Annotated in this window: 56 protein-coding genes (2 of these 56 running past the window's edge); 33 read left to right on the top strand and 23 right to left on the bottom strand. The window is 60.5% G+C overall.

The features are described from left to right. Positions 1-93, top strand: partial view of a Si-specific NAD(P)(+) transhydrogenase gene (gene sthA / locus J9788_RS23510; protein WP_004931047.1) — the end only. The gene continues 1,305 nt to the left of window position 1, outside the view; the window shows 93 of its 1,398 coding nt (coding positions 1,306-1,398); its start codon lies beyond the left edge, outside the window; the stop codon is at positions 91-93. Here sthA and oxyR read toward each other — a convergent pair. After that, on the bottom strand, positions 76-993 hold the full coding sequence (gene oxyR, locus J9788_RS23505) for a DNA-binding transcriptional regulator OxyR (protein ID WP_033652202.1): 918 nt from the start codon (positions 991-993) through the stop codon (positions 76-78). The genes sthA and oxyR overlap by 18 nt on opposite strands. 151 nt (positions 994-1,144) lie before the next feature. Here oxyR and J9788_RS23500 point away from each other — a divergent pair, with 151 nt between their 5' ends. From J9788_RS23500 to J9788_RS23485, 4 genes are all read left to right on the top strand, one after another. Then, positions 1,145-1,876, top strand: coding sequence for a glutathione peroxidase (locus J9788_RS23500; RefSeq protein ID WP_015379403.1), 732 nt, complete (start codon positions 1,145-1,147; stop codon positions 1,874-1,876). Between the two features lie 72 nt (positions 1,877-1,948). After that, positions 1,949-3,397 (top strand): dihydrolipoyl dehydrogenase, encoded by a 1,449-nt coding sequence (locus J9788_RS23495; protein ID WP_182265738.1) that lies wholly within the window; start codon positions 1,949-1,951, stop codon positions 3,395-3,397. 162 nt (positions 3,398-3,559) lie between these two features. Next, positions 3,560-3,820 carry a toxin HicA gene (locus J9788_RS23490; protein ID WP_182265739.1) on the top strand — a complete coding sequence of 87 codons (261 nt, stop codon included), beginning with the start codon at positions 3,560-3,562 and terminating at the stop codon, positions 3,818-3,820. Next, complete coding sequence (locus J9788_RS23485; protein ID WP_033652204.1) at positions 3,807-4,133, top strand: type II toxin-antitoxin system HicB family antitoxin; 327 nt, start codon at positions 3,807-3,809, stop codon at positions 4,131-4,133. Before J9788_RS23490 ends, J9788_RS23485 begins: the two co-directional genes overlap by 14 nt. A gap of 33 nt (positions 4,134-4,166) precedes the next feature. On the opposite strand, the gene argH is transcribed toward J9788_RS23485, so the two are convergent. The 4 genes from argH to argC all read right to left on the bottom strand — a co-directional run bounded on the left by argH (position 4,167) and on the right by argC (position 8,654). Further along, on the bottom strand, positions 4,167-5,540 hold the full coding sequence (gene argH, locus J9788_RS23480; protein WP_004931059.1) for an argininosuccinate lyase: 1,374 nt from the start codon (positions 5,538-5,540) through the stop codon (positions 4,167-4,169). Between the two features lie 69 nt (positions 5,541-5,609). Beyond that, positions 5,610-6,830, bottom strand: a complete 1,221-nt coding sequence (locus tag J9788_RS23475) for an argininosuccinate synthase (protein ID WP_004931061.1) — start codon at positions 6,828-6,830, stop codon at positions 5,610-5,612. A gap of 25 nt (positions 6,831-6,855) precedes the next feature. Next, a complete protein-coding gene (argB, locus tag J9788_RS23470) occupies positions 6,856-7,629 on the bottom strand; it encodes an acetylglutamate kinase (protein WP_016929723.1) in 774 nt (257 codons plus the stop codon). A 20-nt stretch (positions 7,630-7,649) separates the two neighbouring features. After that, complete coding sequence (gene argC, locus J9788_RS23465) at positions 7,650-8,654, bottom strand: N-acetyl-gamma-glutamyl-phosphate reductase (protein ID WP_025304655.1); 1,005 nt, start codon at positions 8,652-8,654, stop codon at positions 7,650-7,652. 216 nt (positions 8,655-8,870) lie between these two features. Between argC and argE the strand changes: the two genes are divergently transcribed. Beyond that, entirely contained in the window at positions 8,871-10,016 is a 1,146-nt protein-coding gene (gene argE / locus J9788_RS23460; protein ID WP_182265740.1) for an acetylornithine deacetylase, read from the top strand. 258 nt (positions 10,017-10,274) lie between these two features. After that, a complete protein-coding gene (gene ppc / locus J9788_RS23455; RefSeq protein WP_046897405.1) occupies positions 10,275-12,911 on the top strand; it encodes a phosphoenolpyruvate carboxylase in 2,637 nt (878 codons plus the stop codon). 102 nt (positions 12,912-13,013) lie between these two features. Here ppc and metF read toward each other — a convergent pair whose 3' ends face one another. The 3 genes from metF to metB form a co-directional block, all read right to left on the bottom strand. Then, positions 13,014-13,910, bottom strand: coding sequence for a methylenetetrahydrofolate reductase (gene metF, locus J9788_RS23450; protein ID WP_004931071.1), 897 nt, complete (start codon positions 13,908-13,910; stop codon positions 13,014-13,016). A gap of 228 nt (positions 13,911-14,138) precedes the next feature. Beyond that, on the bottom strand, positions 14,139-16,574 hold the full coding sequence (locus tag J9788_RS23445; RefSeq protein ID WP_182265741.1) for a bifunctional aspartate kinase/homoserine dehydrogenase II: 2,436 nt from the start codon (positions 16,572-16,574) through the stop codon (positions 14,139-14,141). 2 nt (positions 16,575-16,576) lie between these two features. Further along, positions 16,577-17,737, bottom strand: coding sequence for a cystathionine gamma-synthase (gene metB, locus J9788_RS23440; RefSeq protein WP_182265742.1), 1,161 nt, complete (start codon positions 17,735-17,737; stop codon positions 16,577-16,579). Positions 17,738-18,041: 304 nt separating this feature from the next. On the opposite strand from metB, the gene metJ reads away from it, so the two are divergent. Further along, complete coding sequence (gene metJ, locus J9788_RS23435; protein WP_004931076.1) at positions 18,042-18,359, top strand: met regulon transcriptional regulator MetJ; 318 nt, start codon at positions 18,042-18,044, stop codon at positions 18,357-18,359. A 77-nt stretch (positions 18,360-18,436) separates the two neighbouring features. Here metJ and rpmE read toward each other — a convergent pair whose 3' ends face one another. Then, positions 18,437-18,652, bottom strand: coding sequence for a 50S ribosomal protein L31 (gene rpmE, locus J9788_RS23430; protein WP_004931078.1), 216 nt, complete (start codon positions 18,650-18,652; stop codon positions 18,437-18,439). A gap of 200 nt (positions 18,653-18,852) precedes the next feature. Between rpmE and priA the strand changes: the two genes are divergently transcribed. The 7 genes from priA (at position 18,853) to rraA (ending at position 26,920) form a co-directional block, all read left to right on the top strand. Continuing rightward, a complete protein-coding gene (gene priA, locus J9788_RS23425) occupies positions 18,853-21,048 on the top strand; it encodes a primosomal protein N' (RefSeq protein WP_182265743.1) in 2,196 nt (731 codons plus the stop codon). A 290-nt stretch (positions 21,049-21,338) separates the two neighbouring features. Then, complete coding sequence (cytR, locus tag J9788_RS23420) at positions 21,339-22,367, top strand: DNA-binding transcriptional regulator CytR (protein ID WP_025304661.1); 1,029 nt, start codon at positions 21,339-21,341, stop codon at positions 22,365-22,367. Between the two features lie 65 nt (positions 22,368-22,432). Further along, positions 22,433-23,365 (top strand): cell division protein FtsN, encoded by a 933-nt coding sequence (gene ftsN / locus J9788_RS23415; RefSeq protein ID WP_047025847.1) that lies wholly within the window; start codon positions 22,433-22,435, stop codon positions 23,363-23,365. 102 nt (positions 23,366-23,467) lie between these two features. After that, positions 23,468-23,998, top strand: coding sequence for an ATP-dependent protease subunit HslV (hslV, locus tag J9788_RS23410; protein ID WP_004931085.1), 531 nt, complete (start codon positions 23,468-23,470; stop codon positions 23,996-23,998). Between the two features lie 12 nt (positions 23,999-24,010). Then, entirely contained in the window at positions 24,011-25,345 is a 1,335-nt protein-coding gene (gene hslU / locus J9788_RS23405; protein ID WP_046897394.1) for an HslU--HslV peptidase ATPase subunit, read from the top strand. Positions 25,346-25,441: 96 nt separating this feature from the next. Beyond that, a complete protein-coding gene (locus J9788_RS23400; RefSeq protein ID WP_046897393.1) occupies positions 25,442-26,359 on the top strand; it encodes a 1,4-dihydroxy-2-naphthoate polyprenyltransferase in 918 nt (305 codons plus the stop codon). Positions 26,360-26,434: 75 nt separating this feature from the next. Beyond that, a complete protein-coding gene (rraA, locus tag J9788_RS23395) occupies positions 26,435-26,920 on the top strand; it encodes a ribonuclease E activity regulator RraA (RefSeq protein WP_004931090.1) in 486 nt (161 codons plus the stop codon). 60 nt (positions 26,921-26,980) lie between these two features. Here rraA and zapB read toward each other — a convergent pair whose 3' ends face one another. Continuing rightward, positions 26,981-27,220: a septal ring assembly protein ZapB gene (gene zapB / locus J9788_RS23390; protein ID WP_004931092.1), complete on the bottom strand. Its 240-nt coding sequence runs from the start codon at positions 27,218-27,220 to the stop codon at positions 26,981-26,983. Positions 27,221-27,744: 524 nt separating this feature from the next. Between zapB and J9788_RS23385 the strand changes: the two genes are divergently transcribed. The 3 genes from J9788_RS23385 (at position 27,745) to glpX (ending at position 31,280) form a co-directional block, all read left to right on the top strand. After that, complete coding sequence (locus J9788_RS23385; protein ID WP_004931095.1) at positions 27,745-28,590, top strand: MIP/aquaporin family protein; 846 nt, start codon at positions 27,745-27,747, stop codon at positions 28,588-28,590. Between the two features lie 42 nt (positions 28,591-28,632). Then, positions 28,633-30,141 (top strand): glycerol kinase GlpK, encoded by a 1,509-nt coding sequence (glpK, locus tag J9788_RS23380; RefSeq protein WP_046897392.1) that lies wholly within the window; start codon positions 28,633-28,635, stop codon positions 30,139-30,141. Positions 30,142-30,269: 128 nt separating this feature from the next. Then, positions 30,270-31,280 (top strand): class II fructose-bisphosphatase, encoded by a 1,011-nt coding sequence (gene glpX, locus J9788_RS23375; protein WP_182265744.1) that lies wholly within the window; start codon positions 30,270-30,272, stop codon positions 31,278-31,280. Between the two features lie 194 nt (positions 31,281-31,474). Here the strand turns inward: glpX and emrD are convergent, their stop codons facing one another. Beyond that, positions 31,475-32,659 carry a multidrug efflux MFS transporter EmrD gene (gene emrD / locus J9788_RS23370; protein ID WP_033631327.1) on the bottom strand — a complete coding sequence of 395 codons (1,185 nt, stop codon included), beginning with the start codon at positions 32,657-32,659 and terminating at the stop codon, positions 31,475-31,477. Between the two features lie 298 nt (positions 32,660-32,957). Here emrD and J9788_RS23365 point away from each other — a divergent pair, with 298 nt between their 5' ends. Both J9788_RS23365 and fpr read left to right on the top strand, forming a co-directional pair. Further along, positions 32,958-33,569: a metalloregulator ArsR/SmtB family transcription factor gene (locus tag J9788_RS23365; protein ID WP_033631328.1), complete on the top strand. Its 612-nt coding sequence runs from the start codon at positions 32,958-32,960 to the stop codon at positions 33,567-33,569. Positions 33,570-33,572: 3 nt separating this feature from the next. After that, positions 33,573-34,319, top strand: coding sequence for a ferredoxin--NADP(+) reductase (gene fpr / locus J9788_RS23360; protein WP_033631329.1), 747 nt, complete (start codon positions 33,573-33,575; stop codon positions 34,317-34,319). Between the two features lie 11 nt (positions 34,320-34,330). On the opposite strand, the gene J9788_RS23355 is transcribed toward fpr, so the two are convergent. Next, on the bottom strand, positions 34,331-34,750 hold the full coding sequence (locus tag J9788_RS23355; protein WP_033631330.1) for a DUF805 domain-containing protein: 420 nt from the start codon (positions 34,748-34,750) through the stop codon (positions 34,331-34,333). 199 nt (positions 34,751-34,949) lie between these two features. Here J9788_RS23355 and J9788_RS23350 point away from each other — a divergent pair, with 199 nt between their 5' ends. Next, positions 34,950-35,534 carry a DUF1454 family protein gene (locus J9788_RS23350; RefSeq protein WP_182265769.1) on the top strand — a complete coding sequence of 195 codons (585 nt, stop codon included), beginning with the start codon at positions 34,950-34,952 and terminating at the stop codon, positions 35,532-35,534. A gap of 127 nt (positions 35,535-35,661) precedes the next feature. Then, entirely contained in the window at positions 35,662-36,429 is a 768-nt protein-coding gene (tpiA, locus tag J9788_RS23345) for a triose-phosphate isomerase (protein ID WP_025160373.1), read from the top strand. Between the two features lie 66 nt (positions 36,430-36,495). On the opposite strand, the gene J9788_RS23340 is transcribed toward tpiA, so the two are convergent. The 4 genes from J9788_RS23340 to cpxP all read right to left on the bottom strand — a co-directional run bounded on the left by J9788_RS23340 (position 36,496) and on the right by cpxP (position 40,369). Then, the gene (locus J9788_RS23340) at positions 36,496-37,485 is read right to left on the bottom strand and encodes a sulfate ABC transporter substrate-binding protein (RefSeq protein ID WP_015379419.1); all 990 of its coding nucleotides are present in this window, start codon (positions 37,483-37,485) and stop codon (positions 36,496-36,498) included. Positions 37,486-37,661: 176 nt separating this feature from the next. After that, complete coding sequence (gene pfkA, locus J9788_RS23335; protein ID WP_004931116.1) at positions 37,662-38,624, bottom strand: 6-phosphofructokinase; 963 nt, start codon at positions 38,622-38,624, stop codon at positions 37,662-37,664. 231 nt (positions 38,625-38,855) lie between these two features. Then, positions 38,856-39,758 (bottom strand): CDF family cation-efflux transporter FieF, encoded by a 903-nt coding sequence (fieF, locus tag J9788_RS23330; protein WP_033631333.1) that lies wholly within the window; start codon positions 39,756-39,758, stop codon positions 38,856-38,858. A 131-nt stretch (positions 39,759-39,889) separates the two neighbouring features. Next, positions 39,890-40,369, bottom strand: coding sequence for a cell-envelope stress modulator CpxP (gene cpxP / locus J9788_RS23325; protein WP_004931122.1), 480 nt, complete (start codon positions 40,367-40,369; stop codon positions 39,890-39,892). Between the two features lie 148 nt (positions 40,370-40,517). On the opposite strand from cpxP, the gene cpxR reads away from it, so the two are divergent. The 5 genes from cpxR (at position 40,518) to J9788_RS23300 (ending at position 44,735) form a co-directional block, all read left to right on the top strand. Next, positions 40,518-41,216 (top strand): envelope stress response regulator transcription factor CpxR, encoded by a 699-nt coding sequence (cpxR, locus tag J9788_RS23320; protein ID WP_004931124.1) that lies wholly within the window; start codon positions 40,518-40,520, stop codon positions 41,214-41,216. Next, positions 41,213-42,607 (top strand): envelope stress sensor histidine kinase CpxA, encoded by a 1,395-nt coding sequence (gene cpxA / locus J9788_RS23315; protein WP_033631334.1) that lies wholly within the window; start codon positions 41,213-41,215, stop codon positions 42,605-42,607. Before cpxR ends, cpxA begins: the two co-directional genes overlap by 4 nt. Positions 42,608-42,650: 43 nt before the next feature. Next, positions 42,651-43,124 (top strand): tRNA (uridine(34)/cytosine(34)/5-carboxymethylaminomethyluridine(34)-2'-O)-methyltransferase TrmL, encoded by a 474-nt coding sequence (trmL, locus tag J9788_RS23310; RefSeq protein ID WP_033631335.1) that lies wholly within the window; start codon positions 42,651-42,653, stop codon positions 43,122-43,124. A gap of 61 nt (positions 43,125-43,185) precedes the next feature. Then, on the top strand, positions 43,186-43,959 hold the full coding sequence (locus J9788_RS23305) for a CHAD domain-containing protein (protein ID WP_182265745.1): 774 nt from the start codon (positions 43,186-43,188) through the stop codon (positions 43,957-43,959). Positions 43,960-44,063: 104 nt separating this feature from the next. Beyond that, positions 44,064-44,735: a DUF3313 domain-containing protein gene (locus J9788_RS23300; protein ID WP_046897389.1), complete on the top strand. Its 672-nt coding sequence runs from the start codon at positions 44,064-44,066 to the stop codon at positions 44,733-44,735. A gap of 52 nt (positions 44,736-44,787) precedes the next feature. On the opposite strand, the gene cysE is transcribed toward J9788_RS23300, so the two are convergent. From cysE to J9788_RS23275, 5 genes are all read right to left on the bottom strand, one after another. Next, complete coding sequence (gene cysE / locus J9788_RS23295) at positions 44,788-45,609, bottom strand: serine O-acetyltransferase (RefSeq protein WP_025304676.1); 822 nt, start codon at positions 45,607-45,609, stop codon at positions 44,788-44,790. A gap of 106 nt (positions 45,610-45,715) precedes the next feature. Further along, on the bottom strand, positions 45,716-46,735 hold the full coding sequence (gpsA, locus tag J9788_RS23290; RefSeq protein ID WP_033645202.1) for an NAD(P)H-dependent glycerol-3-phosphate dehydrogenase: 1,020 nt from the start codon (positions 46,733-46,735) through the stop codon (positions 45,716-45,718). Further along, the gene (gene secB, locus J9788_RS23285) at positions 46,735-47,205 is read right to left on the bottom strand and encodes a protein-export chaperone SecB (protein ID WP_004931139.1); all 471 of its coding nucleotides are present in this window, start codon (positions 47,203-47,205) and stop codon (positions 46,735-46,737) included. The genes gpsA and secB overlap by 1 nt, the downstream gene beginning before the upstream one ends. Positions 47,206-47,262: 57 nt before the next feature. Further along, positions 47,263-47,511: a glutaredoxin 3 gene (grxC, locus tag J9788_RS23280; RefSeq protein WP_004931142.1), complete on the bottom strand. Its 249-nt coding sequence runs from the start codon at positions 47,509-47,511 to the stop codon at positions 47,263-47,265. Between the two features lie 28 nt (positions 47,512-47,539). Beyond that, positions 47,540-47,974 carry a rhodanese-like domain-containing protein gene (locus J9788_RS23275; RefSeq protein ID WP_033645201.1) on the bottom strand — a complete coding sequence of 145 codons (435 nt, stop codon included), beginning with the start codon at positions 47,972-47,974 and terminating at the stop codon, positions 47,540-47,542. Between the two features lie 297 nt (positions 47,975-48,271). Between J9788_RS23275 and gpmM the strand changes: the two genes are divergently transcribed. From gpmM to J9788_RS23260, 3 genes are read left to right on the top strand one after another with little or no spacing between them, the layout of a single operon-like run. Then, positions 48,272-49,816 (top strand): 2,3-bisphosphoglycerate-independent phosphoglycerate mutase, encoded by a 1,545-nt coding sequence (gene gpmM / locus J9788_RS23270; RefSeq protein ID WP_182265746.1) that lies wholly within the window; start codon positions 48,272-48,274, stop codon positions 49,814-49,816. A gap of 9 nt (positions 49,817-49,825) precedes the next feature. Continuing rightward, positions 49,826-51,160, top strand: coding sequence for a murein hydrolase activator EnvC (envC, locus tag J9788_RS23265; protein ID WP_028128084.1), 1,335 nt, complete (start codon positions 49,826-49,828; stop codon positions 51,158-51,160). 2 nt (positions 51,161-51,162) lie between these two features. After that, on the top strand, positions 51,163-52,116 hold the full coding sequence (locus tag J9788_RS23260; RefSeq protein WP_182265747.1) for a divergent polysaccharide deacetylase family protein: 954 nt from the start codon (positions 51,163-51,165) through the stop codon (positions 52,114-52,116). Positions 52,117-52,157: 41 nt separating this feature from the next. Here J9788_RS23260 and tdh read toward each other — a convergent pair whose 3' ends face one another. Then, a complete protein-coding gene (tdh, locus tag J9788_RS23255; RefSeq protein WP_182265748.1) occupies positions 52,158-53,183 on the bottom strand; it encodes an L-threonine 3-dehydrogenase in 1,026 nt (341 codons plus the stop codon). 9 nt (positions 53,184-53,192) lie between these two features. After that, the gene (gene kbl / locus J9788_RS23250; RefSeq protein WP_033645197.1) at positions 53,193-54,389 is read right to left on the bottom strand and encodes a glycine C-acetyltransferase; all 1,197 of its coding nucleotides are present in this window, start codon (positions 54,387-54,389) and stop codon (positions 53,193-53,195) included. Positions 54,390-54,629: 240 nt separating this feature from the next. Here kbl and rfaD point away from each other — a divergent pair, with 240 nt between their 5' ends. The 3 genes in view from rfaD to rfaC are tightly spaced (at most 22 nt apart) and all read left to right on the top strand, a layout consistent with a single transcriptional unit that may run on beyond the window. Beyond that, entirely contained in the window at positions 54,630-55,559 is a 930-nt protein-coding gene (gene rfaD, locus J9788_RS23245; RefSeq protein ID WP_033645196.1) for an ADP-glyceromanno-heptose 6-epimerase, read from the top strand. A 22-nt stretch (positions 55,560-55,581) separates the two neighbouring features. Then, positions 55,582-56,628, top strand: coding sequence for an ADP-heptose--LPS heptosyltransferase RfaF (rfaF, locus tag J9788_RS23240; RefSeq protein ID WP_033645195.1), 1,047 nt, complete (start codon positions 55,582-55,584; stop codon positions 56,626-56,628). A 2-nt stretch (positions 56,629-56,630) separates the two neighbouring features. Next, positions 56,631-56,997 carry the 5' portion of a lipopolysaccharide heptosyltransferase RfaC gene (gene rfaC / locus J9788_RS23235; protein ID WP_182265749.1) on the top strand. Its footprint extends 599 nt past the window's final position, so the window shows 367 of its 966 coding nt (coding positions 1-367); its start codon is at positions 56,631-56,633; its stop codon lies off the right edge, out of view.

Here is a 56,997-nt window from a genome sequence, read left to right as displayed (position 1 = left end):
ATCGAGTATTTCGTTAATACGACCTTCAACTATCCGACCATGGCCGAAGCCTACCGGGTGGCGGCGCTAAACGGCTTAAACCGCCTGTTTTAACGCGCTGTCGATGTAGCCCTGCATGTGTTCGCGGATCGCCTCGGCCAGTTGCTCATAACGGCTGCGCAAAGGGGAGCCGGGGCGGTACACCAGCGCGATGGTGCGCTTCGGCTCCGGCTTGTAGCAATCCAGATAGCAGACGCCGTCGCGTTCGCGCTGCGGCGGTACCGCCAGTGACGGCAGCAGGGTAATGCCGCTGCCGGCCGCGACCATATTGCGCAGCGTTTCCAGACTGGTGGCGCGGAAGTGGGTATCTTCGTCCGCGCCCGCCTGGAAGCAGAAGCCCATCGCCTGATCGCGCAGGCAGTGGCCATCCTCCAGCATCAGCAGTTTCTCACCCGCCAAATCCGGCATCGGCACGCGCTCGCGCTGCGCCCACGGGTGATCGGAGTACACCGCCAGCTTCATCGGTTCATCGAACAAAGGCACTTCGATAAACGCCTCGGTTTCCTTCACCAATGCCAGAATGGCGCAGTCCAGTTTGCCGCTGTCGAGTTGCGCCAGCAGCTGATGGGTTTGCGCTTCGTGCAAGTACATTTCCAGTTTCGGGAACGTTTTGTGCAGCGTCGGGATGATCTGCGGCAGCAGATAAGGCCCCACGGTCGGGATCAGGCCGATGTGCAACGGTCCGGACATGGCTTCGCCCTGCTGGCTGGCCATCTCCTTCAATACTTTCACTTCTCGCAGCACGGTGCGCGCCTGCTCCACCAGCAACAGACCTGCCTGAGTGAACAGCACCTTGCGGCTGGTGCGTTCGAGCAGCATGACGCCCAACTCGTCTTCCAGCTTGCGGATCTGTCCGCTCAGCGTGGGTTGGCTTACATGGCATGAATCGGCCGCGCGGCGGAAGTGCCGGTGCTCGGCCAAGGCGACCAGATACTCTAAATCACGAATATTCATTGTTTCCCTCCATTCCATGATAGCTCATGGCGATAGATAAGATAGCAATGAGCGATTAGATCTATCAAGCCCCAGCGACAATAATGTGTCCCAACGAAGCGATATCGCGCTAAATGCTAAAAATTATTTTTCCTAATTAAGGGGTTAATCAATGTTTACCAGTCAAGAAGGCAAGAAAGTTCCTCAGGTTACTTTCCACACCCGTCAGGGCGACCAATGGATTGATGTGACCACTGATGACCTGTTCAAAAACAAAACCGTCATTGTTTTCTCGCTGCCGGGCGCGTTCACGCCGACCTGTTCTTCGAGCCACCTGCCGCGCTACAACGAACTGTCCAGCGTATTCAAGCAGCACGGCGTCGACAGCATTCTTTGCGTCTCCGTGAACGACACCTTCGTCATGAACGCCTGGAAAGCCGACCAACATGCGGAAAACATCACCTTCGTGCCGGACGGCAACGGTGAATTCACCAAAGGCATGAACATGCTGGTCGAGAAAGCGGATCTGGGCTTTGGCCCTCGTTCATGGCGCTACTCGATGCTGGTACGCAACGGCGTGGTCGAGAAAATGTTTGTCGAGCCGAACAAGCCGGGCGACCCGTTTGAAGTGTCCGACGCCGACACCATGCTGAAATACCTGGCGCCGGAATTCAAAGTGCAGGAATCGGTCTCCCTGTTCACCAAACCGGGCTGCCCATTCTGCGCCAAAGCCAAGCAGATGCTGCAAGAGCGCGGCATTCAGTATGAAGAGATCGTGCTGGGCAAAGACGCCACCACCGTCAGCCTGCGCGCCGTCAGCGGCCGCGCTACGGTGCCGCAGGTATTCATCGGCGGCCGTCACATCGGCGGCAGCGACGATCTGGAAACATTCCTGTCAGCTTAATAAGTAATAACAAAGCCAACGTGAACTTTGGCGGGCTACGGCCCGCCCTTTTTTTACCTTTCAGGAGCGGATATGAAACTGTTGAACGTTGATGTCGCGGTCATCGGCGGCGGCACCGCAGGGCTCGGCGCCTATCGCGCGGCCAAACTGTCTACCCCCAGCGTGGTGATGATTGAAGGCGGGCCTTACGGCACCACCTGTGCGCGCGTTGGCTGCATGCCATCCAAATTATTGATCGCCGCCGCCGAAGCGGTGCATCAAATCGAACGTGCGCCGGGCTTTGGCGTGCACCCAACCGGCAAAACGCGTATCAACGGACGCGAGGTGATGGCGCGCGTCAAACGCGAACGCGATCGTTTCGTCGGCTTCGTGCTGGAAGGCGTGGACGAGATCCCGGCCGCCGACAAAATTCAGGGCTATGCCCGCTTTATCGACGACAACACGCTGCAGGTCGATGACCATACGCGCATCGTGGCGCAGCGCATCGTGATCGCCACCGGCTCTCGCCCCAGCTGGCCGGCGCCGTGGAATGAACTGGGCGATCGCCTGATCGTCAACGACGATCTGTTCAACTGGGATGACTTGCCGCAGTCCATGGCGGTATTCGGCCCCGGCGTGATCGGGCTGGAGCTGGGGCAAGCGCTGCACCGCCTCGGCGTCGACACCAAAGTCTTCGGCATCGGCGGCGCCGTCGGGCCGCTGACCGACAGCGCCGTGCGCGATTACGCTGCGAAGGCGCTGGGGGAAGAGTTCTACCTCGACGCCGACGTGAAAGTGGAGATGATGCAGCGCGAAGGCGACCGCGTATTTATCCGCTATCAGGATCTGCAGGGCCAGTCGCAGGAGATCCTGGTGGACTACGTGCTGGCCGCCACCGGCCGCCGCCCCAACGTCGACCGGCTGGGTCTCGAAAACACCGGCCTGCAGCTCGACGCTCGAGGCGTGCCGCTGGCCGACCGCCTGACGATGCAAACCAGCGTGCCGCATATCTTTATCGCCGGCGACGCCAGCAACCAGCTGCCGCTGTTGCATGAGGCCAGCGATCAGGCGCGCATCGCCGGCGCCAACGCCGGCAGCTTCCCGGAGATCACTCCGGGTCTGCGCCGCAGCGCGATTTCGGTGGTATTCTCCGATCCGCAGATCGCCATGGTCGGCTCGACCTTCCGCGAGCTGAGCGAGAAGTTCAGCGCCTGCGGCTGTTTTGAAGTGGGCAAGGTCTCGTTTGAGAATCAGGGCCGCTCGCGAGTGATGCTGCGCAACAAGGGCGTTCTGCACGTTTACGGCGAGCAAGGCACCGGCCGTTTCCTCGGTGCGGAAATGATCGGTCCGGACGCCGAACACATTGCGCACCTGTTAGCCTGGGCGCACCAACTGCAGATGACCGTCGATCAGATGCTGGACATGCCGTTCTATCATCCGGTGATCGAAGAAGGCTTGCGCACTGCGCTGCGCGACCTGCAGGCGAAGCTCAAACTCGGCACGGCCGAAATCGAGCGCTGTCAGCGCTGTCCGGGCGAATAACGCCCCCTTCTCAGTTCACATCTACCGGGCCTTCAGGCCCGTTTTTTTTGCGCAGCGCTTTCCAGATTTTCCTCCCTCCTCTTGCCTCACGGCCCTCCTGCGCTCATTTTTTATGCTTCGATATTGAGGTGATATCAATAATAATACTAAAATGGAGGCAGCATGAACGAGATCAGGGATGACATCGCTGATTTGCAACTGCGGCAGAACAGCATCAAATTCGCCGAGTTAGCGAAAATCTGCGTGCGATGGTTTGGGCCGCCGCGCATAAACGGTAGCAGCCATCACGTTTATCGCATGCCCTGGCCAGGCGATCCGCGCATCAATATCCAACGCGGCAACAACGGCGCGGCCAAGGCATATCAGGTTAAGCAGGTCATCGCCGCACTGTCCAGAATGGAGGAAGAACATGGAAAAGCATGAACACTATACCTATCGCATCACCTGGTCAGCGCAAGACCGTGAATATGTCGGGCTGTGCGCCGAATTCCCCTCGTTGTCCTGGCTGGCCGCCACGCGTACCGGCGCATTGGAGGGTATCGAGAAAGTGGTGAGCGAAACGATCGCCGACATGCTGGCACAAGGCGAAACGCCGCCGCAGGCTTTGGCGGAGAAAAATTTCAGCGGCAAACTGGTGCTGCGAATGACGCCGGAACAGCATCGCCGGCTGGCGATCGGCGCGATGGAAGAAGGCGTTAGCCTGAACCGTTATCTCTGCGCACGCCTGGCGGGGTAACGGTTCAAGGGCGGCGCCAGGCCGCCCTCGTCGTCAAGCCAAACGCTGTTTCGCTGCGGCGATTGCCGCGGCCACCTGCTGCGGCGCGACGCCGCCTTTGGCCGCACGTTTGTCCAGGCAGGATTGTAACGCCAGGATCGGATAGACGTCATCGCCGATCGTCGCGCTGAACTGCTGCAAATCCGCCAGCGGCAGCGCTTCCAGCGGTTTGCCCTGGCGAATCGCTTCTACCACCGCCTCGCCGACGATGTGGTGCGCTTCGCGGAACGGCACGCCTTTGGCGACCAGGTAGTCCGCCAGCTCAGTGGCGTTGGCATAACCCTGCTCCGCCGCTTCCCGGCAGCGCGGGCGCTTCACCTGAATGCCGTCCAGCACCAGCGCCGCCATCTGCAGGCAGTCCATCCAGGTGTCGAGCGCGTCGAACAGCCCTTCTTTGTCTTCCTGCATGTCTTTGTTATACGCCAGCGGCAGGCCTTTCAGCGTCATCATCATGCCGGTCAGCGCGCCCTGTACGCGGCCACACTTGCCGCGGATCAGCTCCAGCGCGTCCGGGTTTTTCTTCTGCGGCATCAGCGAAGAGCCGGAGGTCACGCGGTCAGACAGCTCGACAAACGCCGCCTCGCCGCTGTTGAAGAAGATCAGATCTTCGGCGAAGCGCGACAGGTGCACCATGCTGATGGCGGCGTTGGACAGCAGCTCCAGCACGTGATCGCGATCGGATACGCTGTCCAGGCTGTTGCGGGTCGCCGAGGCGAAGCCCAGCCAACCGGCCAGCTGCTCGCGATCGATAGGATACGCGGTGCCGGCCAGCGCACCGCTGCCCAGCGGGCTGACGTCCAGCCGTTTCAGGGTATCCTGCAGGCGGCTTTCATCGCGCGCCAGCATCTCGACATAGGCCAGGCACCAGTGCGCAAACGTCACCGGCTGCGCGCGTTGCAGATGGGTATACCCCGGCATCACCGCATCCTGGTTGGCTTCGGCGGTCTCCACCAGCGCCTGCTGCAGCTGGACGATCGCCTGATGCAGATCGCCGATCTGCTGTTTGCACCACAGCTTCAGATCGGTCGCGACCTGATCGTTGCGGCTGCGGCCGGTGTGCAGCTTCTTGCCCAAATCGCCGACCTTCTCGATCAGCTTCTGCTCCACCCAGCTGTGGATGTCTTCGGCATCGCTTTGCACGATCGCCAAAGGATCGGCCTGGACTTCCGTCAGCAAGGCATTCAGCGCCTGCTCCAGCTGCTGTTGCTCCGTTGCCGTCAACACGTTAACGGTCACCAGCGCCTTCGACCAGGCCACCGAGCCCACGATATCTTGCTCCGCCAGGCGATAATCGAACCGCAGCGAATCGTTGAGTTGCTTGAACCGCTGATCCGCCGCCTGAGTGAACCGTCCGCCCCAAAGTGCCATACCTTTACTCCTGAATTTTTATGCGAAAGGGCGCAGCATGCTGCGCCCTTGCAGAGTCACGCCAATCGGTTATTTATTCTTTTTCTCGTTCAACGCGCGGATGCGTGAAGACAGAGAGAACAGGCGGATAAAGCCGCCCGCGTGGCTGTGATCGTAAACTTCGTCTTCACCGAAGGTGGCGAACTCTTCGGAGTACAGGCTGTTGGCGGATTTTTTCTGGGTCGCCGTCACCTGGCCTTTGTACAGCTGCAGCACCACTTCACCGTTCACCTCTTCAGCCAATGCTTCGGCAGAGGCCTGCAGCGAGCGGCGCAGCGGCGCGAACCAGCGGCCGTCGTACACCACATAGGACATCTCCAGGCCCAGCTGCTCGCGCCATTTGAAGCTGTCGCGATCCAGCACCAGCTGCTCGATGGCGCGCAGCGCCGCCACCATGATGGTGCCCCCCGGGGTCTCATAGCAGCCGCGGGATTTGATGCCCACCAGACGGTTTTCCACGATGTCGATACGGCCGACGCCGTGCTTGGCGCCCAGCGCGTTCAGGGTTTCCAGGCACTGGTACGGCGACAGCGCTTTACCGTTAACCGCCACGACGCGGCCTTTCTCGACGGTAACGGTCACCTGCTCAGGCTGGTCCGGCGCTTCCTGCGGATCGACGGTCCATACCCAGCAATCCTTGTTTGGCGCGTTCCACGGGCTTTCCAGCACGCCGCCTTCGGTGGAGATGTGCCAGGCGTTCTCATCGCGGCTGTAGATTTTCTCCAGCGATGCGGTGGTCGGGATATTGCGCTCTTTCAGGTAATCCAGCAGCGCTTCACGGGAACGCAGGTTCCACTCGCGCCACGGCGCTACCACTTTCAGCTGCGGCGCCAGCGCGGTGTAGGTGGTTTCGAAACGCACCTGATCGTTGCCTTTGCCGGTCGCGCCGTGGCACAGCGCGTCTGCACCCACTTTCAACGCCAGCTCGACCTGCGCCTTGGCGATGATTGGCCGCGCCATCGAGGTGCCCAGCAGGTAGCTGCCCTCGTACAGGGCGCCGGTCTGCAGCACCGGATAAACGTAATCGCGGATAAATTCTTCACGCAGATCGACCACGTGACATTCAGAGGCACCGGACTGCAGGGCTTTTTGCTCCACGCCTTCCAGATCGCTGCGCTCCTGGCCGATGTCCGCCACGAACGCCACCACTTCACAGCCGCCGTAGTTCTCTTTCAGCCATGGAATGATGGCCGAGGTATCCAGGCCGCCGGAGTACGCCAGAACGATTTTTTTGATGCCTTGGTTTTGCATGATCTATTCCTTTCTAATTCTAAAATTAAGCGAGGATCCGGGTGCCAATCGACACGCCGTTAAACAAAGCAGGAAGCTGATCGGCATGGCGCCAGCTGGCGATATCCACCGGGCGGCCGAGGGTGCGGGCAGCGTCGAGCGCCGCATTCACCTTCACCACCATACCATCGGTGATGATGCCTTGCGCGATCAGTTGTTCCGCTTTTTGCGCCGTCATTTCCGCAATGCGTTGGCCCTTGCCGTCGAGGATGCCGCTGACGTCCGACAGCAGGATAAGGTCCGCCCCCAGCGTCGCCGCCAGCGCCGTCGCCGCCTGATCGGCGTTCACATTCATTAACTGCCCTTCGGCGGTGATGCCGATGGAGCTGATAACCGGCAGATAGCCGGCGCCCAGCAGGGTATTGAGCAGCGCGGGCGAACCGGGCTGCGCGTTGCCGACGTGGCCCAATGCCGGATCGAGCGGGGTCACGACCGCGCTGCCGCCGTCCGCCAGGCTCAGGCCGACGGCGTTGATTTGGTGTTTAATCGCCCACGCCAGCAGCGTTTTGTTGGCGGTGCCGGCCAGCGCGCCGGTGATGATGTCGATCTGATCGGCCGGCGTGACCCGCAGGCCGTTCTTTTTCACCACCGGCAAAGCGAGCTGCTTCATCAGTTCGTCCACCACGCAACCGCCGCCGTGCACGATCACCAGCGGACGCTGATGCTGCTGCCGGTAGCTGTCCAACGCGGTAAACAGACGCTCCAGCGCTTCTTCACTGTCTAATAACACGCCACCTAACTTGATAATTAACGGGTTCATTGCTGTTTACTCACGCTGGTTTAAAGGAGTGATTGGGTTTCCGGGAAGCCAAAACGGATATTCAGGCATTGCACCGCCTGCGCCGCCGCGCCTTTCAGCAGATTGTCTTCCACCGCCACGGCGATCAGATGCTCGCCCTGCACCGCAAAACCGATGTCGCAGAACGGCAGCCCCACCACCGCTTTCAGCGCCGGCACGCCCTGGTCGTACAGCCGCACCAGCGGCTTGTCGTCATAGGCGGCATGATAGGCGGCCGCGACGTCCTGCGCGGTCACGCCGGCTTTCAGCCGGCAGGTGATGGTTTCAAGGATACCGCGCGGGAAATTGCCCAGGTGCGGCGTAAAGATGACCGGCACGCCAAGGTGCGCGGCGATCTCCGGCTGATGCCGGTGAGTGAAAATACCGTACGGCTGCAGACTCACTTCGCAGAAGCTGGTGGTCATGCTGGCCTTGCGCCCGGCGCCGCTAACGCCGCTGGTGGCGTTGATCACCGGCCACTGATCCAGATTCAGCAGCTGTTTTTCGATCAACGGTTTCAGCGCCAGCTGCGCCGCCGTCGGGTAACAGCCCGGCACCGCTATCAGCTGCGCCTGTTTAATCTTGTCGCTCTGCCACTCCGCCAGGCCGTACACCGCCTGCTCCAGCAGGGCGCCATGCTGATGTTCGAAACCGTAGTACTGGCTATAAAAACCGGCGTCCTGCACGCGAAAGGCGCCGGACAGATCGAACACCACGCAGCCCGCCGCCAGGAAAGCCGGTGCGATATCGTGGCTGACTTCATGGGCGGTGGCGAGGAACACTACATCGATGCCTTGCGCCGCCTTGGCGACGTCGGTCAACGGCTGCAGCGGCAGATCGACGATGCCTTTCAACTGGGGATGGAGATCGGAAAGCAACTTTCCTGCATCTGCACTTTGCGCTGAAACCGCTAAAGCGGTTATGTTCATGTGTGGGTGGCGATTCAGGTAAGCCGTGAGCTCCGCTCCGGCGTAACCGCTGGCACCAACGATCAGCGTATTCAACATGTGGCCTTTCACCTTCTAAACTGACGTGCGGTCGCTTGCGACCCAGGTAACAGGGCTAGCCAGCGTTGTTGCGCCGTTCACCCACGGAGCCAGGCGTTGATGCTTTTATAAACATCCGGGCATCGGGTTCCCTTACGCTTCGGCTTACTGTATTTTTATTCAAAATAAATGCATGAATATTGATACTATCCTAACCAAAGGCTGTCAACAGTGAAGATGAAATTACCTCCATTTATTGAGCTGTACCGGGCGTTGATCGCCACTCCTTCGATCAGCGCCACCGATGCCGGCCTCGATCAGAGCAATGAGGCGTTAATCAACTTGCTGGCCGGATGGTTTGCCGACCTGGGCTTTCGCGTCGACGTACAGCCGGTGCCGGGGTCGCGCCACAAATTCAACCTGCTGGCCAGCATCGGCGAAGGCAGCGGCGGCCTGCTGCTGGCCGGCCACACCGATACGGTGCCTTACGACGAAGGTCGCTGGACGCGCGATCCCTTCACCCTGACCGAGCACGACAACAAGCTCTACGGGCTGGGCACCGCCGACATGAAAGGCTTCTTCGCCTTTATTCTGGATGCGGTGCGCGATATCGACGCGAGCAAGCTGACCAAGCCGTTGTACATTTTAGCCACCGCAGATGAAGAAACGACGATGGCCGGCGCGCGTTACTTCGCCGCCTCTACCGCCATTCGTCCGGATTTCGCCATCATCGGCGAGCCGACCTCGCTGCAGCCGGTGCGCGCGCACAAGGGCCACATGGCCAACGCCATTCGCATCGTCGGCCAGTCCGGCCACTCCAGCGATCCGGCGCGCGGCGTCAACGCCATCGATCTGATGCACGAGTCCATCGGCCGCCTGATGGAGCTGCGCAAGACCCTGCAGGAGCGCTACAACAATCCGGCGTTCGCCGTGCCTTATCCCACCATGAACTTCGGCCATATCAGCGGCGGCGACGCGGCCAACCGCATCTGCGCCTGTTGCGAACTGCACCTGGATATCCGCCCGCTGCCCGGCATGACGCTCGACAACATCAACGAACTGATGCATCAGGCGCTGGAGCCGGTAAGCCAACGCTGGCCGGGCCGCCTGACCATCGAAGAGCTGCACGCGTCGGTGCCGGGCTACGAGTGCCCGACCGACCACCGCATGGTGGCGGTGATCGAGGAGCTGCTGGGCACCCGCACGCAGGTGGTCAACTACTGCACCGAAGCGCCGTTCGTGCAACAGGTATGCCCGACCCTGGTGCTCGGCCCCGGTTCCATCGATCAGGCTCACCAACCGGACGAATACATCGACACCGCGTTTATCGAACCGACGCGCAAACTGCTGGGTCAGCTGGTCAGTCACTTTTGTCGGCAATAAACCCGACATTTAACAGGGGAAATGCTTTATGCTCCCCCTAACTCAAAATAAGTAGAAGACAGCGAAATAAGCCACGCTGATAACCCACGCGGCGTAATTAAATTTCAGAAAATGCGCCGATTTTGATGTTTTTTTGCTAAAAATAGTGTCAATTGGACGACTGGACAGGAACGCGATGGGATCAGGCAGGCGGTCTGCGCCCGACGCGTGAAATTTATTTACAAGATAAAAATCATACAGAACTGGGTCAGGGGTTATATGAACGAACAATATTCGGCAATGCGCAGTAATGTCAGTATGCTCGGCAAATTGCTCGGCGATACCATCAAAGAAGCGCTGGGCGAGCATATTCTCGATCGCGTTGAGACCATCCGTAAGCTTTCCAAATCCTCACGCGCCGGCAACGAAGCGCATCGCCAGGAGCTGCTCTCCACCCTGCAGAACTTGTCCAACGACGAGCTGCTGCCGGTGGCGCGTGCCTTCAGCCAGTTCCTCAACCTGACCAACGTCGCCGAGCAGTACCACAGCATTTCGCCCAACGGCGAAGCCGCCAGCAATCCGGAAGCGCTGGCTCAACTGTTCAGCCGCCTCAAAGACAAAAAGCTCAGCGACAAAGAGCTGCAGCACGCGGTGTCGCAACTCTCCATCGAGCTGGTGCTGACGGCGCACCCGACGGAGATCACCCGCCGCACCCTGATCCACAAGCTGGTGGAGGTCAACACCTGCCTCAGCCAGCTCGATCACAACGATCTGGCCGACTACGAGCGCAACAAGATCATGCGCCGCCTGCGCCAGCTGGTGGCTCAGTCGTGGCACACCGATGAAATTCGCAAACACCGCCCTTCCCCGATCGACGAAGCCAAATGGGGTTTTGCCGTCGTGGAAAACAGCCTGTGGGAAGGCGTGCCGGCGTTCCTGCGCGAATTCAACGAACAGCTGGAAAACTCCATCGATTACAGCCTGCCGGTAGAAGCGGTGCCGGTGCGCTTCACCTCCTGGATGGGCGGCGACCGCGACGGCAACCCGAACGTCACCGCCGAAATTACCCGCCATGTGCTGCTGCTCAGCCGCTGGAAAGCCTGCGACCTGTTTACCCGCGACATCCAGGTGCTGGTCTCCGAGCTGTCGATGACCGAGTGCACCCCGGAGCTGCGCGCCCGCGCCGGCGGCGATGAGGTGCAGGAGCCTTACCGCGAAATCATGAAGCAGCTGCGCAGCCAGCTGATGAGTTCCCAGGCTTATCTGGAAGGTCGCCTGAAGGGCGAGCGCGTGCTGAAACCGCACGACCTGCTGGTGAACAACGAGCAGCTGTGGGAGCCGCTGTATGCCTGCTACCAGTCGCTGCAGGCCTGCGGCATGGGCATCATCGCCAATGGTCAACTGCTGGATACCCTGCGCCGCGTGCGCTGCTTCGGCGTGCCGCTGGTGCGCATCGACGTGCGTCAGGAGAGCACCCGCCATACCGAAGCCATCGCCGAGCTGACCCGCTATCTGGGGCTGGGCGACTATGAAAGCTGGTCGGAAGCCGATAAACAGGCGTTCCTGATCCGCGAACTGAACTCCAAACGCCCGCTGGTGCCGCTGAAATGGCAACCGAGCGCCGACACGCAGGAAGTGCTGGAAACCTGCCGGGTGATTGCCGAAGCGCCGCAGGGCTCGATCGCCGCCTATGTGATTTCGATGGCGCGCACGCCTTCCGACGTGCTGGCGGTGCACCTGCTGCTGAAAGAGGCCGGCTGCCCGTTCGCGCTGCCGGTCGCCCCGCTGTTCGAAACCCTCGACGACCTGAACAACGCCGACGACGTAATGACCCAGTTGCTGAACATCGACTGGTATCGCGGCTTCATCCAGGGCAAACAGATGGTGATGATCGGCTATTCCGACTCGGCGAAAGACGCCGGCGTGATGGCCGCTTCCTGGGCGCAATACCGCGCGCAGGACGCGCTGATCAAAACCTGTGAAAAGGCCGGCGTGGCGCTGACGCTGTTCCACGGCCGCGGCGGCTCCATCGGCCGCGGCGGCGCTCCGGCGCATGCGGCGCTGCTGTCGCAGCCGCCGGGCAGCCTGAAGGGCGGCCTGCGCGTCACCGAACAGGGCGAGATGATCCGCTTCAAGTTCGGCCTGCCGGAAGTCACCATCAGCAGCCTGGCGCTGTATGCCGGCGCGATCCTCGAGGCCAACCTGCTGCCGCCGCCGGAACCGAAGAAAGAATGGCGAGCGCTGATGGACGACCTGTCCGAGACCTCCTGCCGAATGTATCGCGGCTACGTGCGTGAAAACCCGGACTTCGTGCCTTACTTCCGCGCGGCCACGCCGGAGCTGGAGCTGGGCAAACTGCCGCTGGGCTCACGCCCGGCCAAGCGCAAACCGAACGGCGGCGTAGAGAGCCTGCGCGCCATTCCGTGGATCTTCGCCTGGACGCAGAACCGCCTGATGCTGCCGGCCTGGCTCGGTGCCGGCGCCGGATTGCAGGAAGCGGTGAAAGCCGGCAAACAGGCGGAGCTGGAGGCGATGTGTCGCGACTGGCCGTTCTTCTCCACCCGCATCGCCATGCTGGAAATGGTGTTCGCCAAAGCCGACCTGTGGCTGGCGGAATACTACGATCAGCGCCTGGTGGGTAAATCGCTGTGGCCGCTGGGCCAACAGTTGCGCGATCAGCTGGAAAGCGACATCAAGGTAGTGCTGACCATCGCCAACGATGCACACCTGATGGAAGACCTGCCGTGGATCGCCGAATCCATCGCACTGCGCAACGTCTATACCGACCCGTTGAACGTCTTGCAGGCCGAATTGCTGCACCGTTCGCGCCAGCAGGAGCAGCCGGACGCCCGCGTGGAGCAGGCGCTGATGGTTACCATCGCCGGCGTCGCCGCCGGGATGCGCAACACCGGCTAGTGAACCTCATCGCGGCCCCGTTTATCGGGGCCGTTTTTTTATGTCCCCCCCACAAAAAAAGCGCCGCGGTAAAGCGGCGCCCTTGTCAATGGAGCAATCCCGTCAGGCGGCGGCCACCGGTCGCACGCCCAGCGTGTGGCAGATGGCGTAGCTCATCTCGGCGCGGTTCAGAGTATAGAAGTGGAAATCTTTCACCCCTTCGCGGCTCAGGATCTTCACCATGTCCATGGCGATGTTGGCGCCGACCATTTTGCGGGTCTCCGCATCGTCGTCCAGCCCTTCGAACATGCTGGTCATCCAGCTTGGCACCCGCACGTTGGTCATGGTGGCGAAGCGCTGCAGCTGCTTGAAGTTGGACACCGGCAGAATGCCCGGCACGATTTCCACGTCGATACCGGCGGCGACGCAGCGGTCGCGAAAGCGCAGGTAGCTCTCAACGTCGAAGAAGAACTGGGTAATCGCGCGACTGGCGCCGGCATCGATCTTGCGTTTCAGGTTAATCAAATCGGCCTGGGCGCTCTTCGCCTCCGGGTGCACTTCCGGGTAAGCGGCGACGGAAATGTCGAAGTCACCCACGTCTTTCAGCAGCGCCACCAGATCGGTCGCGTACATGTCCGGCTTGCCGCCGCCCGGCGGCAGATCGCCGCGCAGCGCCACGATATGGCGGATGCCGCTGTTCCAGTAATCGGTCGCGATGTCGCGCAGCTGCGCCGGGCTGGCGTCGATGCAGGTCAGGTGCGGCGCCGCCTCCAGGCCGGTGCGTTCCTTGATCCCTTTGATGATGCTGTGGGTGCGATCGCGCTCGCCGGAATTGGCGCCGTAGGTGACGGAAACGAATTTAGGTTTGAGAATGCTCAGACGATCGATCGACTGCCACAGGGTCTCTTCCATCTCGCTGGTGCGTGGCGGGAAGAACTCGAATGATACGTTAATCTGGCCGTTCAACTCCGCCAGACTCTGATTCAGCGCTTCCCGCTGGTTTGCGTGGAAAAAACTCATACCCTGCTCACCTCTTATCGATCACTGTTTTTATTTCATCTTGATGAGCGTCTATACGTTTAGACGTCTAGATAGAAAATGCCGCATGTTGGCTAAAGAGTCAACAGGAAAATGAGGGGAATAAGATGATTAATCCTCACCCGCTCAACGAGGGAATTTCATGATCGCGACAAAGATAAGTATGGCAGGAAAAGCTAAGGGGCGCGGTGAGCCCGCGCCCGCAGAGAATTAAAGCAGCTGCGCCAATCGGTTAAGGTCTGACTGGATCGCGCCGGCGGTCACATCGCGGCCGGCGCCCGGCCCGCGGATCACCAGCGGATTATCGCGATACCAGCGGCTTTCGATGGCAAACACGTTGTCGCACGGCAGCAACGAGGCCAGAGGATGCTCAGGGCGCACCGCCTCCACGCCGACCCGCGCCTTGCCGTTGGCGTCGAAACGCGCCACGTGGCGCAACACCAGGCCCATTTCACTGGCGGCCTCAAAGCGCTGCTGCATCTGCTGATTCAGCGCCTCGCCGTTCTCGAAGAACTGATCGACGGAGCCCAGCTCGCAGCCCGCCGGCACCAGCGACTCGACCCGCACCTGATTCGGCTCGATGTCGTAACCCGCTTCGCGCGCCAGGATCACCAGCTTGCGCATCACGTCCTGACCGGAGAGATCGACCCGCGGATCCGGTTCGGTCAGCCCCTGCTGCCAGGCCTGATCCACCAGCTCGGTAAACGGCACCGTGCCGTCATACTGCAGGAACAGCCAGGAGAGCGTGCCGGAGAAGATGCCGCTGATCGCCAGAATGCTGTCGCCGCTGTCGCGCAGATCGCGCACCGTGTGGTTGACCGGCAGGCCGGCGCCGACGGTGGCGTTATACAGCCAGTGGCGGCCGGTTTTGGCGAAGGCGTCGCGTATTTGGCGATAGCTGTCGCTGCACGAGGCCCCCGCCAACTTGTTGGCGCTGATCACGTGGAAACCGTAGCTGGCGAAATCCAGATACTGCCCGGCCAGCTCTTCACTGGCGGTCACGTCGAGCACCACCAGATCGTCGAACGGGTGCGCGCGCATCCACAGGAACAGCGATTCTTCATCCAGCTCCTGCGCTTCGTCCTCAAAGAATGCCAGCGCGCGGCTGGCGTCCAGCCCGTCATAGTTCAGCAGGCTGCGGCGGCTGTCCACCACCCCCGCCAGGATAAATTCGAAGCCGCTGCGCGCGGAAATATTGGTCTGCTCGCGGGCGAACAGCTCCAGCCAGCGCGAGCCGATGTTGCCCTTGCCGAACAGCACCAGACCGATGCGCTTCTCGGCGCGGAACAGGCTTTGGTGCAGCCCCTGGATCAGCAGCGCGGTCGGCCCCTGGCGCAATACCGCCACCAGGCTGATGCCATCTTCCGCCTGCCAGATAAACTCGACCGGCTGATCTTTCAGCTGCTGATAGAAACGGTGGCTGTGCAGCGGGTTCTTGCACACCCCGGCGCCGACCATCGCCACCAGCGCCAACCCTTCGCGCAGGCGCAGCTCGCCTGGCAGCACCGCGGCCTGCAGCGTCGCCAGCGCGCTGTTGACCACCTCGGAGGTGTAGCACAGCTGCACCAGGTTGCGGTCAGGGTGGATACCCACCGCCAGCGGTTTAATCTGCGCGCGCTTGAGCACCAGATCCAACTCTTTCTGCGCCAGTTTGAAGTCATGCTGAGCGGCGACGTGCAATTCAATCAGGCACACATCGTCGTGGCTGGTGACAATCTTGGCGCCGGTGCCGGAAGCCAATACGCGCTCGATGCGCGTCGAGCCCTGCTCCGGCTGATAGCTGCAGCGCAGCTGAAGATCGATATCGCTACCGGAGACCGGCTGCAGGGTACGGGTGTGCAACACCGGCGCAGCCAGACGCGCCAGCTCGCTGGCTTCGTCCAGACGTAGCAGCGGCAGCAGGCAGGCGTCTTTCACCTTGCGCGGATCGGCGCTGTAAACCCCGGCCACATCGCTCCAGATGGTGACGCGCGCAGCGCCGGCCAGCGCGCCGACCTGAGTGGCGGAGTAATCGCTGCCGTTACGCCCCAACAGCACGGTTTCCCCGGCGTCGTTGCGCGAAATGAACCCGGTCACCACCAGGCGTTTACCCGGGTGTTGGGCCATCAATTGTTGCAACAGCGGGTAAGAACGGCCTTCATCCACCTGCGGCTGCGCGGCGCGCTCGGCGCGCAGGAAGTCACGCGCATCCAGCCAGGCCGCCTGCATGTCCAGGTGGTTGAGCACCGCCGCCATCAGGCGCGCCGACCAAATCTCGCCGTGCCCGACCACTTCGGCGTAGCACACCTCGTCGACGTTGCCGTCCAGCAGCGCCGCCAGACGTTCCAGATCCTGAATGAACTCGGCGATCAGCGGCTCGGCGCTTTCCGGCGGCAACAGGCCGCTGATAAGATCGCTGTGATAACGACGCAACGTCTGCTGCACCTGGTGCGCAGACAGGCGATCGCTCTGGCTGAGCTTCAGCCAGCTGATCAACTGGTTGGTGGTACTGCCGGCGGCCGATACCACCATCATGTCGCCCGGCTGGCTGTATTCCGCCATAATCCCGGCCACACGCAGATAACACTTCACATCCGCCAGACTGCTGCCGCCAAACTTGTGCAGTTGACGCCCGCTCACCGGCCCTGCTACAGCAATTGCATTCATGCTTACCTCGTTGCCGCCGCCTGGAAAGCGCGTTCCAGATCGGCAATCAAATCTTCACTGTCTTCAATACCCACGGAAATGCGCAGCAGGCTCTCGGAGATGCCGGCCGCTGCCCGCGCCTCCGCCGCCATGCCGGCGTGGGTCATGGTCGCCGCATGCGAGATCAGGCTTTCTACGCCGCCCAGCGATTCTGCCAGAGTAAACAGCTCAAGGGCAGAGAGAAAACGGCGCAGCACCGCTTCATCGCCGTCCAGTTCAAAACTCAGCATCGCGCCGAAACCGCGCTGCTGACGGCGGGCGATCTCATGCCCCGGATTCTCCGGCAGGGAAGGATGATACAGCTTTTTCACCAGCGGTTGCTGCTGTAAATAGTCAACAATCGCTTCAGCGTTTTGTTGCGCCGCCTTGATGCGTGGCGACAGCGTGCGCATGCCGCGCAGCAACAGATAGCTGTCGAACGCGCCGCCGGTCACGCCGATGTTGTTCGCCCACCAGGCCAGCTCGACCGCCAGCTCGGGATCTTTGGCGATCACTGCGCCGGCCACCACGTCCGAATGCCCGTTCAGGTATTTGGTGCAAGAATGGACCACCAGATCGGCACCGAGTTCGATCGGCTGTTGCAGGGCCGGGCTGAGGAAGGTGTTGTCCACCACCGTCAACGCGCCCACCGCGTGCGCAGCAGCGCAGATCGCCGCGATGTCCACCACCCGCAGCAGCGGATTGCTGGGGCTTTCTATCAACACCAGCTTCGGCTTTTGCGCCAGCGCCTGTTGCAGGGCTTCTTCATTACCTTGATCGACGAACAGCACGCGATAAGCGCCGCGTTTGCTCAGGCTGTCGAACAGCCGATAGCTGCCGCCGTAGCAGTCGTGCGGCGCCACCAGCAGATCGCCGGGCTTCAGCAGTACGGTGGTCACCAGGTGGATCGCCGACATCCCGCTGCCGGTCATCACCGCGCCGGCGCCGCCTTCCAGCTCCGCCAACGCGCGCTGCACCACGTCGCGCGTCGGGTTGCCGCGGCGCGAGTAGTCATGAGCTCGGGGTTGATTGAAGTCGGTAAAGTTATAGGTGCTGGACAGATGAATCGGCGGGACAACGCAGCCGTACTGTTCGTCGTCGTTCAGGCCGCTGCGTACGGCAATCGTGGCTGGTTTACGCGTCATGGGCTCGCTCGGCTCTCGGTTCGGTGAATGAGGCCTAAAGAGTAATCGCAGGATTGATAGACGTCAATACATCTGGACATCTAAACTTCTTTGCGTATAGATTGAGCAATGACACAATACCCGCTAAAATTATGCCGATATGACATGACGATAAGATGTTAAGCGGCAATGCCTGGCCGAAGCGGGGCATTCAGTGACCCTGGTCGCGTAAAATTGACATTTATTTAGTGAGAACAGTGAAGATCGGGCATAATTGGCCGGTTTTTAGAATTTTGTAATTTTTCTGACAAAGTTAAGGTGTCCCATGGCTGAGTGGAACGGCGAGTATGTCAGCCCTTACGCTGAACACGGTAAAAAAAGCGAGCAAGTCAAAAAGATCACGGTATCCATTCCGCTGAAGGTCCTGAAAATCCTCACCGACGAACGGACCCGTCGCCAGGTGAACAACCTGCGCCACGCCACCAACAGCGAACTTCTGTGCGAAGCGTTTCTGCATGCCTTTACCGGCCAGCCGCTGCCGAACGATGAAGACCTGCGTAAAGAGCGCAGCGATGAAATCCCGGAAGCCGCAAAAGCGTTGATGCGCGAACTGGGTGTCGATCCCGACACCTGGGAATATTGAGAACCGCCCGGCGAACGCCGGCGGCAGAAAAGAAAAAAGGCGCCCAGGGCGCCTTTTTCATCGGTCGATAAGAAATCTTATTTCTTAGCGCCTGGTACGCTGAAACGCTTGTTGAAGCGGTCAACGCGGCCACCGGTAGCAACATCACGCTGCTTGCCAGTGTAGAACGGGTGGCATGCGCCACAAACGTCCAGGTTCAGATCGTGGCCCACGGTGGAGCGGATCTTCATCACGTTACCGCAAGAGCAGTTAGCAGTAACTTCTTCGTATTTTGGGTGGATACCTTGTTTCATGGGAAACCTCAGTTAAGGCCGTGTCGCTATCCAGCCCTGTTTCGCCAGACACCACACGTGGTTGATAATAGAATTTTGGTATCGAATTATACCAAAGGCGGCAAATTATACAGCATTAGTTGGGGCGCGCAATCGGAACCGTACATTTGCCGATGCGCCGTGTAAACTGATGCCCACTTTTTTTCAATTTGGATGAGATCATGCCCGTCGTACACGTTGCTTTGCCGGTCCCCCTCGCCCGCACCTTCGACTATCTGCTGCCGCCCGGCATGCAGCCGGTGGCCGGCGCGCGCGTGGGCGTGCCCTGGGGCAGGCAGCATGCAATCGGCATCGTCACCGGCTGCAGCGACACCAGCGAACTGCCGTTGGACAAACTCAAACCGATCGACAGCGTGATCGACACGCAATCGCTGTTCTCCCCCAGCCTGTGGCGCATCCTGCGCTGGGCCAGCGATTACTACCACTATCCCATCGGCGAAGTGCTGTTCCACGCGCTGCCGATCCTGCTGCGCCAAGGCAAACCGGCCGAGGCCGCGCCGCTGTGGCAGTGGTTCGCCACCGAAGAGGGGCGCGCCACGCCGCCCGAAAGCCTGAAACGCGCGCCGAAACAGCAGCAGGCGCTGGCGGCGCTGTTGCAACGCCCGGTCTATCGCCATCAGGTCAGCCAGCTTGAGCTGACGGAAAGCGCCCTGCAGGCGCTGCGCGCCAAAGGGCTGATCGATCTGCGCGCTCAGGTCGCGGCCACGCAGGACTGGCGCCCCAACTTTGCGGTGCTCGGCGAGCGGCTGCGGCTGAATACCGAACAGGCCACCGCCGTCGGGGCGATCCGAAGCGAAGATGAGCAGTTTGCCGCCTGGCTGCTGGCCGGGGTCACCGGCTCCGGCAAGACCGAGGTGTATCTCAGCGTGCTGGAGAACGTGTTAGCCAAAGGCCGGCAGGCGCTGGTGCTGGTGCCGGAAATCGGCCTGACGCCGCAAACCATCGCCCGCTTTCGCGAGCGCTTCAACGCGCCGGTGGACGTGCTGCACTCCGGGCTGAACGACAGCGAACGGCTGGCGGTTTGGCTGCGCGCGCGCAGCGGCGAAGCCGCGATCGTCATCGGCACCCGCTCAGCGCTGTTCACGCCGTTCCGGCAACTGGGCGTTATCATCATCGACGAAGAGCACGACAGCTCTTATAAACAGCAGGAAGGCTGGCGCTACCACGCCCGCGATCTGGCGGTGTTCCGCGCCCGGGAAGAAGATATTCCGATGGTGATGGGCTCCGCCACGCCGGCACTGGAAACGCTGCACAACGTGCAGCTGGGCAAATATCGCCAGTTAAAGCTCACCCAGCGCGCGGGCAACGCCAAACCGGCGGCGCAGCATCTGATCGATCTGAAAGGGTTGCCGCTGAAGGTCGGCCTGTCGCAGCCGCTGTTGAAAAGCATGCAGCACCATTTAAAAGCCGGCAATCAGGTGATGCTGTTCCTCAACCGCCGCGGCTATGCCCCGGCGCTGCTGTGCCACGAGTGCGGCTGGATCGCCGAGTGCCAGCGCTGCGATCACTATTACACCTTCCACCAGCATCAGCGCCAGCTGCGCTGCCACCACTGCGACAGCCAGCGACCGGTGCCGCACCAATGCCCGCAGTGCGGCTCCACCCACCTGGTATCGGTCGGCGTCGGCACCGAGCAGCTGGAGCAGGAGCTGGCACCGCTGTTCCCCGACACGCCGATCACCCGCATCGATCGCGACACCACCAGCCGTAAAGGGGCGCTGGAACAGCATCTGGCGGATATTCATCGAGGCGAAGCGCGCATTCTGATCGGCACGCAAATGCTGGCCAAGGGCCACCATTTTCCCGACGTCACGCTGGTGGCGTTGCTGGACGTGGACGGCGCGCTGTTCTCCGCCGACTTCCGCTCCGCCGAGCGTTTTGCTCAGCTCTATACCCAGGTCTCCGGGCGCGCGGGGCGAGCGGGCAAACAGGGTGAAGTGCTGCTGCAAACCCACCACCCGGAGCACCCGTTATTGCAAGTGCTGCTGCAACAAGGTTACGACGCCTTCGCCAAACAGACGCTGGCGGAGCGCAACAGCGTGTTTCTGCCGCCCTACACCAGCCACATCATCGTGCGCGCCGAAGATCACGATAACCAACAGGCCCCGCTGTTCCTGCAGCAGTTGCGCAATCTGTTGGAAGCCAGTCCGCTTAAGGACGATTCGCTGTGGGTGATGGGCCCGGTGCCGGCGCTGCAGTCCAAACGCGGCGGCCGTTTCCGCTGGCAGCTGCTGCTGCAGCATCCGACACGGCGCGTCCTGCAACAGCTGATGAAAAGCTCGCTGCCGCTGATCGGCACCCTGCCGCAAACGCGCAAGGTGAAATGGACGCTGGATGTCGATCCGATCGACAGCTGATCCCGGAAAAGTCCGATTTAGCTGCCGTCATGCAAACGTTTACCCTTTAAATTGCGAGCGAACGCTAAAAAACCTTCTCGGGTCACATTTTTTATGCAAATTAGGTAACAAAGGCGGGGCGTATTCTGTTTAGAATGTCTGCGAGGGCAAATTTTGTCGCCACATCGCAGCGCGACGGAGTGCTCGAACGCGAGTGGCGCCAATGACAACAATCCCGCCACCGCATGCCGGACATTGTGAGCAAACAGCAGTAGTGGCGTCGGCATGGGGCTGACGCAAGGAGAAAGGCGTTGGAACACAAGAAAGAGTTATCCATGGCGACCATGAAAGACGTCGCCGAAATGGCGGGCGTTTCAACGGCTACCGTATCGCGTGCGCTGATGAATCCGGAAAAGGTGTCAACGCCAACGCGTCAGAAAGTGGAACAGGCCGTGCTGGCCGTGGGTTATTCTCCTCATGCTCTGTCACGCAATATCAAACGCAACGAATCTCGCACCATCCTGGTGATCGTGCCCGACATCTGCGATCCGTTTTTCGCGGATGTGATCCAGGGGATCGAACAGACCGCCGCCCAACAAGGTTATCTGGTGCTGATCGGCGACTGCGCGCAGCAGAACCAGCAAGAACGCACCTTCGTCAATCTGATCATCACCAAACAGATCGACGGCATGCTGCTGCTGGGCTCTAATCTACCGTTCGACGCCAGCAAGGAAGAGCAGCGCAACCTACCGCCGATGGTGATGGCCAATGAGTTCGCGCCCGAGTTGGAACTGCCGACGGTGCATATCGACAACCTGACCGCCGCCTTTGAAGCCGTGCATTATTTGCATCAATTGGGCCACCGGCAGATCGCCTGCGTCGCCGGACCAGAACAGATGCCGCTGAGCCATTATCGGCTGCAGGGTTATGTTCAAGCGCTACGCCGTAATGGCATTACCGTCGAAAGCAGCTATATTACCCGGGGTGATTTTACCTACGAAGCCGGCGCGCAAGCGCTGACCCAGTTGATGGCTCAGCCGAAACCGCCGACGGCGGTGTTCTGCCACAGCGACGTCATGGCGATCGGCGTGCTGTCCCAGGCGAAGAAAATGGGGCTGCGGGTACCGCAGGATCTGTCGATCGTCGGCTTTGACGACCTCAAGCTGGCGCAGTATTGCGATCCGCCGCTGACCACGGTGGCGCAGCCGCGCTTCCAGATCGGCCAGCAGGCGATGTTGTTGCTGTTGGAACAGTTGAACGGCCAGACGGTGGCCAGCGGCTCCCGACTCTTGGACAGTGAATTGATTATCAGAGGCAGCACCGCTGCTCCGAAACGCTAGTCAAATATTTTAGGGTTCAGTAACATGACGGACTTATCCTCTCATCAGGACACAGCGGAATAATAGTGGCACAAAAAGACTATGTAAGCCGTGGGCGCGCAGCAGGAGCTAAGCGCAAAACCCCCAGCCGTAAAAAACGCAGTTCTCCGAAGGTTTCCAAAACCGTGCTGGCGTTAGCCGTCGCGTTGCTGGTTGTCTTTGTCGGTGGCCTCTATTTCATTACGCACAACAAGCCGGAAGACGCGCCGTTGTTGCCTGCGCACACCACTCGCCCAGGCAACGGCCTGCCGCCGAAGCCGGAAGAGCGCTGGCGCTATATCAAAGAGCTGGAAAACCGCCAGATCGGCGTGCAAACCCCGACCGAACCGACGGCCGGCGGCGAGCTCAATTCCAAAACTCAGCTGACCGCCGAACAACGGCAACTGCTGGAGCAGATGCAGGCCGACATGCAACAGCGTCCGACGCAGCTGAATGAAGTGCCGTATAACGATCCGGGCCAGGCCAATGCGCGCGGCAACCGCCAGCAGCAGATGCAACAACCGCAAATGCAGCAGCAGCCGGTACAGCAACAGCAGCAGGTCACTCAGGCGCCGCGCAACCCGTTCAACAACGGCGCCGCCACCGCGCCGGTGCAGCAGCACCAGCAGCCGAAGCAAGTCACCCCGCCGCCGGCGCAGGTGAAACAGCCTGAGCCGAAGCCGCAACCGAAGCCGGAGCCCAAACCGGAAGTGAAGCAGGAAACGGCCAAGCAGGACACCAAACCGGAATCGAAACAGAAGTGGATGGTGCAATGCGGTTCGTTCCGCGCCACCGATCAGGCTGAATCCGTGCGTGCGCGCCTGGCGTTCGAGGGCATCGAGAGCCGCATCACCGCCGGTGGCGGTTGGAATCGCGTGGTGCTCGGCCCCTACAGCAGCCGCGCCGCAGCGGACAAAACCCTTTCGCGCCTGAAGGGCGTCGGCATGTCGAGTTGCATTCCCCTCTCCGTTGGGGGTTGAAAAGCGTCAATCCCCCCCCATCTATACTCTCAATATGCCTCGTAGCGTCTGCGAAAGCAGGCGCTGCGGGGACTTCTTTCCGTCTTTAACGAGGGTCTGCTCGTGACAACAATTGTAAGCGTACGCCGCAACGGCCAGGTCGTCATCGGTGGTGATGGCCAGGCAACCCTGGGTAATACGGTGATGAAGGGTAACGTCAAGAAAGTGCGTCGCCTGTATAACGACAAAGTGATCGCCGGTTTCGCCGGTGGCACCGCTGACGCCTTCACGCTGTTTGAACTGTTTGAACGCAAACTGGAAATGCATCAGGGCCACCTGGTGAAAGCCGCCGTCGAGCTGGCGAAAGACTGGCGCACCGACCGCATGCTGCGCAAGCTCGAAGCGCTGCTGGCGGTCGCCGATGAAACCGCCTCGCTGATCATCACCGGCAACGGCGATGTGGTGCAGCCGGAAAACGATCTGATCGCCATCGGCTCCGGCGGCCCATACGCCCAGGCCGCCGCCCGCGCCATGTTGGAAAATACCGAGCTGAGCGCCCGCGACATCGTTGAGAAATCCCTCAACATCGCCGGCGACATCTGTATTTACACCAACCATTTCCACACCATTGAAGAATTGCCTTCCAAAGCGTAAGGATCGAATACCATGTCTGAAATGACCCCGCGCGAGATCGTCAGCGAACTGGACAGCTATATCATTGGCCAAAACAAGGCCAAACGCGCTGTCGCCATTGCCCTGCGCAACCGCTGGCGCCGGATGCAGCTTAACGAGATGCTGCGTCACGAAGTGACCCCGAAAAACATTCTGATGATCGGCCCGACCGGCGTCGGTAAAACCGAAATCGCCCGCCGTCTGGCGAAGCTGGCCAACGCGCCGTTCATCAAGGTTGAAGCCACCAAGTTCACCGAAGTGGGCTATGTGGGCAAAGAAGTGGACTCCATCATTCGCGATCTGACCGATGCCGCCATCAAAATGGTGCGCATGCAGTCGATCGAGAAAAACCGCACCCGTGCCGAAGAGTTGGCCGAAGAGCGCATTCTCGACGTGCTGATCCCGCCGGCCAAAAACAACTGGGGCCAGCCGGAAGAAGGCCAGGAGCCGTCCGCCGCCCGCCAGGCATTCCGCAAGAAACTGCGCGAAGGCCAGCTGGATGACAAAGAGATCGAAATCGATCTGGCCGCCGTGCCGATGGGCGTCGAAATCATGGCGCCTCCGGGCATGGAGGAGATGACCAACCAGCTGCAGTCGATGTTCCAGAACCTCGGCGGCCAAAAACAAAAACCGCGCAAGCTGAAGATCAAAGAAGCCTTCAAGCTGCTGGTGGAAGAAGAAGCCGCCAAGCTGGTGAACCCGGAAGAGCTGAAAGAGCAGGCGATCGAAGCGGTTGAGCAGCACGGCATCGTGTTTATCGATGAGATCGACAAAATCTGTAAGCGCGGCGGCCAAAGCTCCGGCCCGGACGTTTCCCGCGAAGGGGTGCAGCGCGACCTGCTGCCGCTGGTGGAAGGCTGCACCGTGTCCACCAAGCACGGCATGGTGAAGACCGACCACATTCTGTTCATCGCTTCCGGCGCGTTCCAGACCGCCAATCCGTCGGATCTGATCCCGGAACTGCAGGGCCGCCTGCCGATCCGCGTTGAGCTGCAGGCGCTGACCACCGAAGACTTCGAGCGCATCCTGACCGAGCCGAGCGCGTCGCTGACCGAACAGTACAAAGCGCTGATGGGCACCGAAGGCGTCAACATCGAGTTCACCGCCGACGGCATCCGCCGCATCGCCGAAGCCGCGTGGCAGGTCAACGAAAGCACCGAGAACATCGGCGCGCGTCGTCTGCACACCGTGCTGGAGCGTCTGATGGAAGATATTTCCTACGATGCGAGTGAAATTAATGGCCAATCCATTACAATTGATGCGGATTACGTGCGCAGTCATCTGGATGAACTGGTGGCGGATGAAGATTTGAGTCGTTTTATCCTATAATCGCTCAATCATTGTCTTGTCAGTCATCTGTGTGGGAGGCATTGCCTCCCACAATTATTTCTAACGGACACCGCAACTTACTGACAGAAGCGAAACATGAGCTCATCAACCTCCACCACCCCGATTTCCGCCTGGCTCGAAAGTCTACGCCCCCGCACCCTGCCGTTGGCCTTTGCCTCCATCGTGGTCGGCTCGGCGATCGCCGCCTGGCACGGCAGCCTGAAACCTGAAGTGGCGCTGCTGGCGCTGGTGACCGCCGGTCTGCTGCAGATCCTCTCCAACCTGGCGAATGACTACGGCGACGCGGTCAAAGGCAGCGACAAAGAAGATCGCATCGGGCCGTTGCGCGGCATGCAAAAGGGCATGATCACCCAGGCGCAGATGAAACGGGCGCTGGTGGTGACGGTGGTGCTGATCGCCATCGCCGGCTGTTCGCTGATCGCCGTCGCCTGCGAGCAACCCAGCGACGTGCTGGGCTTCCTGGTGCTGGGCGGGCTGTCTATCGTGGCGGCCATCACCTACACCGTCGGCAACAAACCCTACGGGTATTTGGGGCTGGGCGACATCTCGGTGCTGGTGTTCTTCGGCTGGCTGAGCGTGGCCGGCACCTACTATTTGCAGACGCACACCTTCGACAGCGTCGTGATGCTGCCGGCCACCGCCTGCGGCCTGCTGGCGACGGCGGTGCTCAACATCAACAATCTGCGCGATATCGAAAGCGATCGCGAAAACGGCAAGAATACGCTGGCGGTGCGTCTCGGCCCGCACAAGGCGCGCATTTACCACGCCCTGCTGCTCGGCGGCGCGGTGCTGTGTTTCGCGCTGTTCACGCTGTTCAACCTCCACAGCCCGTGGGGTTGGCTGTTCGTGCTGGCGATCCCGCTGCTGGTGCGCCACGGCCTGCGCGTGCTGCGCGATCCGACGCCGGTCGGCATGCGGCCGATGCTGGAGCATATGGTCAAGGCGGCGTTGCTGGCCAACCTGCTGTTCGCCATCGGCGTGGCGCTCAGTTAAAAACTGATGATTTTGCCAACAGGGCGAATAAAGGGATATACTGAACATTCCTGCGGCAAACAGACGTAAAATCCTATGAAATACGATACTTCCGAACTTTGCGACATCTATCATGAAGAGGTGAACGTTGTTGAACCTCTGTTCTCCAATTTTGGCGGGCGTACTTCATTTGGCGGGCAGATCACCACGGTGAAATGCTTTGAGGATAACGGCCTGTTATTCGATCTGCTTGAAGAAAACGGTCGCGGCCGCGTGCTGTTGGTCGACGGCGGCGGTTCGGTACGCCGGGCGCTGATCAACGCCGAACTGGCGCGCCTGGCCGCCCAGAATGAATGGGAAGGCATCGTGGTATACGGCGCGGTGCGCCAGGTGGACGATCTGGAAGAGCTCGACATCGGCATTCAGGCGATGGCGGCGATCCCGGCGGGTGCCGTAAGCGAAGGCGTGGGCGAAAGCGATATCCGCGTCAACTTCGGTGGCGTCACCTTCTTCTCCGGCGACCACCTGTATGCCGACAACACCGGCATCATCCTCTCCGAAGACCCGCTCGACATCGAGTGATTTTCGGACATGAAAAAGGGCGCCTCAGGCGCCCTTTTCGTTGCTGCATGGCGTAAGGAATCAAACCTCTTCCATTTTGCCCAGCAGCGCGCGCAGGCGATCTTGCCATACGTGCTGTTCTTCTTTCAGCTGTTGGTTTTCGCGCACCAGCGCTTCGTGGTTGCCGGAGGCAGCCTGAACTTCCTGCGACAGAGAGTTGTTTTTGTCTTTCAGCTCTTCAATTTCCATCTGCAACAAGGTGATGGTATCAATCGCCTGCTGTACTTTTGCTTCCAGTTTCTCAAATACTTCAAATGACATGCTTCAGTCCCCTCATGATAGCAAGGCGTACATCTATAAGTAGCGGCCGCAACGTCGGCTGCAGCGACTGCGAATATTGCATCGCGCTCAGTGACGCGCGCCGTTACGGAAGGCGCGCCAGTCTCGATTCGTTAAAAACGATTGTAAGTAGCCAGTCTCCGCCTGTCTAGCAACATACCGGATCATCGCGCAGTCTGTTGCAATTTTCCTGCCCTCGCCATCAGTAAAAACTGAAAATCCCCGCCGCCGCCGCCGCGAGTTGTTAACGCCCCTCGCCAAACCACTGGTCAGATCACACTTTTATGGCTCAGAAAGAACACTGAACGACGCGAAATCGCTCAATTTTATGACGCGCCACACACATTTTGATTTCGCTATTTCTCGTTTATGTTCGTTAACGATAAATTTACATCACGTCCTCATTCAATAATTGGACGAGATGAAAAAAACTGTGCCCATAGGTCAGATGTATACCTGGCTGAGCCTATAAACCAACAACCGCCGTTTTGCAGGACACCAACATTATGAGCCAAACCACCAGTCCGACATTAAAAGGCCAGTGCATCGCCGAGTTCCTCGGCACGGCGCTGCTGATCTTCTTTGGCGTAGGCTGCGTTGCCGCACTGAAACTGGCGGGCGCCAGCTTCGGCCAGTGGGAAATCAGCATCATTTGGGGCCTCGGCGTCGCCATGGCCATCTATCTGACCGCCGCCATTTCCGGTGCGCATCTCAACCCAGCGGTCACCCTCGCCCTGTGGCTGTTCGCCTGCTTCGACGGGCGCAAAGTGGTGCCTTACATCATTGCGCAGATCGCCGGCGCCTTCTGCGCCGCCGCCCTGGTCTACGGGCTGTACTATAACCTGTTCTTCGACTTCGAAGCGGCTCACCATATGGTGCGCGGCAGCAACGAAAGCCTTGAACTGGCCGGCATCTTCTCGACTTACCCTAACGCGCACATCTCCGTCGGCCAGGCCTTCCTGGTGGAAATGGTGATCGCTGCGATCCTGATGTGCCTGATCCTGGCGCTGACCGACGACGGCAACGGCATTCCGCGCGGCCCGCTGGCGCCGCTGCTGATCGGTATTCTGATTGCCGTGATCGGCGCCTCCATGGGACCATTGACCGGCTTTGCGTTGAACCCGGCGCGTGACTTCGGGCCGAAACTGTTCGCCTACCTGGCCGGCTGGGGCAAAGTCGCCTTCACCGGCGCGCGCGACATCCCGTACTTCCTGGTGCCGATCTTCGCCCCTATCGTCGGCTGTGGCCTGGGCGCTTTCGGTTACCGCGCGCTGATTGGCCGCCACCTGCCGTGCGACGTCTGCGTGACGGAAGAAGAGCCCGACGCCAAGACCCAGCAGCGTAAAGCGTGATGGGTGCAGTTTTACACGGTTAACAACAGCAGGATAATTACCATGACTGTAGAAAAAAAATACATTGTCGCACTCGACCAAGGGACTACCAGCTCACGCGCCGTCGTGCTCGATCACGACGCCAACATCGTTGCGGTATCGCAGCGCGAATTCCCGCAGATCTATCCAAAGGCCGGCTGGGTTGAGCACGACCCGATGGAGATCTGGGCGTCGCAAAGCTCGACGCTGGTAGAAGTGCTGGCGAAGGCCGACATCAATTCCGATCAGATCGCCGGCATCGGCATCACCAACCAGCGCGAAACCACCATCGTCTGGGAAAAAGAGACCGGCAAGCCTGTCTACAACGCCATCGTCTGGCAGTGCCGCCGCACCGCCGACATCTGCGAGAAGCTCAAGCGCGACGGCCTGGAAGAGTACATCCGTCACAACACCGGCCTGGTGGTTGACCCCTACTTCTCCGGCACCAAGGTGAAGTGGATCCTGGACAACGTCGAAGGCGCCCGCGAGCGCGCCAAGCGCGGCGAACTGCTGTTCGGCACCGTGGATACCTGGCTGGTGTGGAAAATGACCCAGGGGCGCGTACACGTCACCGATTACACCAACGCCTCACGCACCATGATGTTCAACATCCACGAGCTGGACTGGGACGAGCGCATGCTGGAAGTGCTGGATATCCCGCGCGCCATGCTGCCGAAAGTCCGCCCGTCCTCCGAAGTGTACGGCCAGACCAACATCGGCGGTAAGGGCGGCACGCGTATTCCTATCGCCGGTATCGCCGGTGACCAGCAGGCGGCACTTTACGGCCAGCTGTGCGTTCAACCGGGCATGGCGAAGAACACCTACGGCACCGGCTGCTTCCTGCTGATGAACACCGGCAAAGAAGCGGTGCGCTCGAAAAACGGTTTGCTGACCACCATCGCCTGCGGCCCGCGCGGCGAAGTGAACTATGCGCTGGAAGGCGCGGTGTTCATCGGCGGTGCGTCTATCCAGTGGCTGCGCGACGAGCTGAAACTGATCAGCGACGCCGCCGACTCCGAATATTTCGCCACCAAGGTGAAAGACAGCAACGGCGTCTATGTGGTGCCGGCCTTCACCGGCCTGGGCGCGCCCTACTGGGATCCGTATGCCCGCGGCGCCATCTTCGGCCTGACCCGCGGCGCCAACAGCAACCACATCATCCGCGCCACGCTGGAATCCATCGCCTTCCAGACGCGCGACGTGCTGGACGCCATGCAGGCCGACGCCAACACCCGCCTGCAATCGCTGCGCGTGGACGGCGGCGCGGTCGCCAACAACTTCCTGATGCAGTTCCAGTCCGATATTCTCGGCACCCGTGTAGAACGCCCTGAAGTGCGTGAATCGACGGCGCTGGGCGCCGCGTTCCTGGCGGGCCTGGCCATCGGCTACTGGAACGATCTGGATGAAGTGAAGAGCAAAGCGGTGATTGAGCGTGAATTCCGCCCAAGCATCGAAACCACCGAACGCAACTACCGTTACAGCGGCTGGAAAAAAGCGGTAGCTCGCGCTCAGGCATGGGAAGATCACGAGTAATCCCGAAGCTGCCGTTTCGCCAACAAGCGCTGCCTGCGGGCGGCGCTTTTTTTTGCCCCGCCCTGCCGCCATCGCGCTGTGATAGACTTTGTCGATATTTTCTTCCCTTTCTCACAGACAGGTTTGCCATGAAACGTGAATTAGCCATCGAATTCTCCCGCGTTACCGAAGCCGCCGCGCTGGCGGGCTACAAATGGCTGGGACGCGGCGACAAGAACGCCGCCGACGGCGCGGCGGTCCACGCCATGCGCATCATGCTCAACAAAGTGGATATCGATGGGCGCATCGTGATCGGCGAAGGCGAGATCGACGAAGCGCCGATGCTGTATATCGGCGAGCAGGTCGGTACCGGTCAGGGCGACGCGGTGGACATCGCGGTCGATCCGATCGAAGGCACCCGCATGACCGCCATGGGCCAGTCCAACGCGCTGGCGGTCTTGGCGGTGGGCGATCGCGGCACCTTCCTGCACGCGCCGGACATGTACATGGAGAAGCTGGTAGTCGGCCCGGCGGCGCGCGGCGCCATCGATCTCAACCGGCCATTGGCAGAGAACCTGCAGAACGTCGCCGAACGACTGGGCAAACCGCTGTCGCAGCTGACGGTGATCGTATTGGCCAAACCGCGCCACGACGGCGTCATCGCGCAGATGCAGCAGTTGGGCGTGCGAGTATTCGCCATTCCTGACGGCGACGTAGCGGCCTCCATTCTCACCTGCATGCCGGAAAGCGAGGTCGATGTGATGTACGGCATCGGCGGCGCGCCGGAAGGGGTGATCTCAGCCGCGGTGATCCGCGCGCTGGACGGTGACATGCAGGCGCGTTTGCTGCCGCGTCATGAGGTGAAAGGCGACAGCGCCGAAAACCGCCGCATCGGCGAACAGGAGTTGGTCCGCTGCCGGGAGATGGGTATCGAAGCCGGCCAGGCGCTGCATCTGGATCAGATGGCGCGCAACGACAACGTGATCTTCTCCGCCACCGGCATCACTAAGGGCGATTTGCTGGAAGGCATCAGCCGCCAGGGCAACATGGCCACCACCGAAACTCTGTTGATCCGTGGTAAATCGCGCACCATCCGCCGTATTCGTTCGACCCACTATCTGGATCGCAAAGACCCGACGCTGCACGAATTTCTGCTGTAACGAAACAGGGCGCCGAAGGGCGCCCTGATGATTGATGACAAACCTCATACTCTTGCCAGGTTGGCAGAGAGCAGCGAACAGAAAACAAGGAAAATCAATTTATTGATTTTCGGCTGATAACCACAAAGGGGAGAAAACCCCCGCTTTTTCTCCCCTTTGTCAACGGTATGAGGGCGCCGAATGGCGCCCTGTGGTTATGCGGTATGCCCCTGATGCTGCATACGATTGGACAGCGGCCACCAGCACAGCAGGATCAGCAGCGCCATCGCGAACATCAGCAAGCCGAGGCTGAACTGCCCGGTTTGCGGCAACATGGCGGACAGCCAAGTCGCCAGACCGGACCCCATGTTCTGCATCCCGCCCACCAGTGCGCCCGCCGCGCCTGCCAGGTAAGGGAACGGCTCCATCGCCCCGGTGGTCGCCAGCGGGAACAGCATGCCGGCGCCGAAGAAGAACAGCGCGGCCGGCACGATCAGCGTCCAGATGTTCATCACGCCGAACCAGCCCGGGATCCACATCATCGCTCCCGCCAGCAGGCAGCTCAGCACCGAATGCCACATCAGGGTGTGGAAGGTCTTACCGTCGCGCCCGGCATACCAGGCGCCGAAAAACGCCGCCGGGATCGGCAGAATGAACAGGATACTGACGGTCAGACCGCTCAGCCCCAACACGCCCCCCATCAATACGCCGCAGCTGGCTTCAAATACCGCAATCCCCGCCAGCGCGCCGATCAGCATCACCAGATAGCAGCTGAAGGTACTGTCACCCAGCAGTTGGCGGAAACTGGCCAGCATGCGGCGTTTTTCCGTCTGTACCGGACGGGTCTCCGGCAGCCAGCGGAACATGGCGAAGGCAACGCAGGCGCACAGCGCCAGCAGGAAGGCGTAACAGGCGCGCCAGCCGAACACCATCGCCAGCGCGCCGCCGATCACCGGCGCCAGCAACGGACTGACCAAAATCCCCATGTTCAGCAGGCTGTTGGCGTAACGCAGCGCAGTACCGGCATACAGATCGCGCGGCATGGTGCGCGCCATCACGCCCGCCACGCCGGTGCCCATGCCCTGAATCGCGCTGGCGGCGACCAGCATCGTCAGGTTGGTGGACAGCAGCGCGCCCAGCGCCCCCAACAGGAAGATCATCATGCCGGTCAGGATCACCGGCCGACGCCCGATACGATCCGATATCGGCCCGTAAATCAGCTGGGAGAAACCATAGGTCAGCAGATACGCCGCCATCACCCGCTGCACGGCGCCGGTGCGCACCGACAGATCGTGAGCGATGTCAGCAATAACGGGAACATAAATGGTTTGCGCCATCTGGCCGACGGCGACCAACAGGATAAGCATCACCAACAGGTGAAAGTTCTCTAGTTTTCTCATTATCTTCGTTAACGTTTCAACTCGTCACAGCGTCCCGGTATGGCCGTTGCAGCAGCCAGAACGGCGAGCAGCCCTCTATGGCGGCATAAGCTAATCAAATCTGATTTTTTTAGCGAGTTTCAGACAAATATTGATCTAGGTCACACTGGCAGCAAACCCGACCAGGCTCGTAAATTAAACTGTACGTCTAACGCTTTGGGGGTAAAAATTAGCGCGTTTGCAGTAGCTGCGCTTTAGCATTTAATCGATAATTATTTTCATCAACTTGAAATAAAATAACACCATAGGGATTTGGTTCATGAAAACACCTGAGCTGATTTTATTGCAGTTAAAGGCTCTCGGCCCGCACTCGGCCAAAATGCTGGCGGAGCGTCTGGACATCACGCCGATGGGCATCCGACAACATCTGCAATCCCTGGAAAAACGTGAGCTGGTTTGTTACGAAGAAGCGCGCAGCAAGGTCGGCCGCCCGACGCGCTACTGGTCGCTGACCGAGCGGGGGCACGCCTACACGGCCGACGATCAGGAGCGACTGCGGGAATCCGCACTGCAGCTGTTTGGCGGCGCCGGCGTGGAACCGTTGCTCATCGCGCGCGAAGAGCAGCTTTATCTGCGCTATGCCGAAGAGTTGTCCGCCGAGCGCAGCCATCAGGATCGGCTAACCCGCCTGGTTCGCCTGCGGCAACACGACGGTTACATGGCCGAATTGCTCGATCATCCGCACGGTGCGCTGCTGGTGGAAAACCACTGTCCGATCGGCGTGGCCGGTTCCAACTGCAGCAGCCTGTGCAATTCCGAGCTGCAGCTGTTTCACCGGCTGTTCGGCAACGACTACCGGGTAGAGCGCACCGCGCACGCCATTTCCGGCTCACGACATTGTGCTTATTTGATTCGACCACGGGAGCTTTAGAGTATGGCTGAATGGGTAAACGGCAAGGTTACGCAGGTAAAACAATGGACCGACGGGCTGTTCAGCCTGGTGGTCAATGCCCCCATCGATCCTTTCACCGCCGGGCAATTCGCCAAGCTGGCGCTGGAGATCGACGGTGAGCGGGTGCAGCGCGCCTACTCCTACGTCAATGCCCCCGATGACGCCAATCTGGAGTTCTATCTGGTCACGGTGCCAGAAGGCAAACTGAGCCCGCGCCTCAATCAGCTGCGGCCGGGCTCGGACGTGATGGTGACCAAAGAAGCCGCCGGCTTCTTCGTGCTGGACGAGGTGCCCGACTGCGACACGCTGTGGATGCTGGCGACCGGCACCGCCATCGGCCCCTATTTATCGATTCTGCAGCAAGGCGCCGGCCTGGAGCGCTTTAACAACCTGGTGCTGGTGCACGCCGCGCGCTTTGCGCGCGACCTGAGCTACCTGCCGCTGATGCAGCAACTGCAGCAACGCTACAACGGCAAGCTGCGTATCCAGACCGTCGTCAGCCGTGAAGAGACGCCCGGCTCACTGACCGGCCGCGTGCCGGCGCTGATCGAGGACGGCCGACTGGAAGCGGCGATCGGCTTGACCATCGACGCCGAAACCAGCCACGTGATGCTGTGCGGCAACCCGCAAATGGTGCGGGACACCCAGCAAACGCTGAAAGACCACCGCCAGATGCGCAAGCACCTGCGCCGCAAGCCGGGCCATATCACCAGCGAACACTACTGGTAACCCGGCGGGGATCAGCGGAACTTCACCGGTTCGGCTTCCGGGCCGAACCGATTGTCCCCCGGCGTGCCGACGAAGGCGCCCAAATCGATAGTCATCATCACGATAATCAGCGTCGGGATGAAACGCCCGACGCCCCATTGCCAGATCGGTGCCAGCATCTGCCAGTTGCCCGCCGCCAGCATCCACGCCAGGATCAGCAGCAGCGCCCACCAGCCGGCCTTGTTGCGATCGTGCAGCCGTTTGACCAGCACCGCCGCCGTCGGCCACAGCAGCGCCACGATAAAGAAGGCGATGGATTGGATGGCGACCAGCTGATAATTGGCCAACGTAAACGCCGCCGCCATCAGCACCAGCCACAGCCCCATCCAGATCCAGAAGTCGCGCCGCCCGATGCGGCCCTTAAAAGAAAAACACCACTGTTGTAACGTCATCGATTCCTGCGCTCTAAGCCTGCCCATATTCTGCGCCGCAGTGTAACATAGGCGCTGCCGGGCCGAGTTTTCCGCCTCGCATAACGCGGCGCGCCGCACAGCTTTCTCGTCAGCGAACCGATAATGGCGTGGGATCTTTGACAAGGCCTGCGGGTTATCGCTTTAATCGGAGCCATCTTTGTCCTTGATGCCATACGCCATGCTGAGAAAAACCCTCGCCATCGCCTGCCTGCTGCAGGCCGCCGCCAGCGCCTGGGCCGAACCGCCCGCCGCCGAAGCGAAACCGACCGCGCCTTACCTGCTGGCCGGCGCGCCGACGTTCGACCTGACGGTGATTAAATTCCGCGAAAAGTACAACCGCGATAACCCGAAGCTGCCGATTGGCGAATTCCGCGCCATTCCCGCCGCCGAAGACGATTCGCCGCTGCTGACGCGCGCCGCCAGTAAACTCAACGAAAACCTGTACGCCTCCACCGCACTGGAGAAAGGTACCGGTAAAATCAAAACGTTGCAGATCACGCATCTGCCGCTGCAGCAGGCCAATGAAGAAAAAGCCGCGCGCGCCATCGCCATCACCTACATGGCGGCGCTGATGCGTCAATTCGAACCGGCGCTGACGGTGGAACAGAGTCAGAACAAGGTGAACAGCCTGCTGGAAAAAGGCAAAGGATCGCGTTTTTACCAACAGCAGGTCGGCGCCATTCGCTATGTCGTCTCGGACAACGGCGATAAAGGCGTCACCTTCGCGGTTGAACCGATTAAGCTGGCGCTTTCCGAGCCGTAACGGCGCGGCATTTAATGACGAAAAGCAAAGCCTTCGCGCTTAATGATCTCTATACTGTTGGGCAGGTAAACTGCCGGTCCGGCAGTTGTCATTTCGACTCTCGCGTTCCCTAGTTGGAGGAAAAAACATGCGTCATCCATTAGTTATGGGTAACTGGAAGCTTAACGGCAGCACCCACATGGTCAACGAACTGATCGCCGGTCTGCGCCATGAGCTGAGCAGCGTTGACGGCTGTGGCGTCGCCATCGCCCCGCCGGTGATGTATCTGGATCAGGCCAAGCATGCGCTGGCCGGCAGCCGCATCGCGCTGGGCGCGCAGAACGTGGACGTTAACCTGTCCGGCGCCTTCACCGGTGAAGTTTCCGCCAACATGCTGAAAGACGTCGGCGCTCAGTACATCATCATCGGCCACTCCGAGCGTCGCACCTACCACAAAGAAAGCGACGAAGTGATCGCCGAGAAATTCGCCGTGCTGAAAGAAGCCGGCCTGATCCCGGTGCTGTGCATCGGTGAAACCGAAGCGGAAAACGCCGCGGGCAAAACCGAAGAAGTATGCGCGCGCCAGATCGACGCCGTGCTGAAAACGCTGGGCGCACCGGCGATGAAAGGCACCGTGATCGCCTATGAGCCGGTCTGGGCCATCGGTACCGGCAAATCCGCCACCCCTGCGCAGGCGCAGGCCGTGCACAAATTTATCCGCGATCACATCGCCAAGCACGATGCCGCGGTTGCCGCTGAAATCATCATCCAGTACGGCGGTTCGGTGAACGACAAGAACGCCGCAGAGCTGTTCTCCCAGCCGGACATCGACGGCGCGCTGGTTGGCGGCGCCTCGCTGAAAGCCGACGCTTTCGCCGTGATCGTCAAAGCCGCTGCCGCAGCGAAAAAAGCCTGATTGCCTTAGGCTCGCCATAAAAAAACCCCGGCAAGCCGGGGTTTTTTAATTGCCGCTCAACCGGCATCAGCGTTTGCTGATTTCGTCGAACACGCCACCGGTGGCGAAGTGCACCTTCTGCGCTTCGGTCCAGCCGCCGAAGGTGTCATCCACGGTGAACAGCTTCAGCTGCGGGAACTGCCCGGCAAACTTGGCCGCCACCGCCGCATCGCGCGGGCGATAATAGTGCTGCGCCGCGATGGTCTGCCCTTCCGGCGAATACAGATATTTCAGGTAGGCGGTCGCCACCTCGCGGGTGCCGCGTTTATCGACCACCTTATCCACCACCGACACCGTCGGTTCGGCCAGAATCGATTCGCTCGGGGTGATGATCTCGAACTTGTCTTTGCCCAGCTCTTTCTCCGCCAGCAGCGCTTCGTTTTCCCAGGCGATCAGCACGTCGCCGATGCCGCGCTCAACGAAGGTGTTGGTCGAGCCGCGCGCGCCGGAATCCAGTACCTCTACGTTCTTGTACAGGTTTTTGACGAAGTCCTGCGCCTTGGCCTTATCGTTGTTGTTGTGGTGCAACGCGTAGCCCCAGGCGGCCAGGTAGTTCCAGCGGGCGCCGCCGGAGGTTTTCGGATTCGGGGTGATCACCGACACGCCCGGCTTGATCAAGTCAGGCCAGTCATGAATTTGTTTCGGATTGCCTTTGCGCACCAGGAAGACGATGGTCGAGGTGTAAGGCGCCGAGTTGTCCGGCAGGCGTTTGATCCAGTCTTTCTCAATGCGCCCGCGTTCGGCGATGGCGTCGACGTCATAGGCCAACGCCAGCGTCACCACGTCGGCCTCGATGCCGTTGATCACCGAAGTCGCCTGTTTGCCGGAGCCGCCGTGCGACTGACGCACCGTCACCTTGTCGCCGGTTTCCGCCTGGTAGTGCTTGCTGAATGCCGTGTTGTAAGCCTGATAGAACTCACGCGTCGGATCGTATGACACGTTCAGCAACTGAATATCCTTCGCCATGGCGCCGGACGCCAACAGCACCAATGTCAGACCTACACCCCATTTACGCATCGACAGGCTCTCCCAGAAAATTAACGCAACCTCAATCGGTTGATTTAGCATCAGAGCCTGCCAGAAACTTTCCCGGCAATTAAAGAATAAAAAATTTTGGGCTAGATGATTCTGGAATATGTCACCGGCGAGCATAAAAAAGCCCCCGCAAGCGGAGGCTTTCGGCGAGCGGCGAATCAGTACAGCTTTTTCGCCGTTTCCAGCCAGTCGCCCTTGAACGGACGCTTCATGTTTTCGATCGCGTCGATGATGTCGTGATGCACCATCTTTTCGTTCTGGATACCGACGCAGCGGCCGCCGTAACCCTGCAGCAGCAGTTCGATGGCGTAGGCGCCCATGCGTGAGGCCAGGATGCGGTCATAGGCGACCGGTGAACCGCCGCGTTGAATGTGGCCCAGCACGGTGGCGCGGGTTTCACGCTTGGTTTCCTGCTCGATGTGGCGCGCCAGCTCATCGATATCGCAGATGTGCTCGGTGATCGCCACGATGGCGTGCTTTTTGCCCTTGGCGATACCGGCCTTGATTTCGCACACCAGATCTTCGCGATTGAATTCGATTTCAGGCAGCACGATGAATTCGCAGCCGCCGGCAATCGCCGCCGCCAGCGTCAGATCGCCGCAGTAACGGCCCATCACTTCCACGATAGAGATGCGCTGGTGCGACGAGGAGGTATCGCGCAGGCGGTCGATCGCTTCCACCACGGTTTCCAGCGCGGTGAAGTAACCGATGGTGTAGTCGGTACCGGCGACATCGTTATCGATGGTGCCTGGCAGGCCGATGCACGGGAAGCCTTCTTCCGTCAGGCGTTTGGCGCCCATGTAGGAACCGTCGCCGCCGATCACCACCAGCGCGTCGATGCCGCGATTCTTCAGGTTTTCAATCGCCTTGGCGCGCACGTTTTCATCCCTGAATTCCGGGAAGCGGGCAGAACCGAGGAAGGTGCCGCCGCGATTGATCATGTCGGACACGCTATAGCGGTCCAGCTGCTCCATGCGATCTTCGTACAAGCCAAGGTAGCCATCGTAAATACCAAAAACTTCCAGACCTTCTGAAAGCGCAGAACGCACAACGCCGCGGATTGCAGCGTTCATACCCGGCGAATCACCGCCGCTCGTCAGTACACCGATTTTCTTGATCATGACTACCTCTGAACTGTGTAGATGCAATTTCTTAAGAATTCTGTCTCCGCCGATCGTCTTGAAACCTCTCCGGCTGCAGAAAACCAGCTTTACGGCTTATTGCTGGATATTATATCAAAAACACCCAGCTGAATTGATTCAAGTCACGCAATATAACGGTTAAAACACCGCATGGCACGCTGAGCTAACTCAGATATTCATGATAATACGTTGCGCTATGCCTCTATATGATTATAGCTCCCAATGCCCCTGCCTACCCGGCGGCACCACGGAGCACGGATCCAGGTGAATGATGACGTCCGCCCCCGCAAAACGTTGCCGCAGGGCTTGTTCCACCTGATCGGCCAACCGGTGCGCCTCGCGCAGCGGCAGCGTGTCCTCCATCTCCAGATGCAGCTGGATGAAACGCGTCGGCCCCGACTGACGCGTGCGCAGATCGTGTGCGCCTTTCACGCCGGGCCAGGAGGAAACCACGGCGATAATCGCCTGGCGCTCATCATCCGGCAACGCCCGATCCAACAGCGACTGCACCGCTTCATAGCCCATGCGCAGCGCGCTATAGAGGATGTAAACGCCGATGCCCAGCGCGAACAACGCATCCGCCCGTTGGAAGCCGTACCAGCTTAGCCCAAGAGCGATAAGAATAGCACCATTCATCATGACATCTGACTGATAATGCAGCATATCTGCGCGTACGGCCTGACTGCGCGTTTTTCTGACCACCCAGCGTTGATAGGTGACCAGAATCAGCGTGCTGACCAACGCTATCACCGTCACCACGACCCCGACACCGGGATCGCGCAGCGTTTGCGGTGCGTACAGGTGCTGGAAGCCGGTGAGGAACAAAAACAGGGCGGAGCCGGAAATAAACATGCTTTGCGCCAGCGCCGCCAGCGATTCCGCTTTGCCGTGGCCGAAAGTGTGCTCGGCATCGGCCGGCTGCAGCGAATAGCGCACCACCAGAAGGTTGGTCAGCGAGGCGGCGATATCGACCAACGAATCCACCAGCGCCGCCAACAGGCTGACCGAACCGGTGTGGTACCAGGCGACGATTTTGATCAACAGCAGCGACGACGCCAGCGCGGTTGCTGCCAACGCGGCGGACTTTACCAGGCGTGCATAGCGCTGTTCCATAAGGGGCCCCGGCTAAAAGGTGTGGCGCTCAATATAGCGAAATGTCGGATAAAAAAAACCCCGCCATCATGGCGGGGAAGACAGGGATGGTGTCTATGGCAAGGAAAAACAGGGGACTACTCAGTCGTACTTCACTTCTGGGCAGAAGCTTGCTGCAAACCAGAAATTTGCTGCTCCATCTGCTGCATGCGCTGCTGATGTTTCTGGTCTAAAACACTTTTTTGCTCTGGCGTCAGCAGGTTATACATTTGGTTGCGCACCCGGGCCATTTCCACCTGGCGCTTGACCTGCTGTTGGGCCATCTTTTCCGCCTGGGCGTACACGGCGGCTTCATCAAATTTCTCTGCGGTCACCAGTTTATGCATGGCTTCCATTTCAGCTACATTGACACCAGGCAGATCGTGCCGGGCCTGGCGCATCAAATCGCGCATTTGCTGGCGCTGCTGTTCGCTGAGGCTGACACCGTCGAACATATGGTGCTGGCCGGGTATTCGGGTCATCGCGTCGTTGCCGGGAGGTTGGGCTGTGTCCGGTATAGTGTCGGCAGCGAAGGCAGCGGTCGAACCAATTGCCAGCAGTGATGCCATAACTAATGCGGTCACCTTACGCATTTCAACTCCTCAAGCTTTCTCACTTTGCGAATCAACGAGGAGCAGTGTACCGCCACACCTGAAAACCTGCGTCAGTGCATGTAAAACTACGTAAAGTCATGGAATGGCAACAGTTGATGACGTATTTTGCGTCTGGAGGTAAATCATAATGAACAAGATTCTGTTAGTTGACGACGACCGCGAGTTGACCTCGCTGTTAAAAGAACTGCTTGAAATGGAAGGTTTTAATATCGTCGTCGCGCACGATGGCGAGCAGGCGTTGTCGCTGCTGGACAGCTCCGTCGATCTGCTGCTGCTCGACATCATGATGCCGAAGAAAAACGGCATCGATACGCTGAAAGAACTGCGCCAACATCACCAGACGCCGGTCATCATGCTGACCGCGCGCGGCAGCGAGCTGGACCGCGTGCTGGGCCTGGAGCTGGGCGCCGATGATTACCTGCCGAAACCCTTCAACGATCGCGAGCTGGTCGCGCGCATTCGCGCCATTCTGCGCCGTTCCAACTGGAGCGAACAGCAGCAACAGGTCGACAGCGGCGCCCCGACGCTGGATGTCGATGGCCTGCAGCTGAACCCCGGCCGCCAGGAGGCCAGCTTCGACGGCCAGGTGCTGGATCTGACCGGCACCGAGTTCACCCTGCTGTATCTGCTGGCGCAGCATCTCGGCCAGGTGGTGTCGCGCGAACTGCTGAGCCAGGAAGTGCTGGGCAAACGCCTGACTCCGTTCGATCGCGCCATCGACATGCACATCTCCAACCTGCGGCGTAAGCTGCCGGATCGCAAAGACGGGCATCCGTGGTTCAAAACCCTGCGCGGGCGTGGTTATTTGATGGTATCTGCAACATGATCAACAGTTTGACGGCACGCATCTTCGCCATTTTCTGGTTCACGTTAGCCCTGGTGCTAATGCTGGTGTTGATGGTGCCCAAGCTCGACTCCCGCCAAATGACCTCGCTGCTCGACAGCGAGCAGCGGCAGGGGTTGATGCTGGAACAGCACGTCGAGGCCGAGCTGCAAAACGATCCGGCCAACGATCTGATGTGGTGGCGCCGCCTGTTCCGCGCCATCGACAAATGGGCGCCGCCGGGCCAACGCCTGCTGCTGGTCACCAGCGAAGGCCGGGTGATCGGCGCGCAGCGCAACGAAATGCAGATCGTCCGCAACTTCATCGGCCAATCCGATAACTCGGATCATCCGAAGAAGAAAAAATACGGCCGCGTCGAGCTGGTCGGGCCGTTCGCGGTGCGCGACGGCGAAGACAACTATCAGCTGTACCTGATCCGTCCCGCCAACAGCCCGCAATCCGACTTCATCAACCTGATGTTCGACCGGCCGCTGCTGCTGCTGATCGTCACCATGCTGATCAGCGCCCCGCTGCTGCTGTGGCTGGCCTGGAGCCTGGCGAAGCCGGCGCGCAAGCTGAAGAACGCCGCCGATGACGTGGCGCGCGGCAACCTGAAGCAGCATCCGGAGCTGGAGGCCGGTCCGCAGGAATTCCTGGCCACCGGCGCCAGCTTCAACCAAATGGTCAGCGCGCTGGAGCGCATGATGAACGCGCAGCAGCGGCTGATCTCGGACATCTCGCACGAGCTGCGCACGCCGCTGACTCGCCTGCAGCTGGCCACCGCGCTGATGCGCCGCCGCCACGGCGAAGGCCACGAACTGGCGCGCATCGAAACCGAAGCGCAGCGGCTGGATTCGATGATCAACGATCTGCTGGCGCTGTCGCGCGGGCAGCAGAAGAGCGAGCTGGCGCGCGAGCAGTTGAAGGCCAACGAACTGTGGGCCGACGTGCTGGACAACGCCCGTTTCGAAGCCGAACAGATGGGCAAGCAGCTGGAGATCGCTGCGCCGCCCGGCCCGTGGACGCTGTTCGGCAACGCGAGCGCGCTGGACAGCGCATTGGAAAACATCGTGCGCAACGCCCTGCGTTATTCGCACACCCGCATCGCCGTGGCGTTCAGCGCCGACAATCAGGGCGTGACCATCCAGGTTGACGACGACGGCCCCGGCGTCAGCGCCGAAGATCGCGAGCAGATTTTCCGCCCGTTCTACCGCACCGATGAGGCGCGCGACCGTGAGTCCGGCGGCACCGGCCTTGGCCTGGCGATCGTCGAGGCGGCGGTCAATCAGCATCGCGGCTGGGTGAAGGCTGAAGACAGCCCGCTTGGCGGTCTGCGGCTGGTGCTGTGGCTGCCGCTGCATCATCAACGCCTATCGTCTAAGACAGAACAGTAAGAGTTTGCTATCCTGCGCCCCTCGTTCACGAGGGGCCTGCAACATGCTGAACATCGTTTTATTTGAACCCGAAATTCCACCCAATACCGGCAATATCATCCGCCTGTGCGCCAATACCGGCTTTAATCTGCATCTGATCGAACCGCTGGGTTTTCCGTGGGACGACAAGCGTCTGCGCCGCGCCGGACTGGATTACCATGAGTTCACCCGCGTCCACCGTCATGCCGACTACGCCGCTTTTCTCGCCGCCGAGGAGCCGCAACGGCTGTTTGCTCTCACGACCAAAGGCACGCCGGCGCACAGCGCCGTCAGCTATCAGGCCGGCGACTACCTGCTGTTCGGCCCGGAAACGCGCGGGTTGCCCGCCGACATCCTCGATGCGCTGCCCGCGCAGCAAAAAATCCGCATCCCGATGCAGGCGCAAAGCCGCAGCATGAACCTGTCGAATGCCGTCGCGGTGGTGGTTTATGAAGCCTGGCGGCAGCTGGACTATGCCGGCGCGCTGATCAAGGCGTAATCCGCAACGACGCGCCATACTGAAGGAGGCATCGTTGCGATGCTCTCTCCAGGAACGGCACATGGCTTTCGTCGAGGATATTGTCACCCAGCTTCGCCGGCTCGAGTCGGCGCTGAACGAAGCGCTCCGGCGGCTGCAACAGGCGCCGGACAGCGAAGCGCTGCACGATTTGCGCGTCACTCTGCGCCGTATCCGCAGCCTGCTGCGCCCGTTGCGCGGTTGCCCCGGCGCAACGCGGCTCGATCGGGCCGCCGCCCAGTTGGGCAGGCTCACGACGCCGCTGCGCGATCTCGAGGTGCTGATCGCCGAACTGGCGCACCATCATCTGGATTGGCAGGCCAACGTGCGCCAGAGCGATTTTCAGGCCCGCTGCCGCCAACTGCTCGCCAACCCGCAGCTCATCAGCTTCCCTTCGCTATTGCACGCCTGGCCGCACCGCTTTCGCCGCACCGCGCAACGCGCCGCCAAACACCGTGTGAACCGACGCCTGCAGCGCCAGCAGCGGCAATTGCGCCGGGCGTTGGCTGATATCGGCTACGATCGCCACCGTCTGCGGCTGCTGGTTAAACGCCTGCGTTACGCGGCCGAAGCCTACCCGCAACGCCTTCCCCTCTCTCCCGCCGCGATGGCGAGCCTGAAAGCGGCGCAAAACACCCTCGGTGATTGGCACGACCGGGAGGTTTGGTGCCTGCAAGCCGAACATCAGGCGGATCTCTGGCCATTGTTGCCACAGTGGCAAGCTGAGCTACGCCTGACGCTGGCCAGAGCGGATGCCTCGCTCGCCGCTTTATCACCGGCGCTGGCGACAAAACCCGGCGGCGCATCACGATACTGAAAAAAGGCCACGACAGGGCACGCCCGGCCCCGAAAATGCCCGCTACGGCGCAGATAATGCGCTATGTTTTGTAAGGGTAATCACCACTCATCATAGGAAATCACATGAAAAAACAACGCTTGAGCGTTGCCATGGCGGTTCTGGCAGCAGGCCTGTTGCTAGCGGGCTGTTCGTCCAAAGTCACCCAAACGTCGCAATATTCGGGCTTCTTGTCCGATTACAGCAAACTGCAGGAAACCACCTCGCCAAGCGGCCATAAAACGCTGCGCTGGATAGATCCAAACTACAAGGAATCCAACTACCGCGGCCTCTATTTCCAACCGGTGGTCTATTTCCCGGCGGAAAAACCGACCACGCGCGTCAGCCAGGACACGCTGAACAAAATCAAGGCGTATGCGACTCAGCGGATCAAAACCGCGCTGCAGAACCGCTTCACCATTCTGCCCAGCCCGGCGGGCTCGCGCGTGTTGGTGGCCAAACTCGCCATCACCGCCGTTTCGGCCGAAAACGAAGACATGAAGTTCTATGAGGTGGTGCCGGTCGCTGCGGTGGTTGCCAGCACCATGGCGGCTACCGGGCACCGGACGCAAAATACCGCGCTGTATATCGAAGGCGAGTTGATCGACCAGGATACCGGTAAAACGGTGATGGAAGTGGTGCGCAAGGCCTACGGTAAAACCGTCAACAACGACAGCACGCCGGTCACGGCGGATGACGTCAAGGCGGCGATCGACGACATCGTCACCGATATCACCCAGTTCCCGAGACAGGGCTGACCGCCGCTTGAAAAACACAGGGGGAGCCGAAGCTCCCCCTCGCAGGCACGGCTTAGATGCCGTCGCCGTACTCGAATCCGTGGTTGGTGCCGTTGAAGTATTGGTCCATATCCATCGACGGCGTATCGCTCTCCGGGCGCCCGACGATGCGCGCCGGCACCCCGGCGGCGGTGGTGTGCGGCGGCACCGCCTGCAAGACCACCGAGCCCGCGCCGATCTTGGCGCCCTTGCCCACTTCGATATTGCCGAGAATTTTGGCGCCGGCGCCAATCATCACCCCTTCGCGGATTTTCGGGTGACGGTCGCCGCTGGTTTTCCCGGTACCGCCCAGGGTGACCGACTGCAGAATAGACACGTTGTTTTCCACCACCGCCGTTTCACCGATCACGATGCCGGTGGCGTGGTCGAGCATGATGCCACAGCCGATGGTCGCCGCCGGGTGGATGTCTACGCCGAAGGCGACGGAAATTTGATTTTGCAGGTAGATCGCCAACGCTTGCCGCCCTTGTTGCCACAGCCAGTGGCCGATGCGGTAAGCCTGCAGCGCGTGGAACCCTTTCAGGTAAAGCAGCGGCGTGGAGTATTTGTCGACCGCCGGGTCGCGCAGCCGCACCGCGAGGATATCGCGCGCCGCCGAAACGATCATCTGATTGTCGGACTTATAGGCTTCTTCCACCACCTCGCGTACCGCAATCGCGGGCATGATCGGCGTCGCCAGCTTGTTGGCCAGCATATAGCTGAGCGCGCTGCCCAGGTTCTCGTGCTTGAGCAACGTCGCATGGAAAAAGCTGGCCAGCATCGGTTCACAATCAGCCAGTGCTCGCGCTTCTGATTTAATGCTGTTCCAGACCTGTTCCAACTCTTCTGACGACATCACATACCCCTTTGCCTTGCCAAACGGGCCGCTTCACACGGTGGCGCGAAGCGGCCCAGGTCATTTGCGGGGTCAGCATTCCGCTGCCCCGACATATCGTTTTATGTCACGCGCTGGGCTTTTCGTCCTTTCGGGCGCGCCCCAGCAGGCTCAGCGCCGCTTCGCGGGCGTCTTTATGGCAGTAAAGCACCTGATAGATCTGTTCGGTGATCGGCATTTCCACGCCGTGCCGCTGCGCCAACGCCAACACCTCTTTGGTATTGCGATAGCCCTCGACCACCTGACCGATGCTGTCCTGCGCTTCCTGCACGCCTTTGCCCTGCCCCAACATAATGCCGAAGCGGCGGTTGCGCGACTGGTTGTCCGTGCAGGTTAGCACCAGATCCCCCAGCCCCGCCATGCCCATGAACGTCGAAGGGTCGGCGCCCAGCGCAGAGCCCAGACGGCTCATTTCCGCCAGCCCGCGCGTAATCAACGCGGTGCGGGCGTTGGCGCCGAAACCGATGCCGTCGGACATGCCGGCGCCGATGGCGATCACGTTCTTCACCGCGCCGCCAAGCTGAACGCCGATGAAGTCGGGATTGCTGTAGACACGGAAGCTCTTGCCGCAGTGCAGCAGCTGTTGCAGATCGTCGGCGAACTGCGCATCGGTCGCCGCCAGCGCGATCGCCGTCGGCAGGCCGGCGGCCAGCTCTTTGGCGAACGTCGGCCCGGAGAGCACCGCCAGCGGGATCGCCTCGCCCAACGCCTCACGCGCCACGTCCTGCAGCAACCGGCCGGTTTCCGCTTCCAGCCCCTTGGTGGCCCACACGATGCGGGCGTCAGGACGCAGATGCGGCTTCAGCTGGCGCAACACGTCGCCGAACACATGGCTCGGCACCACCACCAGCACGTCGCGGCTGGCAGCCAGCGCACGCGCCAAATCGGCTTCAAGCAGCAGGGTATCGGGGAAAGGAACGTCGGGCAGAAACGCCTGATTGCAGCGATCGCGCTGCAACGTTTGAATTTGCGCGGGGTTATGCCCCCACAACACCACGGTGTGGCCGTTACGCGCCAGCGTGATGGCCAATGCGGTGCCGTACGAGCCGGCACCGATGACAGTCATTGAAGCATTGACGGTGTTCATCAGGCATCCTGATGTGGTGCGGCACCTTCGCCTTCCGCCTGCTGCTGCAGATAGTTCATGAACAGCGCGTCAAAGTTGACCGGTGCCAGGTTCAGCTGCGGGAATGTGCCGCGGGAAACCAGGCTGGTGATGCACTCGCGCGCATACGGGAACAGGATGTTCGGGCAGTATGCGCCCAGACAATGCGCCAGCTGCGTGCCTTCGATGCCTGCTACCGAGAAGATGCCCGCCTGTTGCACTTCGCACAGGAACGCCGTCTCTTCACCCAGGGTCGCCGTCACGGTTACGCGCAGTACCACTTCATACACTTCGTCAGCCAGTTGGCTGGACGCGGTATCCAGATCAAGTTTAACTTCCGGCTGCCATTCCTGCTGGAAAACCTGCGGCGCGTTCGGCGCTTCGAAGGAGATGTCCTTGGTATAAATACGTTGGATCTGGAAAGCCATTTCAGTGCTGTTTTGTTCTGACATGTGAGTAATACCCTTGGTTAAACGTCCTTATTGACACTCGGTGAACCGGCAAGCTGCTTAAAGCAGCGGATCCAGGCCGCCGCGAGCATCGAGTTCATATAAATCATCACAGCCGCCGATATGCCGGCCGTCGATGAAAATCTGCGGCACGGTGGTGCGCCCGCTACGCTCGATCATCACTTCGCGCTTGGCGTTATCGCCGTCGATGGCGATCTCGTTAAACGCCGCGCCCTTGCTGTTCAACAGCGCCTTGGCGCGATGGCAGAACGGGCAAGTCGCTTTGGTGTAGATATCAATGTTAGCCATGGATTGCCACCTCAAATAGGTTTAACGGTTACTTGCCGCGCACCAGCGGCAGGTTCTCTCCGCTCCAGCCGGCGATGCCGTCTTTCAGCATCGTCACCTTTTCAAAACCGGCCTTGCTCAGGTTCTCCGCCGGCTCGCGGGAGGCGGTGCCGTTGGCGCACACGACGATGATCGGCTGCGCTTTGTGTTTTTCCAGCTCGCCCAGGCTGCCGCTTTTGATTTCGCTGGCGGTCAGGTTGATGGCGCTGGCCAGGTGACCACGGCGAAAATCGTCGCGGCTGCGGGTGTCAACCACCACGGCATCTTCTTTGTTGATCAGGCGGATAGCTTCACCGCGAGCGATCTCTTTGACCTTGGAGAAACGGCTTTTGAAGGTCATGACGATCACGGCGACCAGCAGAGCGATCCAAGCCAGGCTCAGAATAGGGTGTCTGCTTACGAATGGCATAATTTCTTGCAGCATGGGGTGTAACAACTCCCGTCAGTTAAGGGATAAATAAGTCAAGGTTCCAGAGTATACCTGCCGAGTGCGGCAAATACAGCCAATAAGCAAGCGCGATTGTAGAAACTGCGGGCTGCGCTGAGAAATTCCCGAGGTCAGAGCATAAAAGCCCGCGCGATTCGCCGCAACCTTGATCTCTTTGGGCTATTTATCGCCGGCGGCGGTGTAAAATCAGCCGGTTTTTCGAGGGCGAATAGCCATGCTTCCGGCGGGCGCATGGCTATTCGCAGCTTAAAAAGTTCATAAGAGGTCAATGCAATGTCGAGCAACAAAAAACCGATGGTACTGGTGATCCTGGACGGTTACGGCCACCGTGAAGAGCGGCAGGACAACGCGATCCTGAACGCCGGCACCCCGGTGATGGATCGCCTGTGGCGGGAGCAGCCGCATACGCTGATCGCCGCTTCAGGGCTGGATGTCGGCCTGCCCGACGGCCAAATGGGCAACTCCGAAGTCGGCCACGTCAACCTGGGCGCCGGGCGCATCGTATACCAGGATCTCACCCGGTTGGACAAAGCGATCGCCGACGGCGACTTCTTCGCCAATCCGGTCCTGACCGCCGCCGTCGATAAGGCCGTGGCGGCCGGTAAAGCGGTGCATATCATGGGCCTGCTGTCGCCGGGCGGCGTGCACAGCCACGACGAGCACATCCTGGCCATGATCAAGCTGGCCGCCCAGCGCGGCGCCAAAGCCATCTATCTGCACGCCTTCCTCGACGGGCGCGACACCCCGCCACGCAGCGCCGAAGCCCCGCTGCAGCGCTGCCGCGAGGCCTTCGCCACGCTGGGCGTCGGGCGCATCGCTTCACTCATTGGGCGCTACTACGCCATGGATCGCGACAACCGTTGGGATCGCGTGCAGCTGGCCTATGACCTGCTGACCGCGGCCAAAGGCGACTACGTGGCCGACGATGCGGTAGCCGGTTTGCAGGCCGCCTACCAGCGCGGTGAAAACGACGAGTTCGTCAAACCGACCGTCATTCGCGCCGCCGGCGAGGCCGATGCCGCGATGCAGGACGGCGATGCGTTGATCTTCATGAACTTCCGCGCTGACCGCGCGCGCCAGATCACCCGCGCTTTCGTGAACGCGGATTTCGACGGTTTCCCACGCGCCAAACAGGTGCAGTTCGGCGATTTCGTGATGCTGACCGAGTACGCCGCCGACATCGACACCGCCTGCGCCTATCCGCCGGCGTCGCTGGCCAACACCTTCGGCGAATGGCTGATGAAGCACGACAAAACCCAGCTGCGCATCTCGGAAACCGAAAAATACGCCCACGTCACCTTCTTCTATAACGGCGGCGTGGAAGCGCCGTTCAAAGGGGAAGACCGCGTGCTGGTCAATTCGCCGAAGGTCGCCACCTACGATCTGCAGCCTGAGATGAGCGCCGCCGAGCTGACCGACAAACTGTTGACCGCCATCCGCAGCGGCAAATACGACGCCATTATCTGCAACTACCCGAACGGCGACATGGTGGGGCATACCGGCGTGTATGAAGCGGCGGTCAAAGCGGTGGAAACGCTGGACGCCTGCATCGCCCAGGTGGTTGACGCGGTGCGCGACGTCGACGGTCAGTTGCTGATCACCGCCGATCACGGCAACGCCGAGCAGATGCGCGATCCGGCCACCGGCCAGGCGCATACCGCCCACACCAGCCTGCCGGTGCCGCTGATTTACGTCGGCAAACCGGCGCAGGCGGTCGAAGGCGGCAAGCTTTCGGACATCGCGCCAACCCTGTTAACGCTGATGGGAATGGAAATCCCGCAAGAGATGACTGGTAAGCCGCTGTTCATCGTGGAATAATCCTTCTCCATGAGGGAGAAGGCGTTTTTTGCACTATCAAGGGTAACCCGAAGCGCAAACGCAGGCAGCCGGCCGCTGCCTGAACGCACCGCGCCAAGGACGTTCACCGCCATGTGCGCCAGCGTATTTTGCGCTGGCGTCTTGCTGTTGCCGCTCGCCGGCCAGGCGGCGGAAGACAATAAATCCCAGTTGAAAGACATTCAGCAGAGCATCGCCGAGAAAGAAAAAGCGGTGAAGCAGCAGCAACAGCAGCGCAGCTCGCTGCAGGATCAGCTGCGGCAGCAGGAAAAAACCATCGCCCAGGCCAGCCGCCAGTTGCGCGACACCCAGGGCACGCTCACCCAGTTGGGCAAGGACATTTCCGGCCTGAACGCCTCGATCGCCAAGCTGCAAAAGCAGCAATCGACCCAGCAAAACCTCCTCGCCAAACAGCTTGACGCCGCCTTCCGGCAAGGGCAGCACAGCGCCGTGCAGCTGATCCTCAGCGGTGAAGAAAGCCAGCGCAGCGAACGTATTCTGGCCTATTTCGGTTATCTGAACGAAGCGCGCCAGAAAACCATCGAAGAGCTGAAACAGACCCGCGCCGAGCTGGCGAAGCAAAAAACCACGCTGGTGGCCAAACAGGGCCAGCAAAAATCCTTACTGAGCGAACAACAGACGCAGCAGCAGAAGCTGGAGCAGGCGCGCGGCGCCCGCAAGAAAACGCTGACCGCGCTGGAAGCCTCGCTGGAAAAAGACCAACAACGCCTGGTGGAACTGCGCCAAAACGAAGCCCGCATGCGCGACAAGATCGCCCGGGCGGAGCGCGAAGCCCGTGCGCGCGCCGAACGCGAAGCGCGTGAAGCGGCCAAGGTGCGCGAACAGGTGCGCATCAAGGAACAGCAGGCGAAGAAAACCGGCACCACCTACAAACCTAGCGAAGCCGATCGCTCGCTGATGGCGCGCACCGGCGGCCTCGGCCGTCCGGCCGGCCAGCTGATGTGGCCGGTGCGCGGCCGCACGCTGCACGGCTTTGGCGAGCAGCAGCAGGGCGAGCTACGCTGGAAAGGCATGGTGATCGAAGCCCGCGAAGGTAGCGAAGTGAAAGCCGTCGCCGATGGCCGCGTGCTGCTGGCCGACTGGCTGCAAGGCTATGGCCTGATGGTGGTGGTCGAACACGGCAAAGGCGACATGAGCGTGTACGGCTATAACCAAAGCGCGTTGGTCAACGTCGGGGCACAGGTGCGCGCCGGCCAGCCGATCGCTCTGGTCGGCACCAGCGGCGGCCAGGGAACGCCGTCGCTCTATTTCGAAATCCGTCGTCAGGGACAGGCGGTTAACCCACTGCCGTGGTTGGGAAGATAGATTTGCGCTATGTCAAAACCCGTACAGCTTTGTTAATCGGCTGTCTGCTGCAGGCTTACGCTGCGCAGGCAGGAAAACTCTCCATCGTCATCGATGACGTGGGCTACCGCCCCCACGAAGAAAACGCGGTGCTGCAAATGCCGACGGCGATCTCGGTCGCAGTCTTGCCCAACGCGCCGCACGCCCGCCTGATGGCCACCCGTGCCCACAGCCAGGGCCGCGAAGTGCTGATCCACATGCCGATGGCGCCGCTCAGCAAGCAGCCGCTAGAGCGCGATACCCTGCAGCCCGCCATGAGCAGCGACGAGATCCAGCGCATCATCCGCAACGCGGTGAACAACGTGCCTTACGCGGTCGGCATGAACAACCACATGGGCAGCGCCATGACCTCCAGCCTGCCGGGCATGCAGAAAGTGATGCAGGCGCTCGAAAGCTACCGTCTGTACTTCCTCGACAGCATGACCATCGGCAACAGCCAGGCGACCCGCGCCGCGGCCGGCACCGGCGTGAAGGTGATCAAACGCAAGGTGTTCCTCGACGATACCGCGAGCGAAGCCGATATCCGCCGTCAGTTCAACCGCGCGGTTGAATTGGCGCGGCGCAACGGTTCCGCCATCGCCATCGGCCATCCGCGCCCGGCGACGGTGAAAGTGCTGCAGCAGATGCTGCCGTCGCTGCCCGCCGATATCGTGCTGGTCAAACCGAGCGCGCTGCTGAACGAACCGCAGGGCAACGGTGGCGGCAGCTACGTCCCGCCGCCGGTCAAACCGCAAAAACCGCAGCCGAAGAATCCGTTCAGCGGCGGCATCAAACAGTGCAAGGTCAAACCGCCGAAGGAAAAAACCAACGCCGGCACCGCGCTGGGTATTATCGCCGACAGCATTGCCACCTCGCCGCCGGTGACCTTCATCAAGCGTCATTGGCAGCACTGGACGCAAACCAAACCGCAAGCATAAAAAAAGGGCCGGAATTCCGGCCCTTTTCACGCCTGCCGAGATCAATCCCAGCTCAGCACCACTTTGCCTGACTTGCCGGAGCGCATGGCGTCGAAGCCCTGCTGGAACTCGTCGATCGAGAAACGGTGGGTGATGATCGGGGTCAAATCCAGACCGGACTGGATCAGCGCCGCCATCTTGTACCAGGTCTCAAACATTTCTCGGCCGTAAATCCCTTTGATAAACAGCCCTTTGAAAATCACCTGGTTCCAGTCGATCGACATATCCGAAGGCGGAATACCCAGCATGGCGATGCGCCCGCCGTGGTTCATGGCGTTCAGCAGCGTGCGGAACGCCGGCGGCGCGCCGGACATTTCCAGACCGACGTCGAATCCTTCGGTCATGCCCAGATCGGCCATCACGTCGTTGAGGTTTTCCTTGCTGACGTTCACCGCGCGGGTCACACCCATCTTGCGCGCCAGTTCCAGGCGGTATTCGTTAACGTCGGTGATCACCACATGGCGGGCGCCGACGTGTTTGCACACCGCCGCCGCCATGATGCCGATCGGGCCTGCGCCGGACACCAGCACGTCCTCCCCGACCAGATCGAACGACAGCGCGGTATGCACCGCGTTGCCGAACGGATCGAAGATCGAAGCCAGTTCGTCGGAGATGTTATCCGGGATCTTGAAGGCGTTGAACGCCGGGATCACCAGATATTCCGCGAAGCTGCCCGGACGGTTCACGCCCACGCCGACGGTGTTGCGGCACAGGTGCGTGCGGCCGCCGCGGCAGTTGCGGCAGTGGCCGCAGGTGATGTGGCCTTCGCCGGACACGCGATCGCCGATGCTGAAGCCTTTGACTTCCTGACCGATCGCCACCACTTCGCCCACGTATTCATGGCCGACCACCATCGGAACCGGAATGGTTTTTTGCGACCACTCGTCCCAGTTGTAGATATGCACATCGGTGCCGCAGATCGCGGTTTTGCGGATTTTGATCATGATGTCGTTGTGGCCCAGCTCCGGCTGAGGCACGTCGGTCATCCAAATCCCTTCTTCCGCTTTCAGTTTTGACAGTGCTTTCATGGTTTTACCTTATGCAATAACGCCAAGATCCTTACCGATACGTGTAAACGCCGCCACTGCGCGTTCGATTTGCTCCGGGGTGTGGTCGGCGGACATCTGGGTGCGGATGCGCGCCTGGCCTTTCGGCACCACCGGATAGAAGAAACCGGTCACATAGATGCCTTCCTTGAGCAACGCATTGGCGAATTCCTGCGCCAGCTTCGCCTCGCCCAGCATGACCGGGATGATGGCGTGATCGGCGCCGGCCAGGGTGAAGCCGGCGGCGGTCATTTTTTCGCGGAACAGACGCGCGTTGGCCCACAGGCGATCGCGCAGCGCATCGCCCTCTTCCAACAGTTCCAGCACTTTGATCGACGCGGCGACGATCGCCGGCGCCAGCGAGTTAGAGAACAGGTACGGGCGCGAACGCTGGCGCAGCCACTCCACCACTTCTTTCTTGGCGGCGGTGTAGCCGCCGGACGCGCCGCCCAGCGCCTTGCCTAACGTACCGGTAATGATATCGACGCGGCCCATCACTTCGCAGTATTCATGGGTGCCGCGCCCGTTGGCGCCGACAAAGCCCACCGCGTGGGAGTCATCCACCATCACCAGCGCCTGATACTCGTCCGCCAGATCGCAAACCCCTTTCAGGTTGGCGATCACGCCGTCCATCGAGAACACGCCGTCGGTAGCGATCAGAATGTGGCGCGCGCCGTCAGCTTTGGCCTGTTTCAGCTGCGCGGCCAGCTCGGCCATGTCGTTATTGGCGTAGCGATAGCGCTTGGCCTTGCACAGCCGCACGCCGTCGATGATCGACGCATGGTTCAACGCATCGGAGATAATGGCGTCTTCCGGGCCGAGCAGGGTTTCGAACAGCCCGCCGTTGGCGTCGAAGCAAGAGGAGTACAGGATCGCGTCTTCCATGCCCAAGAAGGCCGCCAGTTTCTGTTCCAGCTGCTTGTGGCTGTCCTGGGTGCCGCAGATGAAGCGCACCGACGCCATGCCGAAACCGTGGCTGTCCATCCCCGATTTGGCGGCGGCGATCAGCGCCGGATGGTTGGCCAGGCCCAGGTAGTTATTGGCGCAGAAGTTGATCACATGGCTGCCGTCGGCAACGGCGATGTCCGCCTGTTGCGCGGAGGTAATGATGCGTTCTTCCTTGAACAGCCCTTCACTGCGCGTGGCGGCAAGCTGTTGTTCCAACTGCTGATAAAAAGACGCTGACATTCGGTTATCTCCAGGATTGGGCTAATTGCGGCATATTTTACTGATTTGTAACCAAACTGACGAGAATGCGCGGGAGAGAATATTAAAATTGCAGCAGATATCACGGCAAACGGCGGACTTCAATGGCAATGCGGGATATTCGGAGCCCTTCCGCTGTTTGCCGCGGCATGAAATGCTATGATAACCGCCATTGAGCGTGGGGCATTGTGCCCCACCAGGCAGCTTAGCAGGGGTAACCCAATGATTATCGTTACTGGCGGCGCCGGCATGATCGGCAGCAACATCATTAAGGCACTGAACGACAAGGGATATCGCGATATCCTGGTGGTGGATAACCTGAAAGACGGCACCAAGTTCGTCAACCTGGTCGATCTGGACATCGCCGACTATATCGATAAAGAAGACTTTATCGCCAGCATCGTGGCCGGCGACGATCTGGGCGAGATCGAAGCGGTGTTCCACGAAGGCGCCTGCTCCGCGACCACCGAGTGGGACGGCAAGTACATGATGGACAACAACTATCAGTACTCCAAAGATCTGCTGCACTACTGCCTGGATCGCGAGATTCCGTTCCTGTATGCCTCCTCCGCCGCCACTTACGGCGGCCGCGAAGAGTTTATCGAAGAGCGTCAGTATGAAGCGCCGCTTAACGTGTACGGCTATTCCAAATTCCTGTTCGATCAGTACGTGCGTGAGATCCTGCCGGAAGCGGACTCGCAGATCTGCGGCTTCCGCTACTTCAACGTTTACGGCCCGCGTGAAGGCCACAAAGGCAGCATGGCCAGCGTCGCCTTCCACCTGAACACCCAGATCAACCGCGGCGAAAACCCGAAACTGTTCGCCGGCAGCGAAAACTTCAAGCGTGACTTCATCTACGTCGGCGACGTGGCGGCGGTCAACCTGTGGTTCTGGGAAACCGGCAAATCCGGCATCTTCAACTGCGGCACCGGCCGGGCGGAAACCTTCCAGGCGGTGGCTGACGCGGTGGTGGACTTCCATCAGCAAGGCGCGGTGGAATACATCGAGTTCCCGGAGAAGCTGAAGGGCCGCTATCAGGCGTACACCCAGGCCGATCTGACCAAGCTGCGCGCCGCCGGCTACGACGCACCGTTTAAAACGGTCGCCGAAGGCGTGAAAGAGTACATGGCCTGGTTGAACCGCACCGCATAAGCTGAAGGAATTAACGCTGGGTATGAAAATACTGGTTATCGGCCCTTCTTGGGTTGGCGACATGATGATGTCGCAAAGTCTCTATCGCACCCTGAAGGCCGAATATCCGACGGCGGAGATCGATGTGATGGCGCCGGCCTGGTGCCGCCCGTTGCTGGCGCGCATGCCGGAAGTCAATCAGGCGCTGGCGATGCCGCTGGGCCACGGCGCGCTGGGGCTCGGCGAACGCCGCCGCCTGGGGCGCGCTCTGCGCGCCAACCGTTACGATCGCGCTTACGTTCTGCCCAACTCGTTCAAATCCGCGCTGGTGCCTTTCTTCGCCGATATCCCGCAGCGCACCGGCTGGCGGGGCGAAATGCGCTACGGCCTGCTGAACGACGTGCGCGTGCTCGACAAGGCCGCTTTCCCGCTGATGGTGCAGCGCTATGTGGCGCTGGCCTATGACAAAGGCCGCGTTCAGCGCGCCGACGATCTGCCGCAGCCGCTGCTGTGGCCGCAGCTGCGGGTGAGCGACGAAGAGATCGCCGAAACCACTTCGGCCTTCAACCTGACCGACAGCCGCCCGATCGTCGGCTTCTGCCCAGGCGCGGAGTTCGGCCCCGCCAAGCGCTGGCCGCACTATCACTACGCGGCGCTGGCTCAACGGCTGATCGAGAGCGGCTATCAAATCGCGCTGTTCGGTTCGGCAAAAGACCATGAGGCCGGCGAACAGATCCGCGCCGCGTTGCAGGACGACGCACGCGATTTCTGCCTTAATCTGGCCGGAAAAACCCAGCTGGAGCAGGCAGTGATCCTGATCGCGGCCTGCCGGGCGGTGGTCAGCAACGACTCCGGTTTAATGCATGTTGCCGCAGCGTTGAACAAACCGCTGATAGCCTTGTACGGCCCAAGCAGCCCCGACTTCACGCCGCCGCTTTCCGACAAGGCGCGGGTGATTCGCTTGATCAGCGGCTACCACAAGGTGCGTAAGGGCGATGCCGAACAGGGGTATCACCAAAGTTTGATCGATATTCAGCCGCAGCAAGTGTTGGATGCGCTGACGCCGTTGCTTGTCGCCAGCGAGGAATAGTCATGCAGGTGTTAATCGTAAAAACGTCCTCGATGGGAGACGTGCTGCATACGCTGCCCGCTCTGACCGATGCGCTGCAGGCCATTCCCGATATCCGCTTCGACTGGGTGGTGGAAGAAGGTTTCAGCCAAATCCCCACCTGGCATCCGGCGGTGGATCGCGTGATCCCGGTGGCCATTCGCCGCTGGCGCAAAAACTGGTTCGGCAGCGACACCCGACAGCAGCGCTGCGACTTCAAGCGCGCGCTGCAAGAACGCCGTTACGACGTGGTGATCGACGCGCAGGGCCTGATGAAAAGCGCCGCGCTAATCACCCGCGTCGCCAAAGGCAACAAACATGGTCCGGACTGTAAAAGCGCTCGCGAGCCGT

Source organism: Serratia sp. X10, assembly GCF_017811775.1.
In the GTDB taxonomy this organism is placed as follows: domain Bacteria; phylum Pseudomonadota; class Gammaproteobacteria; order Enterobacterales; family Enterobacteriaceae; genus Serratia; species Serratia ureilytica.
This window is presented reverse-complemented; position numbering and strand designations above follow the sequence as displayed.

Bases quoted from the DNA above. Each gene is read 5' to 3' on its own strand.
- J9788_RS23305 (WP_182265745.1), top strand. From the start codon at position 43,186: ATGGCTTTCGTCGAGGATATTGTCACCCAGCTTCGCCGGCTCGAGTCG.
- rfaD (WP_033645196.1), top strand. From the start codon at position 54,630: ATGATTATCGTTACTGGCGGCGCCGGCATGATCGGCAGCAACATCATT.
- J9788_RS23400 (WP_046897393.1), top strand. From the start codon at position 25,442: ATGAGCTCATCAACCTCCACCACCCCGATTTCCGCCTGGCTCGAAAGT.
- envC (WP_028128084.1), top strand. From the start codon at position 49,826: ATGAGGGAGAAGGCGTTTTTTGCACTATCAAGGGTAACCCGAAGCGCA.
- J9788_RS23475 (WP_004931061.1), bottom strand. From the start codon at position 6,830: ATGCAAAACCAAGGCATCAAAAAAATCGTTCTGGCGTACTCCGGCGGC.
- J9788_RS23350 (WP_182265769.1), top strand. From the start codon at position 34,950: ATGCTGAGAAAAACCCTCGCCATCGCCTGCCTGCTGCAGGCCGCCGCC.
- argB (WP_016929723.1), bottom strand. From the start codon at position 7,629: ATGAACCCGTTAATTATCAAGTTAGGTGGCGTGTTATTAGACAGTGAA.
- oxyR (WP_033652202.1), bottom strand. From the start codon at position 993: ATGAATATTCGTGATTTAGAGTATCTGGTCGCCTTGGCCGAGCACCGG.
- priA (WP_182265743.1), top strand. From the start codon at position 18,853: ATGCCCGTCGTACACGTTGCTTTGCCGGTCCCCCTCGCCCGCACCTTC.
- grxC (WP_004931142.1), bottom strand. From the start codon at position 47,511: ATGGCTAACATTGATATCTACACCAAAGCGACTTGCCCGTTCTGCCAT.
- glpX (WP_182265744.1), top strand. From the start codon at position 30,270: ATGAAACGTGAATTAGCCATCGAATTCTCCCGCGTTACCGAAGCCGCC.
- rpmE (WP_004931078.1), bottom strand. From the start codon at position 18,652: ATGAAACAAGGTATCCACCCAAAATACGAAGAAGTTACTGCTAACTGC.
- glpK (WP_046897392.1), top strand. From the start codon at position 28,633: ATGACTGTAGAAAAAAAATACATTGTCGCACTCGACCAAGGGACTACC.
- ppc (WP_046897405.1), top strand. From the start codon at position 10,275: ATGAACGAACAATATTCGGCAATGCGCAGTAATGTCAGTATGCTCGGC.
- metB (WP_182265742.1), bottom strand. From the start codon at position 17,737: ATGACGCGTAAACCAGCCACGATTGCCGTACGCAGCGGCCTGAACGAC.
- argH (WP_004931059.1), bottom strand. From the start codon at position 5,540: ATGGCACTTTGGGGCGGACGGTTCACTCAGGCGGCGGATCAGCGGTTC.
- J9788_RS23365 (WP_033631328.1), top strand. From the start codon at position 32,958: ATGAAAACACCTGAGCTGATTTTATTGCAGTTAAAGGCTCTCGGCCCG.
- zapB (WP_004931092.1), bottom strand. From the start codon at position 27,220: ATGTCATTTGAAGTATTTGAGAAACTGGAAGCAAAAGTACAGCAGGCG.
- J9788_RS23445 (WP_182265741.1), bottom strand. From the start codon at position 16,574: ATGAATGCAATTGCTGTAGCAGGGCCGGTGAGCGGGCGTCAACTGCAC.
- J9788_RS23500 (WP_015379403.1), top strand. From the start codon at position 1,145: ATGTTTACCAGTCAAGAAGGCAAGAAAGTTCCTCAGGTTACTTTCCAC.
- gpmM (WP_182265746.1), top strand. From the start codon at position 48,272: ATGTCGAGCAACAAAAAACCGATGGTACTGGTGATCCTGGACGGTTAC.
- metJ (WP_004931076.1), top strand. From the start codon at position 18,042: ATGGCTGAGTGGAACGGCGAGTATGTCAGCCCTTACGCTGAACACGGT.
- tdh (WP_182265748.1), bottom strand. From the start codon at position 53,183: ATGAAAGCACTGTCAAAACTGAAAGCGGAAGAAGGGATTTGGATGACC.
- fpr (WP_033631329.1), top strand. From the start codon at position 33,573: ATGGCTGAATGGGTAAACGGCAAGGTTACGCAGGTAAAACAATGGACC.
- emrD (WP_033631327.1), bottom strand. From the start codon at position 32,659: ATGAGAAAACTAGAGAACTTTCACCTGTTGGTGATGCTTATCCTGTTG.
- cpxR (WP_004931124.1), top strand. From the start codon at position 40,518: ATGAACAAGATTCTGTTAGTTGACGACGACCGCGAGTTGACCTCGCTG.
- J9788_RS23275 (WP_033645201.1), bottom strand. From the start codon at position 47,974: ATGCTGCAAGAAATTATGCCATTCGTAAGCAGACACCCTATTCTGAGC.
- hslU (WP_046897394.1), top strand. From the start codon at position 24,011: ATGTCTGAAATGACCCCGCGCGAGATCGTCAGCGAACTGGACAGCTAT.
- secB (WP_004931139.1), bottom strand. From the start codon at position 47,205: ATGTCAGAACAAAACAGCACTGAAATGGCTTTCCAGATCCAACGTATT.
- cysE (WP_025304676.1), bottom strand. From the start codon at position 45,609: ATGTCGTCAGAAGAGTTGGAACAGGTCTGGAACAGCATTAAATCAGAA.
- J9788_RS23340 (WP_015379419.1), bottom strand. From the start codon at position 37,485: ATGCGTAAATGGGGTGTAGGTCTGACATTGGTGCTGTTGGCGTCCGGC.
- metF (WP_004931071.1), bottom strand. From the start codon at position 13,910: ATGAGTTTTTTCCACGCAAACCAGCGGGAAGCGCTGAATCAGAGTCTG.
- trmL (WP_033631335.1), top strand. From the start codon at position 42,651: ATGCTGAACATCGTTTTATTTGAACCCGAAATTCCACCCAATACCGGC.
- kbl (WP_033645197.1), bottom strand. From the start codon at position 54,389: ATGTCAGCGTCTTTTTATCAGCAGTTGGAACAACAGCTTGCCGCCACG.
- J9788_RS23490 (WP_182265739.1), top strand. From the start codon at position 3,560: ATGAACGAGATCAGGGATGACATCGCTGATTTGCAACTGCGGCAGAAC.
- fieF (WP_033631333.1), bottom strand. From the start codon at position 39,758: ATGGAACAGCGCTATGCACGCCTGGTAAAGTCCGCCGCGTTGGCAGCA.
- argE (WP_182265740.1), top strand. From the start codon at position 8,871: ATGAAATTACCTCCATTTATTGAGCTGTACCGGGCGTTGATCGCCACT.
- J9788_RS23355 (WP_033631330.1), bottom strand. From the start codon at position 34,750: ATGACGTTACAACAGTGGTGTTTTTCTTTTAAGGGCCGCATCGGGCGG.
- J9788_RS23495 (WP_182265738.1), top strand. From the start codon at position 1,949: ATGAAACTGTTGAACGTTGATGTCGCGGTCATCGGCGGCGGCACCGCA.
- J9788_RS23385 (WP_004931095.1), top strand. From the start codon at position 27,745: ATGAGCCAAACCACCAGTCCGACATTAAAAGGCCAGTGCATCGCCGAG.
- pfkA (WP_004931116.1), bottom strand. From the start codon at position 38,624: ATGATCAAGAAAATCGGTGTACTGACGAGCGGCGGTGATTCGCCGGGT.
- cpxA (WP_033631334.1), top strand. From the start codon at position 41,213: ATGATCAACAGTTTGACGGCACGCATCTTCGCCATTTTCTGGTTCACG.
- argC (WP_025304655.1), bottom strand. From the start codon at position 8,654: ATGTTGAATACGCTGATCGTTGGTGCCAGCGGTTACGCCGGAGCGGAG.
- rraA (WP_004931090.1), top strand. From the start codon at position 26,435: ATGAAATACGATACTTCCGAACTTTGCGACATCTATCATGAAGAGGTG.
- J9788_RS23485 (WP_033652204.1), top strand. From the start codon at position 3,807: ATGGAAAAGCATGAACACTATACCTATCGCATCACCTGGTCAGCGCAA.
- tpiA (WP_025160373.1), top strand. From the start codon at position 35,662: ATGCGTCATCCATTAGTTATGGGTAACTGGAAGCTTAACGGCAGCACC.
- cpxP (WP_004931122.1), bottom strand. From the start codon at position 40,369: ATGCGTAAGGTGACCGCATTAGTTATGGCATCACTGCTGGCAATTGGT.
- gpsA (WP_033645202.1), bottom strand. From the start codon at position 46,735: ATGAACACCGTCAATGCTTCAATGACTGTCATCGGTGCCGGCTCGTAC.
- J9788_RS23300 (WP_046897389.1), top strand. From the start codon at position 44,064: ATGAAAAAACAACGCTTGAGCGTTGCCATGGCGGTTCTGGCAGCAGGC.
- rfaF (WP_033645195.1), top strand. From the start codon at position 55,582: ATGAAAATACTGGTTATCGGCCCTTCTTGGGTTGGCGACATGATGATG.